This is a genomic window from Rhodococcus sp. JG-3 (assembly GCF_000482405.1).
In the GTDB taxonomy this organism is placed as follows: Bacteria; Actinomycetota; Actinomycetes; order Mycobacteriales; family Mycobacteriaceae; genus Rhodococcoides; species Rhodococcoides fascians.
Genome location: NZ_KI519398.1, coordinates 1,432,607 through 1,486,833, shown reverse-complemented (window position 1 = coordinate 1,486,833; position 54,227 = coordinate 1,432,607). Strand labels below are relative to the sequence as shown.

The window sequence follows — 54,227 nt, the reverse complement described above, 5'->3', positions numbered from 1 at the left end:
CGGTTCCGGAAGTGGGATCGGTCGACGCCGTCGTTCGTCAGTGCGGCTCGCCGGCCGGCCGCGGCGATCGAGGCTCGCCCTCCGACAGAGCGACGCGGTCGCCGCCGAGCCCCTTGGCCCGGTACATCGCCCGGTCCGCGCGACCCAGCAACTCTTCCACTGCGGTACCGATCTCTCGCGCGTCGACAACCGCATGCGCGACGCCTATCGAGGCGGTCAGCGGGGACCGATCGGTGGCGTTGCACAGTCGGATTCGTAGTACCTCAGCGCTGGCGACAACCGAGTCACGGTCGTCGAGGGCAACAATGGCGAACTCTTCGCCGCCGAGCCGGACGGTGATGGCGGGTGCCGGAAACACGTCGAGGATGCGGGAGGCCGCCAGCCGGATCACGGCGTCTCCCTGCAGATGGCCGTATCGGTCGTTGACGGCCTTGAAGTTGTCGATGTCCATCACCACGGCCGTCATTCCGGTTGCCGATCCGGGCCGTAGTCGCAGGTTCCCGATCGCCGCGTCGAATCCCCGCCTGTTCTGCAATCCGGTGAGGGGGTCGTAGAACGCGCCGGTGGCATCGCGTCGCAGCATCATCATGAACGTGTGCACGATCAGCGGCGCCGAGAACATCACCAGTATCAAGATCACCAGGTAGACCGTGGCCAGTAACCGTAGTTCGGGTTCGGCCACCAAGGCCGAGCCGTACAGCACCGCGGTCGTGACCAAGGCGAAACCGTAGTGGGCAGTGAGCAGCTTGGGACCGTGGAACCCCACGACGTAACTGCCGATGACGGTGAACAGGGCGGCGGTCGGCAGAACCGTCGTGGGAACACCGATGGTGAGCACCACGGCCGCGAGGACAACGTCGGCGTAGAAGACGAAGGCGATCGACATCTGCCAGCTCGGCCAGCCACCGACCCACCAGGCGACCCCGACCGGGACTGTCGTAGCGACGGTGAACCACAGTGCAGCCGTACCCAAAGTGCCTTCGGCGAGGCCCGGCACCACCAACCCGATGGCCGCCGCCGCGCCGAACAGCCAGCACCAGAGGCCGATGAGGATCTTCGTGATCTCGAGCGCCTGCTGCGAGCGCGCGAAGGCAACGTTCCATCCGTAGTCGACTGGAAGTGCCCACCATTCGCGCAGACTGTTCACGTATCTCGAGCGGCTTTCCTCGTGTCCCGACTTGGATGAACCAGTGAACCACAGAAGATACCGCCTGGTACGCGAACGGCAGATGTCTTCGGCAGGCGTCAGCCGCGCATGCCATCCGCCAATTCGAGCACTCGGCCGGCATAGGTGCCGACGAACGCGTCGAGTGCCTGCTGCGACAACTCGGGGCAACCCGCTCGGCGAAAGTAATGTTCGAGATCGACCAGCCGGTCCCCCATCCCGACGCGTTGGCGGTCGAGGGCCTCGAGCTCGGCGACCAGCGCTTTGAGCTCCGCTACCTTGCGCAACACGTCGTCCATCGCCGTCACCGTCCACTCGCTCGGGTGTCATATGTAGGAGCGGTGGAGCAAGGCTTCCCTCCTCGCTCCACCGACTCGAACTCTACTCCTGATCGAACACGTGTGCGAATTATATCTGCACATTCGCCGGTTTGTACCATCCAACTTGTGCACAAACCCGAGAAGTGACCTACAGTCTGTGCCATGCTCCAGAAAAGGGGTCCGAACGGCGTTCGGCCGCCAGGCTCGACCAGCCCAATCCAGTTGGTACTCTTAGCAATACTCATTATCGCGGCGATCGCTCTCGTCGTACTCGCCATCGCCGAGGGCCGCTTCTAGCCGTTCGCCATCGAGCGTGTGCGGCGATGCCCCGCGTTCACTCCTACCGCTTCGCCACTGACGCTCCGCGGGCTGCGCCGGCATTCTGGCCGACGCAACCCCTTCGGGTCAGGATCCGAGGATTGCGCTCACTGCGGTGCTGCCGCTCTCGGCACTTCCGCTGCCGATGAGCCCGAGGATGACGTCGACGATGATCTTGGCGATGAATGCGTCCATAACTACTCCTGATGTGAAGTACCCCCGACGGGATACAGACGGACCTGCGAGTGCCGTGACCATTCGTGACCGATCACAACGAGTCGGAAGGTAGCAGGCCGATTCGTCCAAACGGTGACGCTGTGACTGCCGCAACAATCCATCCGCCTGATGTACAAATATCTTGATTTGTACACACAAGATACAAATTGCGCGTATTGTCCACAGCACAGTGATCCGCCCTACACGAGGAGTGACGATGACGGCATCGAATGTCGACGATCAGGCACAGGCGCCCGTCGACGAGTGGCACGACCGCAAGCGATACCTCTGGCTCATGGGCCTGATCCCGCCGACGGCGGTGTTTCTGGCAACCGGCCTGGTGTGGGCTTTCAACCAGCTCGGCTGGAACGCCGTGGCGCCGGTTTGGTGGTGGATCGGCGCGCTGCTCGTCTACGGGTTGCTCCCGATCCTCGACAGGTTCTTCGGGCCGGACGGCGACAACCCGCCCGACGAGGTGATGAAGGCGCTCGAGGAAGACAAGTACTACCGCTACTGCACGTACGCCTACATTCCGTTCCAGCTCGCCAGCCTGGTGTTCGCCTGCTACCTCTGGTCCGCCGACAACCTCTCGTGGCTCGGCATCGACGGCGGTCTGGGGCTGCTCTCGAAGATCGGCCTGGCCATCAGCATCGGTGTCATGGGCGGCGTGGGCATCAACACCGCGCACGAGCTCGGTCACAAGAAGGACGACCTCGAACGCTGGCTGTCGAAAATCACACTGGCGCAGACGTTCTACGGCCACTTCTACATCGAACACAACCGCGGTCACCACGTGCGCGTCGCTACTCCCGAGGATCCGGCGAGCTCCAAGTTTGGTGAGAGCTTCTGGGCCTTCCTCCCCCGCAGCGTGTGGGGAAGCCTGCGGTCGTCCTGGGAACTCGAGAAGACTCGCATGGAGCGACTGGGCAAGAGCACGTGGAGTATTCACAATGATGTACTCAACGCGTGGCTGATGTCCGTCGTCCTCTACACGGTCCTTGCCGTTGTGTTCGGCCCGATCGTGTTGCCGTTCTTGGCCGTTCAGGCAATCTACGGCTTTTCGCTGCTCGAAACGGTCAACTACCTCGAGCACTACGGCCTGCAGCGCCAGAAGAAGGACAACGGCCGCTACGAGCGATGCACCCCCGAGCACAGCTGGAACTCCGATCACATCGTGACCAACATCTTCCTGTATCACCTTCAGCGACACAGTGATCACCATGCCAACCCCACCCGGCGCTACCAGACTCTGCGCAGCATGGACGGAGCACCCAACCTGCCGAGCGGTTACGCAAGCATGATCTCGCTGGCCTACTTCCCGCCCGTGTGGCGCAAGGTGATGGATCACCGCGTTCTCGATCACTACGACGGCGACATCACTCGCGTCAACATCCAGCCGTCCAAGCGGGAGAAGATCCTCGCTGCCTACGGAGCGAAGTGATGGCTGTCTACGAATGCCCGGTGTGCGAGTTCGTCTACGACGAGACCGCGGGCGCACCACGCGAGGGCTTCCCGGCCGGAACTCCGTGGTCCGAGGTACCCGACGAGTGGCCGTGCCCCGACTGCGGCGTCCGAGAGAAAATCGACTTCAGGAGCAAGCAATGAAGCTTTATCGCTGTGTGCAATGCGGATTCGAGTACGACGAAGAGCTCGGCTGGCCCGAGGACGGCATCGAACCCGGCACGCGTTGGGACGACATTCCCGACGACTGGTCGTGCCCCGACTGCGGTGCGGCCAAGGCCGATTTCGAGATGGTCGAGGTCGAGCGCGGGTGACCGCTCGCCAACCCGGCAACGTCGTGATCGTCGGCACCGGGGCCGCCGGATACACCGCCGCCAAAGTGCTTCGCGCCGAGGGTTTCACCGGATCCATCACGATCGTCGGTAGCGAACCGGAGACCACGTACCGTCGACCGACTGTCTCCAAGGAACTGCTGCTGGGTACGAAATCGGTCGATCAGGTTCAGCTCGGTGCAGCCATCGACGGGGTCGATGTACGCACAGGCGTCACGGCTACCGCCGTCACCGATTCCGAGGTGCACCTGGACGAGGGAGCTCCGGTCCCGTACGACGCCCTGCTGCTGGCAACGGGTTCTCGTGCACGGCAACTCGACCTACCGGGTGCCGAGCATGTGTTCACCCTTCGCACCGCAGCCGATGTCGCCCCGCTGCAGGCCGAGATCGTCCGAACGAGATCACTGTTGGTGATCGGCGGCGGCCTGATCGGGTGCGAGGCGGCGGCAGCGGCACGATCGCTCGGTGCCGAGGTCACGGTGTTGGAGGCGGCATCGGCTCCGCTGAATCGGATCGCACCGGCCGCGATCTCGCAGATGTACCGAGACCTGCATGCCGACAACGGCGTCACGATGCACACCGACGTCGCCGTGACCGGCCTGGAGAAGCTGGCCGACGGCACCGTTCTCGCAACCTCCGAGGACGGTCGTTCATGGTCCGCCGGCACCGTGCTGATGTCCGTCGGCTCGGTCGCGAACACCGAGCCCGGGGCGGACCTGGGCCTCGAGACCGCGTCGGGAATCTTGGTGGACGCCGGCATGCGTACGTCGAGACCGAACGTCTACGCCGCGGGCGACGTCGCCGAAGTTCCCAACTCGGTACTCGGCGGGACGTATCGGAGTGAGCACTGGAACGGAGCCGTCGATCAGGCGACCCGGGCGGCGCGATCCATCCTCGGTCTCGATGTGGGTGCTCTCGATGTTCCGTGGGGATGGTCCATGCAGCACGGCGTCAACCTGCAATTCGCGGGGTGGACCGATACACACGACGAGTATTTCATGGTTCGCGGCTCCATCGAAAGCCGTCGGTTCACGGCCTGCGCGGTGCGCGACGACAGGCTCGTCGGGGCAATCGGGGTAGGTCATCCCAAGGACATCCGGCAGGTCCGCACCCTCATCGCGAGCGCGGGCCCCGTCGATCGGAACAGTCTCGAAGAAGGTTGGCTGGACAGGCCACATGCGGTCGTTCGATAGAGTCGTGTTCATGCCCGCCGCCGAACAGACGTCGACTCCCGGTCGATACCGTGAAGCCGCGTCCACTCTGGCGCGCGATGTGGCGCTCGATGCGCTGCGCGAGTTGTTGCACGAGCGCAACTGGCGCAACGTCACGATGAGCCACATCGCCAAGGCCGCGGGGTTGAGCAGGCAGAGTCTGTACAACGAGTTCGGTTCGCGACGCGGCGTCGCACAGGGGTATGCCATCAGATTGACGGACGCGTTCGTCGCGATGTGCGAGACCGCGCTGTACCAACACGAGAACGATGCGTCCGCCGCTCTGAGACAGGGCTTTTCGTCGTTCTTCGAGCTGAGCGGTCTGGATCCACTCGTCCGATCTCTGCACAGCGGCGACGCGCCGGAGGATCTTCTGCGCCTGATCACCACCGACAGTGAGGTGCTGATCGACCGTGCGGGCGAGCGTCTGGCGGAGACATTTCAGCGTGGATGGGTGGGCGCAAGTCCACGACAGGCCGACGTCATCAGCAAGTCCATCGTGCGCCTGGCCCTGAGCTACATTCCCGAGCCGCCCGACGATGTCGCCTCTGCCGCAGACGATCTCGCCCTGCTGCTGACGCCGTTCATCGACTCCATCGCCGGCCGCAACTGAACTCGGCACCATAGTTCGCCCTCGCCCCCAGTTCTCGCACCGCCCCCGCTGATCTCGCACCCACCCCCGCTGATCTCGCACCACCCCCGCTGATCTCGCAAACGCGCGCGCGTTTGCCAGGTGCGAGCGAAATAGGCCCCGAATCGGTAGCAAACTCGGACGCGTCTGACGAATGCGCGCGCGTTTGCTGCAGCTCAGCCACATCAGTCGACGTTCACACGACTGCGCGGTGGGCCTGTCGGCGCGCTTCGCCCTCCCTCCCTCAGTGCCACCACAGTCCATCCCGCTCCGACCAAAGACAAGGCCAATACAGCTCCAATTGCGATCATGCGACAACAATGGACTGGTTTTCTCGCGAATTATTCAGTCCAGTGTGCGACAGTGGACTGCATGGACTCGTTCGACGCCACCGCGATCTCGGCCCCGGAGTTGGCAGCACGTATCGGCCCGTCGACGCTGCGCAACAGATCCGGTGGTCCGCTCTACCTCGAGATCGCCGACGAGTTGCGGCGGCTGATCGAGAACGGCGAGGTGTCGGCTCAGACGCGGCTACCCGCCGAGCGGGCACTCTCGATCAGTCTGGACGTCAGTCGGGTCACGGTGGCGTCGGCCTATCGCCACCTTCGTGAAGGTGGCTGGATCAGCGCCCAACGGGGCTCGGGCACATACGTTTCCCCGACGGGGTCGATGCCGGCGTGGAGTTCCCTCGCCGGCGACCGCGACACTGCGACACTGGAATTCGTCAACGCGTCACCGTCGGCTTCTCCGCTGTTGGCCGATGCGTACAGAACCGCGGCCGAAAGGATTCAGGGTCGATTCGCAACCGGCGGCTATGCCCCACTCGGGCTGTCCGAGCTCCGCGAATCGATCGCCGCCTACTACCGGGGGCGCGGAGTGTCGACCACGGCCGAGAACATCCTCGTCACCTCCGGTGCCACCGACGCCATCCATGCGGTGTTGGCGACATTCACCGAGCCGGGTGCCCGCGTGTTGGTCGAGCACCCGACGTATCCGGGTGTCGTCGAACTCGTCCACTCACTCGGCGGCCGATGCATCCCGGTGCCCATCGACCCGGACGAGACCGAGGCGTTCGTGCCGGCCGCAGACCGGGCCGCACGTCAAAGCGCACCGACCCTGGCCTATTTCATGCCCGATTTCTCCAATCCATCGGGAGCTCGACTCCCCCTCGGCACCCGCCGACAGCTGTCCGCAACGATGCACCGCCACGCAGTACTGACCATCGTCGACGAGGTAGCAGCGGACCTGTCCCTCGACGGGTCGCCCGACATCGAACCCTTCGGGGCGGCAACGCCGGATGTTGCGACGGTGACGATCGGGTCGACGAGCAAGACGGTGTGGGGTGGGCTGCGAGTCGGGTGGGTTCGCGCCGAGGCAGGGTTACTGGCGAGAATTGCCGCCACATATGCGCGACGCCAACTTTCGACGTCCATTCTCGATCAACTCGCTGCGGTCGAATTGATGGGCAAATACGACGAGGTACGCCGAGTGCGCGCCGACATATCGAGAGTCGCACGTGATCACACCGTTGCTCTGATGCGGGATCGATTGCCTGATTGGCACTTTCGCGTTCCGGACGGCGGGCTGGCGTTGTGGTGTTCCCTGCCCGACGGTCTTCGATCCAGTGTCCTTGTCGCCGAAGCTCAGTCGCACGGCGTGCTGCTGGCACCCGGACTACGATTCGGGACGGGATATGCCTTCGACGACCGTCAACGCATCCCCTTCACTCGTTCACTTCCCGACATCACCTCGGCTGTGGATATTCTCGCGCGCCTGTCTACGGCGGATAGGTCGACGGAGGTCGTCCCATCGAACAGGCCCGCGACCGTGGTCTGATCGACGCGGGCACCCGCGCCCTCAAGCCGGGTAGTACGTCAGGGCCGAAGAGCCTCGACGATCGACGCGATGCGTCGGTCGCGGGTGTCGGCGCGCTTGGCGTCGGCGACCCATCGTGCGTGTTCTTTTCTCTTCGACGGAGACAGTGCGTCGAATGCGGCGCGCATCGCAGGCTCGGCGTCGAGTGCAGTGGCGAGCTCGGCCGGTAGCTCGACGGTGCGCGGTTCGTCGTCGAGTTCGATGGTCACGTCGACGGTGTCGCCGGCTTCGACTCCGAGCGTGGTGCGCACACTCTTGTTCAGGCCCAGCAGGTTCTCCCCGCCCATGCGCCCGATGCGTCCTGCCACCGTCTGCCCACCGATCGTGAACCGCACCGGCGGCGTCTTGGTGCTGCCGAGTGACGCAACCTGGGCGTCGGTCAGCACGATCGCAGCCGCTGGGCCGCGAGGCTCGAGGACCGTGGTCAGCTGAAGAACCGTCGACGTCATCGGCACAGAATAGGCGCGACTACAGGGCTGAGTGTCCACAATTCGCGTCGACGGGCGGAATCCCGCGCGCCGACGCGAAATGTGGACAGCTAGCGCACCTGCCTGTCAGGACTCCGATTCGATGATGCGCTTGATGGCTGCCAGGGTGCGCGGAATTCCGTCGAGTGCGGCCTTGCTGCGGGTGTCGATCTGCTCCTGCGCGGAGTCTCCGAATTTGCGGTGGAAGAGAGCGATGCCGTCGGGCAGGAAGTTCCAGTTCTCGGTCAGTCGGGTGCCGCCGTCCACCGGTTCGAGTGTGTATCCCCAGCGCACGAAGTTGTCGCCGACGACCCACGCGAATTCGCGTCCGGGCTCGGCCGCTGCGACGGTCGAGACCGTTTCCCAGGTGCGGTCGGGAGTGACGTTGCGTCCGGTGAACGTCGATCCCACACCGCCGCCGTCGGGTTCGTTCCACCAGCATTCCTGGCAGATCGGGCTCCATTCACCTGTTCGGGTGACGTCGGATACGACGGCATAGACATCCTCGGGCGATGCGGCGACGACGACGGAATCGGAGAATTCGAGTGTGGTCATGCCTCCATTGTCCCTCGAGCGTCGCGCAGCTCTGAGCAGCGTCGCTGCCGACAGCAGAATCGTTGGCACACAACGCTATTGGAGTTCACACTCGAACTATGAGCGAGACACCCCGAATGTTCCCACCCGAACTGCGCGACCGACTCCTACGTCATCGAATCCTCGTGCTCGACGGCCCACTCGACGACGACAACGGCACCGTCCTCACCACCCATCTGTTGACGATGGCGGCCGAGAATCCGTCGGCCGATATCGCCCTGTGGATTCACTCCCCTGGCGGATCGGTGCCTGCCATGCTCGCGATCCGCGACGTGATGCACCTGATTCCCTGCGACGTCTCGACGTTGGCACTCGGATTGGCCTGCAGCGCTGGTCAATTCCTGCTGTCGTCGGGCACACCCGGAAAGCGCTACGCGCTACCGCATTCGCGGATTCTGATGCACCAGGGCTCGTCCGGCATCGGCGGTTCTGCTGTCGAAGTGGAGGTGCAGGCCAACGATCTTCGTCATACCCGCGATACGGTGCTCGGCCTCATCGCCGACGACACCGGGCAGACACGAGAACAAATATTCGACGACTCCTTGCACGATCGTTGGTTCACCGCGGACGCCGCGCGTGACTACGGGTTCGTCGACGCCATCGTCAGTTCGTTCGATCAGGTCATGCCTGCGCGTCGGGTGTCGTTCGGGATGGAGATGGCCCGATGAGTACGTACACCATTCCCAATGTCGTCACCCGTGATTCGCGCGGCGAACGCGTCGTCGACGTCTATTCGCATTTGCTCAGCGAACGCATCGTGTACCTCGGTACTGCATTGGATGCCGGTGTTGCGAATGCGATGATCGCGCAGCTGTTGCATCTAGAGGCCGACTCCCCCGATCAGGAAATCTCCATGTACATCAACTGCGAGGGCGGCGATACTGCGGCCATGCTGGCGATCTACGACACGATGCAGTTCATCGGATCCCCTGTCGCCACAACATGTGTGGGGCAGGCAGTGGCGGCCGGCGCGGTGCTGCTCGCCGCAGGTGCGCCGGGTCGACGTTCGGCGTTGACGCACAGCCGGGTGGTGTTGCATCAGCCTGCGGGGCAGGGGCGAGGCACCATTCCCGATCTCATTCTCGCTGCCGACGAAATCGTCAGGGTGCGCGCCGAGATGGAGATGATTCTGGCGAAACACACCGGACGCGATGCCGCGAAGATTCGGCACGACACCGACCGTGACCTGGTGTTGACGGCTCCGTCGGCGCTGCAGTACGGCCTGGTCGACCAAGTCCTCGAAGGACGACGTCAGGCAGCCATCAACGTCGCATTGCCGCGGGACAAGTCGTGATGCGCCAGACCTGAAATTTCGGCCATCGATGTGCCGAGTGCCCCGACGACGGCCGCGAGGATCTCACTCGACGGGTCCTTGCGGCCGCGTTCCAGCTCCGAAAGATACTGCGGCGCAATGCCTGCTCGCGCCGCCGTGTCGGCGAGTGTGTCGCCGCGGGAGTGTCTGCGCTCGCGCAGCCGGCGACCGACCACCTCACGCCACAGCGGTTCCACTGAGCGCGCTGCTCGGCGCTCATCGATTCGTATGACCTCGCCCATGATCGGAGCCTAAGCCTCGATCCCATCAAGGGTCGGCGATTCTGCTCAGAGCAGAGAACCTTCCGATCACCCAGGCTTCGTCCATTCGATGGTGTGCCTGAATCCGACGCGATGTCGCATCGTCGCCCCGGGCAGTATCGCGTCGACCGACCGCTTCACTTCATCGAAACTGAGCACCGGGTCCTTGACCGGGAAGGGTGCCGGCTGCTTTCCCGCTGGGCTCGGCCAGGGATGGCCGACGAAGCCGATCAGCGGGTTGGTCACGATGGATACGGCGTCCCACAGCAGATCCCGGGGACTTCGTGGTGCAGCCATACCCACGACGAGCAGCCGGCCGTTCGGCGCGAGAACACGCTCGACGTGGCGAAGCGTGTCGTCGATGTCGAGGTGGTGGAGAACGGCGATCATCGTGATCAGATCGACGGATTCGTCCGCCCACGAGTCGAGTTGGCGTTCGGAGACAGTCACATTGGTGACATCGGAGCACGCAAGACCTGCGCGGCAGCGCATGTCGGAGTCGATGTCGACTCCGGTGACGTGATCGAAATACGGTGCGAGAGAGTGCACGAGACCGCCACGGCCACAACCCACGTCGAGTGCCTCGCGTAGTCGGCTCGGCAGGTTGGCGAGAATCCAACTGTGGAAGTAGTCGTTGTGACTCCACGGATGCCGCGCATTCAGCGCTTGCACCCATTGAGCCCCCTTGCCTCCGATCAGCGAAGTTCCCATTCGTCTGAGCATGCGTCGAGTATCCAGGCCAGTGCCCGGCCATTGCGCTTGAACATGTTCAAAAATGGGTCTACCGTCCTTTTTGAACACGTTCAGAAAACGAGGTGACCGCATGGCCCGCACATCCGAGACGCGCGACAAGCTGGTCGAAGTGGCTCTTCGGCTGTTTCGCGAAGAGGGGTTCCAGGCCACCACCATGCGCCGGATAGCCGACGAGGCCGGCGTGTCGCTCGGCAATGCGTACTACTACTTCGCGGGCAAGGACGAACTGGTCAACGAGCTGTACGTGGTGATCCAGCGCGATCACCGCGAACGTGCGGAGCAGGTCATCACCCAGGGCGGGTCACTGTCGGAGAACCTGGCCGCGGTTCTGCATTCCGGCTTGGACGTCCTGACGCCGTATCACGCGTTCGGCGGCGCGTTCCTCCAACTGGCGCTACCGACGAGGTCCAGCTCCAGTCCGTTCTCCGAGGAATCCTCCGACGCCAGAGCCATGGCCATCGATCTGATGCGCACAACGTTGGATGCATCGAAGCAGAAGGTGCCCGCGTCGCTGAACGATGCACTCCCGCTGCTGCTCTGGATGATCTACATGGGCGTCACGCTGCATTGGGTCACCGATTCGTCCGACAACCAGGCTCGTACCCGCACTCTGGTCGACGGGCTCGTGCCCGTCGTATCCAAGGCGGTTCGTCTCGCCCGACTCCCGGTTGCGCGCGGCCTGGTAGCCGATGTCGCCGGTCTCCTGAAACGAATGACCTCTCCAGAAGGGTTGAGCCAATGACCGATTCACCATCGACCGTCGTTCTGTGCGGTGCCTCCGGCTACATCGGCGGGTATCTGCGTAGCTACTACGAGGAACGCGGTATCGGCGTCAGGACGGTCGGACGCGGATCGTCCAGCGATGCACCATGGTCCGACCATCGCGGCCTCGTCGAGGTCCTGAACGGGTCCGATCTGGTGGTCAACCTCGCCGGCCGCTCGGTGAGCTGTCGCTACAACAAGACCAACGCCGATGCGATCATGTCGTCGCGGATTCAGACCACAGCCCAGCTCGGGCGTGCCTTGGCACAAGCACACAATCCGCCCGCGCTGTGGGTCAACGCGAGCACCGGAACCATCTATCGCGATGCCCGCGACAGGTCGATGAGCGAACGGGACGGCGAACTGGGATCGGGCTTCTCGGTCGAGGTGGCCAGATCGTGGGAACGCGAACTGTTCGACGCCGATGTGTCGATTCGCCGAGTGGCACTGCGGTTGTCGATCGTGCTGGGCGCGGGCGGCGGGGCGATCAATCCGATCATCGATCTGGCTCGAGTGGGATTGGGTGGCCGCATGGGTGATGGTGGCCAGATGTTCAGCTGGGTTCACGTCGATGACGTCGCTCGGACTCTCGACCATCTGTACGCCACCTCGAACATCGTCGGACCTGTCAACGTGGCGACACCGTTCCCGGTGACCAACGAGGTTCTGATGCACCAGGTTCGGTCTGCTCTCGGTCGCGATCACGGACTGGCGACGCCGGCATGGCTGCTGAAGCTGGGCGCACGGGTGATCCGAACCGAACCCGAGCTGGTCCTCAAGAGCCGGTGGGTCGAGCCGCAGGTGTTGACCGACACCGGGTTCGACTTCCGATACCCGACGTTGGAGGGTGCGTTGGCCGACATCGCATCTCGGACGCGACCCGGCCTGCTCCCCGTCGCACTCGGCTGACGGGGAGCACCGAGCGCTACACCAGGGACGCCGAGAGGCCGCCGTCCAAAATGTAGTGACTGCCCGTGATCCATGTTGCGCGGTCCGAGGCCAGGAACAGCGTCACTTCTGCGATGTCCTCAGGTGTTCCCAGCCGTCCCTGCTTGGCGGCGACCAGATCACCGAACGGGATCTGAGTTGCCGCTTCGAAGTCCGGAACGAGTCGTTCGACCATGGCGGTATCGGCGAACCCGGGGCATACCGCATTCACGCGTACTCCTGCGGCACGCATCTCGATGGCCGCGACGCGTGTCAGCTGAATGACGGCTGCCTTTGTGGCGCAGTACGACCCGAGCAGCGCCGTGCCGCCGACACCGGCCAGCGATGCGATGTTGACGATGTTGCCCTTCGACTCGACGAGCGCACCGATCGCGGCTTTCATCACCAGGAATGTGCCGCGCACATTGACGGCGTAGATCTTGTCGAAACTCTCGGTGGACTGCTGCAGCAACGGGGACGAGACCTCGATGCCCGCGTTGTTGACGACGATGTCCAGTCCGCCCAGAATCTCGACCGCGCCGGCGACGGCTCCCTGTACCTGGCTCTCGTCGGAGACATCGCAGTTGGCGGTGCCCTCGGCACCGATTTCCTGGGCCGTCGTCGCTGCGACACCTTCGTCGATGTCACTGACCACGACGCGCGCGCCCCGCTCGATGAACATCCGGGAGATGGCCTTTCCGATTCCGGCACCGGACCCGGTGACGAAGACTCGTTTGCCCTCGAACTCGCTCATACTGTGCTTCCCTTCGCTGGTGACGGTGCAGACATCGTGCTGCGTACTTCGGTCTTGAGGATCTTTCCCACCTTCGAGCGGGGCAGATCGGTCCATATCTGAATCTCTTTGGGAGCCTTGACGCTCCCGATCCGCGCCTTGACGTGTGCGATCAGATCCTCGGGGGACGCGTCGCGACCGGGGCGCAGAAGCACTGCAGCCGTAACTCGTTCACCCCACTTGTCGTCGGGAAGGCCGACGACTGCGCATTCCTTCACCGAGGCATGCGACAGCAGGGCCTGTTCCACCTCGGCCGAGTACACGTTGAATCCTCCGGTGATGATCATGTCCTTGGCACGATCGACCACGTAGAGGTAACCGGCTTGATCGAGGTACCCGATGTCTCCGGTGTGGTGCCAGCCGTGAGCGCCGACTTCGGCTGTGGCATTGGGATTCCGGTGATAGCCCTGCATCACGAGAGGTCCTCGAACCACGATCTCGCCGCGCTCCTCGCGATCGAGCAGGCGGCCGTCCTCGTTCATGATCGCCACCGTCGTCAGTGGCGTCGGCTTGCCCGCCGAGGTCAACCGTTCGACCGCGATGGAACCGTCACTCCGGAAGTGATCGGCCGGTGCGAGCGTCGCGATCATGTTCGGTGCCTCGGTCTGCCCGAAGAGCTGCCCCAGCACCGGCCCGATTCGGGTCAGCGCCTCCTCCAACCGTGTCGGTGACATCGGCGCAGCCCCGTACCAGAGGCATCGGAGCGACAACAGATCCCGCGTGTCGAGGTCGGGGTGGTCGAGTACCCCGTAGACGACCGTCGGCGGCAAGAATGCGTGCGTGATCCGGTGGTGCTCGATGAGCGAGAGAAACTGGCCGATGTCCGGAGCCGGCATCACGACCACGTGGCCACCCAGGCTCAGGATGGGGAATGTCAGTACCCCCGCCGAATGGGTCAACGGTGCCAGTGCGAGGTATCGGGGCCGGTCCCCGAACGGGTAGCTCATCAGTGCCGTCGCCGTCGAGGTCATCATGTTCTCTTCGGTGAGTCTGACGCCCTTCGGTTTTCCCGTCGTTCCGCCGGTTCCGGCGATCATGGCGAGCCCGTCGGCCGGTCGCCTGTCGACGACCGAGTCCGAGCGGTGTTCGACGAGCCATCGGTCGTACGACAGTGCTCCCGGCACGTCGCCGTCCAGGCAGACCAGCCATTCCAGTTGCGGCAGCTGGTCTCTGATGCGGCCGACCAGATCCGCGAATGCTTTCTGGAAGAACAGGAGTCGGCACCCGAACAGATCGAACAGTTGTCGATTCTCGTCGGCCTCGTTTCGCGGATTGATCGGACACCACACTGCGCCTGCGCGGGAGATTGCGAAAACGCAGGTCAGGGCGAGAGGGTCGTTGCCGGAGAGCACCGCAATACGATCCCCGGTCTCGATACCGTTGTGTTGCAACGCTCCGGCGATGGAGACCGTGTCGTCGTACACCTCGCCGTAGCTCTTCGTGGTGTCAGCCATGGTGAGGCAGGGGGCGTCTCGGCCCAGGGACATGCCCTTGTCGAGGTAGTCGGATAGCCGCATCGGCCGGGTCCTCAGCTGTGTGCTGTGACGACGGGGTCGAGCACCAGACCGAAGGCGCGGAGCACGCCGAGCAGTTCGCGGTGTCCGAACGCCTGGCAGCTCGAGGCGAATCCGACCTTCTTGGGCGGCCCCTGCAACACGTGTGCCGCTGCGAATGCGTTGAGCAGAGCGGTCTGCTTGTAGTTGCAGTTGCCGTGAATCACCGTGTGCACGCGGCCGAGTGGGCCCGATGCGTAGACCGAGTCGAGGGAGGTGTTGATACGGGGATTCTCCCGCGGCGGGGTCTCACTGCGCACCGACGCCGACACCGTATCGATGATGTCGTACTTCTCGGCGTCGGTCTTGCCTTCCATCTGCGCCATTGCGCCGGCGATGATCTGAGGCACGGCGAGCATGAGCGGCTTGTTCATCACCCCGCCGTAGGCGCGTGCGTTCGCGACTCGGGGATCGTTCTTGAACCACACCGGATGCGACGTACCGCCCCACGGCAGCGCCAAGCCCAGATCGTGCTGGCCCGGCACGACCACCTGGAACACCCCGTCGTCGGGCCATTCCACGTACTCGTTCTGTTCGAGGTAGTACGCCTTGGAGAAGGCGGCATTGGTCAGGATGGTGTTGGTCGACGCGACCGTCGGATGTCCCTTCCAGAAGACCTCGATGTCGAGGGTGTCGAGGCCCGGGGTCTCGAGGCAGATGTTGGCCGCGATCTCGCCGATGCTGTACATCTGCGCCAAACCCGGTGTCAGAACGATGTTTCGGGCGGCGAATTCTGCGCCGTACTTCTTCTCGGCATCGATGATCCAGTCCTGCTCACCGGTGGTGTCGGTGTAGTGCGCACCGATCTCGATGCATGCCTGCGCCACCTCGTGTCCGAACCGCGAGAACGGACCGACCGTGTTGAGCACGATCGCGGCTCCTCGAAACGCTTCTGCCAGTGCGGAAGCCGTGTGCTCGACCTCGACGACATCGTATTCAACCGTCTCGACGCCTGGGACGGCGTCGACGATGCCCTTGACTCGGCTTTCGTCGCGGCCGGCGGCCAGGAAGGGAATGTTGTACTCGCGCAGGTATTCGCAGATCAGTCGCCCGGTGTATCCCGATGCCCCGTAGACGACGACGCGCTTGTCGGTTGGCATGAAGAGTCCTCTCGTGATCGGCCGTCGTCGGACGGGCCGAGGTTGATCGAGCCGTGAAGCACCGGAGGCAGGTGTGCATCCACCCCTCTGACGTGTGCTGCGGATCACACTAAGTTAGAATTTGTACACACGTCAAGGTTTTTCTTGACGACTGCCCAAAATCCGGTTTTCAACGGCTCGGGCATACACTGATCAGCGAAACGCCGCGCGGAAAGGACACCGAACATGACCCAGACGGTCGATCCGCGCGCGCGCATCGAAGAACGCGCCCGCAACAAGTTCGAGTCCAAACGAACCGAGCTGGCCGAGGCGACGCTCCACACGCTGGCCGAGCTGGGGTACGCCCGCACGTCGTTGCGGGAGATCGCGCAGAACTCCGAGTACTCGCACGGCGTTCTGCACTACTACTTCACCGACAAGCTCGACCTCATCACCCACGCAGTTCGCCAGTACGAGGCCATCTGCGTCACCCGGTACGACGAGGTGGTGGCCAACGCCGTCGACGCCCCCGGCCTGTACGCGGACTTCGAGACGAAGTACTTCGCCACCCTGGTGGCGGACGCCGGAATTCATCGACTCTGGTACGACCTCCGCAACCAAGCCCTGTTCGACGGTTCCTTTCGAGGCGACGTCCTGGACATCGAGGAACGTCGCGAAGACATGATCTGGCGCGTGGTGACGAAGTACTGCGAGCTACGCGGCTCCGAATCGGCTCTTGACCGCCCCTCCGCCTACATCCTGCTCGACGGGATCTTCCAACGCGCCTTGCTCCACCATCTGGCGGGCAACACATCCGAAGTCGACGCAGCCCGAGCGCAATTGACGGCCGCTTTCGCGTTGTTGGACCATCCGAACGTCACGACTTCTTGATCTTCTCCAACGGGTAACCGCCGACCACCACGACGACGAAGACGTACGCGGCCAGACCGGCCAGCTCCCAAGTCGTTCTTTCACGGTGAAAGTTGGAGCCGATCCATACGATTGGCACCATAGCCATCACGGAACTGACCGTGCACCAGATTCCGACCGATCGATTGGCTCGTGCACGCAGTCGGGGTGTCGATTTCACCGCGTCCGACACTCGTGCACCGTAGTAGTCGGGATTCGTTGCCCTGCTGCAAAATCCGACGGATGCCGCGTACGCGAACACTACGAACCACAGCATCAGCATCAGTATCAGCACGGTGTTCATGGGCTATGTTGCGGACGCTCGACGTCGACTCTTCAGTTCGCGATAGTTCCGAATCGTGTTGGAGCAAGCCCACGCCGCAATGAGCGGCACCAGGAATCCGGCTGATGCGGTAGCGGTCGCGAACACCAGAACAACGACGGCGTAGGCAATCAGTGTCACCACCACCGCGTCGACTTTCCGCCCGATCGACGATCCCGGTGTGACGACGATTCCTGGGAACCTCGGAGAGTCGGCCAGTGCGCGAACTGCCGCAACACATGCAGCGAGACCGCCCACGACCAGGAACGAGAACAGCAACACTTCACCGAAACCCGTGTCGGCCCAATCTATTCGAGGGTCGAAGATCCCGTGGATCAGCGATGAGAGGGTCGGCACCGACGCGAAGTACCCCAGATACAGCAGCACAATAGGTCCCGCGAGCCCTGCTACTGCTCCCCGATCGGCCATACCGAACGGTATCAAATTGGGGCGACGTCAGCGGGAAGTTATGTCTTTCGTTTGGATCACCGTCGCGAACTCGCCGTGCAGGTTGGTTGCCGTGATGGCAGACAGTGTTGCGGCAGGCACGACTGCCCCGTCGGGCGCGACGCGATCGAAGGTATGCGTCGCGTCTATGACGAAGTAGGTGTCGTAGCCGAGATTCCCGGCCATCCTCGCGGTGGTCTCGCAACAGTGATTGGTGGTGATTCCGCAGATGACCACCTCGTCGATGTCCTCGCCGCGTAGCCATGCGTCCAGATCGGGAGTTCCGTAGAAGCTCGAATTGACGCGTTTGTGGACGAGCAGATCCGGAATCCCGTCGAGCATCTCCTTCAAGCGATGTCCGTCCTGCGTCGGCGACAACGGCGACTGTGGATTGTCGGAATCGTGCTGAACGAATACCACCGGCCAAGCCCTGGATTGCCAGAACTGAACGAGCTCAGCAATATTGGCCTCGCACGACGGGTTGTCCCGTGGACCCCAGAATTCCGAATCGTCGAAACCTGCCTGCACGTCGACGACGATCAGCGCAGGTCGACGAAGGTCTGCCACCCGGATATCCATGGACACCAACCTATCCGGTGCCGATCGGGACAGCGAAAATCCCGGGTCGAGTTGCGGCCCGGGATTTTCGTCGAGTTATCGCGTCGCGAGTTCGTAGATCAGTAGTCCGGAGAGCGAGAGGATGGAGAGGAAACCGAGCACGCCGAGTGCGTTCTTCCACCAGGTGTTTCGGAGATCGCCCATCAGTTGGCGGTTGTTGCTCATCACGTAGATCAGGAAGCCGAGGAATGGTGCCACCAGCACGGTCAACGCTTGCGCGAAGATTATGAGCTGCACAGGCGATTTGGTGAAGATCAGCGTGATGGCCAGTCCCCAGGCAAGGATGGCCGCGCTGGTGCGTTTGGCGGTCATTGTGCTGGGTGACGGGCCCTTGCCGAGTGCGTCCGAGAGCATCGTGCCGCCGGCGGTTGCGTTGGCGACCATGGCCGAGAAGGCAGCACCGGACAGGCCGAGGGCAAAAATGGTCGATCCGACGGGTCCGGCGATGGGCTCGAAAATCTTGGCGAGGCCGACGAGTGTCTGCGCTTCTGCATTCTGTCGACCGAGCACGGCCGCGGCGACGATGATTACCAGAGACGTCATGATTCCGGGAGCGATGATGCCGGGGATGGTGTCTGCGATGGTCGTCTGCTTGTACTGCGCGCGGGTGCGGCCGCGTTCGTGGGTGCCGTACGAGGTGAAGAAGGCGGCGTTGAGCGAGAAGTTGGTGCCCACCAAGGCCACGACGAGGAGCGCTCCTCCCGGGGGGATGCTGGGGACGACACCGCTGACCGCTTCGTACCAATCGGGCTTGGAGATGACGGCACTGATGATGAACGTGGCACCGAGGAGTCCGACGATGACCAACAGGACGCGCTCGACGGTGCGATAGACGTTGCGGAACAACAGGATCAGGCCGACGAATGCGGTACACACTGCCGACCAGATCAGCGGTGATCCGCCGAACACCATCGAAAGACCGAGGCCGGAGCCGACGGCGTTACCCACCGAGAAGCACAGCGTGATGATGAAGACGCCGAATCCCGCAGCGACGCCGACCTTCTGGCCGAGGACGTCTTTGACGGAGCTGATCATCGATTTCGGGGTGCGAATGCCGAGCCGGACACTCATGTCCGCGTACACCAGCATGAACACCGTCGAGAGCACGATGACCCAGATCAGGCTGTAGCTGTACTTGCTGCCGGCTTCGACGGCGCTGGCGAGGTTGCCGGGGCCGAATTGCCATGCACCGGCGATGAATGCGGGGCCGGCCATCGCGATGGTGCTCAGGAAGGCTTTCCATTTGCCGGAGCGGGGTGCGGGAGTTTGCGAAGTTCGCACGGCTGCGGACGGTACCACCGGTGTTGCGTGGTGCTGACTCATTGCGAGCCCTTTCTCGAAGCACTTTTCGAGCCGGCGACGTGGCGCACGTCTGCTGTCGGCCTGATGTGGCAAGGGGCGAATACGTGGGGTGGATCTGATGCAGAGCTCGGCAGTCGAACCGAACGGACTCGACCCGGTCCGCGTGTGCGGTGATGCATGCCGAAAGAAGTGGTGCTCGGTGCCCTTCCGGGCCGTAGCGGCTACTACGGAAGGGCACCGAGGGTAGGGAGTGACCGTCGACCGGGTCAGACCAGCGCAGGTACTACCGAGCCGAGGTTCGCGGAATCGAGTGCCGCTGCGATCTCCTCGTGGGCACCCGCAGCGAGCGGAAGCAATGGTGAACGCACGGTGGCGTGTTCGAGAATGCCGCGGTGCACGAGGCCTTCCTTGAGGGCGACGGTGCCTTCCATGTGGGATCCGCGGTGGTAGACGTTCGCGGTGACGGGCAGCAGACGGTCGTGAATGGCGCGCGCGGCCGGGTAGTCCTTGGCCTTGCCTGCCGCGATGAGCTCGACGAGCGGCTCGGGTGCGAGGCCGCCGTACCCCACCAGCAGGCCGTCGACGTCGAACATGGTGTGCAGCAGGTACTCGTCGTGGCAGCTGAGGATCTGCAGTTCGGGGTTCTCCTTGCGCAGCACCGGAATCTCGCGATCCCAACGACGCATGTTCCGGACACCGTTCTTGGTGGCGAAAACGCCCTCCTGAGCGGCAATTTCGAGCTGGGTGTCGAGGTTGTACGTCGCCTTGGTGACGTCGGGGTACTGGAACAGGATGAGCGGCAGTCCCGAGCCTTCGTACAGTGCCTTGTACCGGTCCTGCGGCGCACCGTCCTGGTATCCGAATCGCAGCCATCCGTGCGAGGGGTAGACCAGGCCGGCGGATGCGCCGGCGTCGACTGCACGCTTGGCTTCTTCGACGGATACCGCAGTGCCCTCACCGGTGATGCCGGCGACGATCGGGAGCTTGCCGTCCACCGAATCGCGGAACGCACCGATGACCTTGGCCTGCTCGGCCTGCGTGAGGAACGTGCCCTCGCCTGCATGGCCGAGGACGACCAGGCTCTTGACCCCGTCGACACTGCCGAGCCACGACCCGAGTCGCTGTATCGCGTCGTAGTCGACCTCGCCGTCGCGGGTGAAGGGCGTGATCGGTGCCGGGCTGAGTCCGCGGAGATCGAGTGAATTCATGGTGACGTCCTTTTCGAGAGGCGGTTGGGAACGTTGTCGGGAACGTTTGCACGACGCTAAACCCGCGACCCCAGATGTGTCAACCATCACTTCGTTGACCGAGAGGTGACAGGGCTCGCACCCGGCACCGACCCCTCATGCAACACTTCATGCAAACGTTCCTGGGACGTTTGCATGTGCGATCAGCTGGGGATCGGTAAGTTCGGTCCTGTCGTGCGATCGGGCCGATCGATCAAGGAGGTGTGGATGCGTCCCACTCGAACCGGGCTCTCGGCGGAACGAACGGACGTCGTCACGCTCCGCGACGTCGCCAAGGCGGCGGGCGTCAGTGTGTCGACGGTCAGCCGCGTGCTCGACGACCGCGTCGCCCCCTCCCGTACCGCGACAGCCGTCCGGGTGCGAGAGATCGCCGAGCAGCTGGGCTATCGGCGCAACACGTTCGCGTCCAACCTCAGGCGCGGTGCAACGGCGACCATCGGAGTGCTGGTTCCGCGCCTGTCCGACACCGTCATGGCCCTGATGTTCGAGGCGATCGATCGGGCCGCGGGCAAGGACGGCTACCACGCCATCGTCGCGACCAGTGGCGACGACCCCACCGACGAGTGGAACGCCGCGCAGTCCCTGCTCGAACGCAATGTGGACGGCGTCGTTCTCGCCACCAGCCGAACCGACGATCCTCTCCCCAGCCACCTGCGCGACAACGGCATTCCGCACGTTCTCGTCCTACGAACCGACGGCAAGAGTCCGTCGTCCATCGGCGACGACGAGACAGGCGGGTACCTGGCAGTTCGACACCTCATCGATCTGGGCCACACCGACATCGCGGTTCTGACCGGCCCGCTGTTCACCTCCAGCGCCGTCGGACGGCTCGCGGGTGCACGCCGTGCTCTCGACGAGGCCGGCTTGTCACCGAGGTCGGAGTGGACGGTGGAAACCGGTTACGGAATCGAAGCAGGCGCGCGCGCAGGACACGAATTGTTCGACGCCACAGAACGTCCCACCGCGGTCTTCGCGGCCAACGACAATCTGGCCCTCGGTGTGTTGTCCGCAGCTCACCGCCACAATCTGGCCGTCGGCGTGGACTTGTCACTCGTCGGATACAACGACATTCCCCTCGCCCAATTGCTGCCGGTGCCGTTGACGTCGGTGCGTACCGCGTTCGATCAGATCGCCGGCACCGCGATGGATCTGTTGATCAACGGAACCGACGACTCGGCGGCCGTACACAAAGCGCTCCCCACCCTGATACCCAGGCAATCGTCGAGCCGAGCAATCCGCTGACAAAACGTACCGGTCTGTCCGTGTCGAGTTCCTTGTATCAGATACAACGATCTATCGTGTAGGCCATGACGACGTCCAGTTTTCGGCCGCTCTACGCGCGGTCAGACTCGGACGTGCGCGTAGAGAACGGCCAGGAGACGGCCATCCGGGAGACGCAACCGGAAGTGCATGCAACGGGCGTTGGCCGGCTCGGTTGGCGCTGGTTCCTCGCGTCGGCCATCGCCGCGTGCGTCGCGGTCGTTGCGCACGCCTACTTCCTGGGATGGTCGACCCCCTTCGGTCTGTTCGGCAACGGAATCGACACCATCGTCTATCGACACGGTGCGTACGTCGTTCAGCATGGCGAGCCGCTCTACGAGTTCGCATTGTTCGACATCGGCCTACCGTTCACCTACCCGCCCTTCGCGGCGTTGGCCTTCGCCCCGCTCGCCCTCCTCTCGGTCACGAGCGCTGTGACGGTGGTCCAGGCGATCAATCTGTTGCTGATCTACGTGGCCGTGGTCGCGAGCTGGCGCGCGCTCGGATATCGAAGCGCATCAATGTATCTCGTCAGTGTCGGATTGGCAGTGGCACTGACGTGGCTCGAGCCCGTCCGCATGACCATCTGGCTCGGCCAGATCAATATGCTTCTACTGGTTCTCGTTTTGCTCGATCTCACCCGCGGCGAGGGCAGTCGGCTCCGCGGTGTGTGGGTCGGCATCGCTGCAGGACTGAAACTGACGCCCGCATTCTTCGTGCTTCATCTACTGGCACAGAGACAGTGGCGAGCAGCCGTCACGGCGATCGCTGCGTTCACGGTGACCGTGCTTGCCGGACTGATCGTCATTCCCGCCGATTCGTGGAAATTCTGGACGTCGACGATGATCGACTCGGAACGAATCGGCGCACTCGCCTCACCCGCCAACCAGTCGATCCATGGCGCGTTGGCTCGACTGTGGCCGGGCAATACACCTCCATTTGCCGTGTGGCTGGTGCTCGCCATCGTTGTCGCCGCCCTGGCGCTGTGGGTGGCGGCACGCGCACAGGCAGCCGGAAAGACGTTGCTGGCCCTGACGATATGTGGAATGGCGACGCCGATGGTCTCGCCTTTCGCGTGGGGCCATCACTGGGTATGGTGCATTCCGCTGACCGTCCTCGCTCTCGACTACGCCAACCGACACCGAACCTGGTGGAGTTGGCTGGCCCCGATCGCCGTGACCACGCCGATGATCGCCTGGTACTTCACCGACTACCGCGGCATCAAGGCCATCGGAATCTTCATGTTCGAGGGCTCCCCCGCCTTCGAGTTCGCCGTCCAATTCACCTATCCCGCGGTGTTTCTGGCGACCCTTGTCGTGGTTTTCGTCGGTCTGAGGACCAGGCCCACTGCGGGCCATGACAATGCTCGCCAATAGGCGCACACGCGTCCGCCCGATGTTGCTGCGTCCATGACCGATTCGTGGAAACTCCTCTGCGCGTCGGCAATTCTTGTTCTCCTCACGGCCTCGTGCGCCAGCGAGATCGGCAAGCCCAGGTCCATGGACAGCGATGAGGTGACGCACAATCTGCAACGCATAGCGTTCACGGTTCCAGATGGCTTCGAGTTCGCGCAGGGTGCGACACATTCGGAGTTCTCGGGTCAGCCCGCCTGGTCGGCTCGATTCGATGCACCGGACGAACTCGGCAACGGACTCACGCTGTCGGCGGCCAACCCGTCTTATCCTCCGCTTCAGCCTTTCGCGTGCCAGACGGTGCCCACGGGAAGCTGGGCGAGGGTGAACTTCACGTGTGAGTCGGAGATGCTTACCACCTCTGCCGGGCCGAAGAGCACGACAGATCCGGTAACCGTCCTGCTCACCGGGGATGGGCAGCGATCATCTCTGTACATCTACTGCCAAGGACATTAACGCGACATCCGGCCGTGTCCGAGCCCCACCCAGATTTCCAAACCGACTCGTCTGTCGAAATCGCGAGGACAGCGCTACGATCTTCGATACAACGGACCGAGCGGTCTTGGACATGGAGGGACACAATGCCGTATTTCGGTTTGCTGGTCATGCTGCTGTGGGTGTTCTGTCTGATAGACGCGATCACCGCAGACGAGGGTGGCATCCGCTATCTGCCCAAGATCGTCTGGATTCTGCTCATCGTCTTCCTCCCGTTCGCTGGGTCGTTGGCCTGGCTGGTGGCGGGCCGGCCCGTCGGTGCCGGGATCTGGGGAGGTGCCGGCGGGTCCGGTTACGGTCGCGCGAGCAACTCCGCGTACCCCGAGTACGAGACGCGGCCGGGCCGTCAGGCCGCCCAGAATCCGGATGCGGACGCCGAATTCCTCCGGCAATGCCGCGAACGCGCAGAGGAACAGCGACGCATCGAACGCGAGCGCCGTAAGCGCGATCTCGGGTTCTGAAGACGCTGCTACTCGACGGGATCGTGGGAATGCGCTCGATCGTTCTGATTCTCACCACCCTCGGCTTCGTGGTGGGGCTGCTTCCCATGGGCGCTCACCTCGTCGAGCTGGCGCTGGCCCCTGACATCGCATCACCTGAGATCTATTACGGCACGTACACGCCGCTGTCCGGAGTCACGATGAATTCGGACTATATGAATGCGCTGGATCTGTCCTTCGAGGTGCGTTCACGCACTTGGTTGTGGCTGTGGCTCGCTCCGTTCGCGGGATCGGCGATAGGAGCCGTCCTCGCCGTTGTTCTGTACTGCAATGGTTTTCGAATCACACGCAGACGCGACGCTGACTAGTCGATCAGCGCTGTATCGCAGGCGATTCGATAACTCCCCATCTCGACGGTGGCAGCACGATGAATCTGGCCTTGCCGATCACATTCTCGATGGGGACCGTTCCACCCAGCTCGTCACGGGAGTGTGCCCTCGAATCGGCTGAGCCGCTTCGATTATCGCCCATCATCCACAGATTGCCGGACGGTACGGTCACCGGCCCGAAACAGCGACCGGACTGCGGAACTGTTGCGCAGGTAAGTGTGTCCACGTCGTAGGGGAAGTCGAACGCGATGTAGGGCTCGTCGAGCGGCTGCCCGTCGACCTCGACTCTTCCTTGCACATCGCAACACTGGACGGTTTGCCCGCCTGTTGCGATCACCCGTTTCACGAGGTCGTTCTCGTCGGGCGCGACGAGTCCGGCCCACGATCCCGCGTCCTGCAACGCCTTCACTCCCGCGTTGCTCGATCGGCTCGACGTGTATCCCCTGTTCCACGACTCCGTCGGAGCCTTGAACACCACCACATCACCCGGCTGCGGCTCGCCGAATCGAAACGTCATCTTGTCCACCACGATTCGATCACCGGTACAACCGGGACAGCCGTGCAGCGTGGGCTCCATGGACTGCGACGGGATGAGATAGACACGGCCGACAAAAGTTTGCAGCAGCACACTCAGCAACAGTGCGACCACGACGAGAACCGTCAACTCTCGTAACCAGGACGGCACCCGACGACGGGTCGCATCGGAATTCGCAGCGGCAGTCATACCAGCAGCCTAGGGCCACAAGTTTGCGTATCGTACTGAGCATGTTGTTTCTCGGCCTCCTGATCGCCGCCATCAGCGCGGCCACGATGACTGTCGCGACGCTGCAGCTGTCACAGGTGAACGAGGGCCACTATCTGCCGATGACCATCGGCAAATTCGCAGTTCGTTCACCGGGGACAGTGACGGCCCTCCGAGTGGGTGCGCAGGCCATCGCGGCCGTGGGTGCATGGATAGTGGCTGCAGCGGTCCACAACCTGACGACTGCTTCTGCTGCCCTCGTGCTTCCAGCGGCGGCCCTGATCCTGCCGATCGCCATACCGGTACTGGTGATCACCGCCCAACACAACCGGAGCCTGAAGACGTCGGGTATCTGAAGGCTATTCACCTACCCGCCACACTGTTTCGGTCCATACTGGGCCGGTGAAACTTGTCGGAGTGAGCGCGGTCGCCGTGGTGTTCCTTGCCTGCGCCTGCTCCCCCGTCGAGGTGGACGAGCCGAAGTCGCCAGTCGCATCGGTCAGACCGACGCAATTCGCCTCTCCGCCGCCGCCCATCACCGATGATCTACCTACCGCAGCCCAGTTGACGGCTCTGTTCGCAGCGAGCGTGGACTACTCGATTCGCGAAGAAGATCGAGCTCGATTGTTCGACGGGCCGGCCGAGAACAACGTGCGGCTCGCACGCGCCTGGGGCGCTCAGCCGTAACCGCAACACATCGAATTCACAACCGTCGCTACAACCGGTCCCGATTCGGTCGAGGCCATGGGTGTCGGGATGGTCCGAAGTATGGAGGGTTACCCCGTCGGACCGATTCCCTTTATCCGATACGACAATCAGTGGAGAGTCCCGCGTGATGTTGCCTGCAGATTTGTGGGCGCGTTCGACGATCACGAGGCCTGCAAATGAGGCTGACCTGTGGCTCGCTCACCGAATCGAACTGAACCGCTCCAGCCGGAGTCAGTTGACCTCGGGCGCAAGGAAGTACGCAAATACATAACTGATTGCAGTCAACGCAATCGCCACCATCAGCTGTATCGGCGGCTCCGCGCTGTCCGACGCGACCATCGCCGAGGAAACGCTCGCCCATGCCAAGAGCCCGGCAACGAACAGTGTCACCACTGCCGCAGTGCACAGGGCAAATCTGTGTCGCCATTGTTTTCGACCGCTCGGTGGCCACGGCACCGCAGTCTTCAGTGCGTACTTTCCGCCGACCACCGCCGCGAATCCCACCAGCAGCCCACCGATTGCACCGAGTACGGCTGGGAGAGTCAGATCCAACCACCTGCCATCGATGACCGGTGCGATGAGGACCGCAGACGCGACTGCCCCGCTCCCCGCGGCCACGCACAGCTCTCTGCCGACCCAGTCCATGGGACTCACCCAAACATATGGCCTCTCGACCCTCGAATCGGGTGCAGCTGGCCGCGCTGTGAGCGCGGCTATCTGCACCCAATTCAGGTGGATTGAGAGGCAACGGACGCCCACGCCGAACTGCTCCGGCCGAGTCACGAAACGGGACTGCACCCCGCCGCAAACGCGCGCGCTTTCGTCGAATGGCCCTCTCTGGCGGTCGAAATTGGCGACGAATCCGCACGCACCTGACGAATGCGCTCGCGTTTGCGGCGCAATCCGGACCAACGCCGCCCCACGGGCATCAACCTAAGACCGCATCCGTCCGTCTATTCGCCGGATGGCCTTCCATCCCGCAGGAGTAGCGACGGTGCAGATGATCGCGCCGAACATGATTCCCTGACTCAGGGCCGACCAGTGGCCGGGGCTGTCTCCGAACACCGGCCACTTGTAGATGATCGCGAGTACAGCGAGGAAGACAACAGCGCGCACAACTCGAACCCTACCTAAACCAACTCTCCGGTATCCTGGCTGAACGGGACAAATCAGACCCATACGAGGAGCCTGAGATGCAGAAGCCATTTCGCGAGTGGGTCATGACCGGCGCGTTGAGCAAGAAGTGCGGCGCAACTCGCGCCGATTACATCAACGCCCTGGCACTCGTCCCGGCCGTCGCAATAGGGTTCCTCCTGCTCCACTTCACGATCGACTCAGGATCCACCGCCCTCGATATTGCAGCAGGATGTCTCGGCGGCACCGTCACCGGCTTTCTGTATCTCTATCTCGCGTATCGGGTCGATTCGCGCAAGAAGCGTGGGCCTATCCCCGCGCCGCCGCTAGGTGCTCGGCCGACACGGCTTTGAGGTGCGTCAGGTCGGATGCAACGGTGGCCAACGTGTAGCCCTGGGCAAGTCGTTGCGCAGCAATGCTTCCCGATGCGGTATGAATCCCTGCGGTGATGCCCGCTGCCGCGGCGGCCTTCTGGACTCGGACGATGGCGGCGTCGAATTCTTCGTCCACTGATGGGTCGCTCGGCGAGGACCCTCCGACGGCCAGGCGTAGGTCCGATGGCCCTACGTAGACGCCGTCCAGACCGGGGACGGCACAGATCTCTTCGACGTTGGCCAGGCCCTGAGGTGTCTCGATCATCGCGAGGACGACGGTATCGCGGTTGGCATCGGAGGGGTTGGGTCCGATGCGTAGTTGGGAGCGCATCGGACCGTAGGACCTGATGCCTTCGGGCGGGTAGGTAGCTGCTGCTACTGCGGCGGCAGCGTCTTCGGCAGTGTCGATGAGGGGCACGATGACTCCCGCTGCACCGGCGTCGAGGGCCCGGCCGATCACCGTGGCGTTGTTGGCTTCGACGCGCACCAGAGCGGCCGGTCCCTGTGCGGCGTCGATAGCGGTGATTCCTGCCAGCATGCCCGAGTATCCGATCAGGCCGTGCTGCAGATCGAGTGCGATGTAGTCCCACCCCACATGGGCGAGCCATTCGGTGGAGACGGGGCTGTCGATGACCGACCAATACCCGAGGATCTGTTCGCGGTTGCGTACGCGGGCGGCGAATTCCTGTGCAGTCATTGAAAAGCCTCTCAGCGGTTGTAGTTCGGCATCGGTCCGCGCAGAGCCGCGCCGACCTCGTCGCATGCTGCGACCACGTCGCCGGGGAGCGGCCCGCGTCCGAGGGCGGCGATGTTCGATTCGAGATGCTCCACTTTGGAGCCGCCGAGCAACACCGGTCCGGTCGCGGGCTTGGACACCAGCCATCGTAGAGCCAGCTCGGTCAGCGGCATTCCGGCATTGTCTGCCACGGTACCGAGCTGGGCGATGGCGTCGAATATTGCAGTGTTCCAGTATCGTTCGCAGTACATCGTAGCCAGGCGCGAATCTCCGAACCGGCCATCGGTCGGTTGCACTCCCGCAGCGTGTTTGCCGGTGAGGAGCCCGCCGCCGAGCGGGTTGTAGACCATCGTGATCAGACCTGTGACGGCCGCGAACTCCACGTACTCTTCTTCGATCCGACGGGCGAGCAGGTTGTACAACTGCTGCGCCACAACGGGTCGGGGCGCACCCACGTCGTCCGCTACCCGATTGACTTCACCGATCTGCCAGGCAGCGAAGTTCGAGACACCGAGGGCTCTGATCTTTCCTTCGGACACCAGCTCGGCGACCGTAACAAGAGTGTCGGACAAGGGAGTCGCACGGTCTGGCTGGTGCAGATAGAACAGGTCCACGTAGTCGGTGCCCAGCCGCGACAGGCTGGCATCGATGCTGAGTCGCAACCCTTTCGGAGACAGCGGGCTGTTGCCGTCGGCGTCGGGGTGCGGCATACCGGCCTTGGTGGCGAGCGTGACGCGATCACGGCGAGTGGCGAGAAGGTCAGCGAGAATCCGCTCCGATTCACCGCCCGCGTAGCCGTTCGCGGTATCGATATGGGTGATGCCGGCGTCCAGGGCAGCGTCCACCATCTTGGCCGCCCCGGATGCGTCGACGGTATCGCCGAACGTCATCGTTCCCAGGACGAGGGGTGAGATATCCAGCGCGATCATGCGGTTACTCCAGTCTTGGCGAGCCGCGAAACGATATGTCGCGGTTTGGTTCCTGTCATCGTCGAGGGGTCGAGAGCTGCCGCTCGCAGCGCGCGGGTGTACGGCTGCTTCGGTCGCGCGAGTACTTCCTCGGTGTCACCGCGTTCGACGATGCGTCCCTTGGACATGACGACGACCGTCTCGCTGATTTCGCGCACGACGCCGAGGTTGTGCGAGATGAACACGTAGGTCAGTCCCGTCTGCTGCTGGATCTCGCGCAGCAATTCCAGCACCTGGGCCTGAACGGAGACGTCCAACGCGCTGGTGGCCTCGTCGCACACGAGGATCTCCGGTCCCGACGCCAGTGCGCGGGCGATACCGATTCGTTGACGCTGTCCGCCAGAGAACTCGGCTGGTCGACGAGTCAGGGCAGTGCTCGGCAACCCGACGCGGTCGATCAGTTCTGCTGCTCTGGTCGCGCGTTCGGACTTGCTTCGAATACCTTTGAGCCGAAGCGGTTCTCCGACGATATCGACGGCAGTGAGGTGCGGATCCAGTGAGCCGTAGGGATCCTGGAAGACCATCTGGACGCGAGAGCGGAAGGGTCGCAGTGCTTTTTCGGACATCTGCGCGATGTCCGTGCCGTCGACCATGATCGATCCCGACGTGGGCGTCAACAACCGTACGATCGACTTGGCGATCGTCGATTTGCCGCAGCCCGATTCACCCACTACAGCAACGGTTTTGCCCCTCTCCACCGAGAAACTCACCGAGTCGACGGCTCTGAACACGCCGTTACCGACCGGGTATTCGACGACGAGGTTCTCCACCGACAACAATGGTGCGCTCATACCGAGGCCTCCACCTTCTCGTTCCAGGGCCCCAACTGCGGGATCGCGTCGAGCAAATTCTTCGTGTACGGGCTCTTGGGAGCGTTGACGAGCTCCTCGGCTCCACCGTTCTCCACGAACACACCGCTTTTCATGACGTAGATCCGATCGGACATCAACCGGGCAACGCCGAGATCGTGGGTGATGACGAGCATGCCGATGCCGGTGCGCTCCTGTAGTTCGAGCAGCAGATCGAGGATGCTTGCCTGCACGGTGACGTCGAGCGCACTGGTCGGCTCGTCCGCGACGATGAGCTCCGGCCCGGAGGCCAATGCGCCGGCGATCAGTACTCGTTGCAGCATGCCGCCGGACATCTGGTGTGGGTATTTGTCCAATTGTGTTGCGGGGTCGGGTATGCGGACCTGTTCGAGCAGTTCGATGCAGCGCTTGGTCTGTTCGGATCGACCCGATACCCCACTGTGCCGAACGGCTTCGCGCAGCTGACTGCCGATGGTGTGCACCGGACTCAGAGCCGTCATCGGATCCTGCGGGATCAGTGCGATGTGCTTGCCTCGTATTCCGCAAAGCTCCTTGTCTTTTCCGAGTATCTCGGTGTCCTTGAACGTCACCGATCCGGACAGCACCGCCAGATCGGACGGCAGCAACCCGAGGATGCCCATTGCAGTCGTGGACTTGCCGGAGCCCGATTCACCGATGATGGTCACCGTCTCTCCTGCTTCGATGCAGAACGAGACACCGTCGACGGCTCTGATGAGGCCCTTGTCGGTGACCAACTCGATCTGCAGTTCGTCGACCTTCAGTAGATTGCCCATGTCTCAGGCACGCCCTTTCTTGTTCGTGCGGGAGAACATTCGCAGCAGGCCCGATCCGGCGGGACGGTCTCGAAGTCCGTCGCCGAGCAGGTTGACTCCGACGACGAGGAGCACGATGACCAGGCCGGGCAAGGTGACGAGCCACCACGAGGTGGTGATGTAGTCCTGGCCGTCGGAGATGATGCGACCCCAGGTGGCGAACGGACGTTGCGGCCCGGCACCGAGGTAGCTCAACGCGCTTTCGAGCAGCACGGCCTGCGCCAGCAACAGCAGAACCACGAGCGACGCCTGCTTGATGATGTTGGGAACGACGTGGCGAAGCAGGATGGCGATGCGGCCGAGGCCGAGCACCCGAGCCGCGGCGATGTAGGGCTTCTCCCGCTCCACAAGCACCAGTGATCGCGTGAGACGGGCGATTTCGGGCCACTGCGCGATGGCGATGACGAAGGTGATGACCGGAATCGACGGACCGAACAGGGCGACGACGAGCAGCAGCATCATCAGAAGTGGCAGTGACAGCTGAGCTTCGAGCAGGCGGGAGACCGTCGCGTCCACCCAGCCGCCGAGAAAGCCTGCCAGTGATCCCAGGGTCAGTCCGATGAGACCGGAGACGATGACGGCCAGAATTCCCACGGTGAGCGAGACCTGTCCGCCGTAGAGGACGCGCGCCAGCAAATCTCGGCCGAGTTGATCGGTGCCGAACAGATGTCCGTCGGTCAGCGGCGCGAGCCGACGTTGACCGAGGTCGGTGGCATCGGGCGAGTCGAGGGGCAGCACCCGCGCGAAGGCGACCGGGAGAATGACCACGAGTGCACACGCGGTGCCGATCCAGATCTTGACGCGGCTGTCGCGTCGGCGACGGGTGGCACCCGCCGATGCGAAGTCCTTCGCGGTGACGGCGCTGGGACGTGGAGTGTCCGTTGGCTTGTCGACGACTGTCATCAGTTTGCTGCCTTCCCGAGGCGAACGCGTGGATCGAGGAGCGGATAGCAGAGGTCGACGGCCAGTTGCACCAGAACAGCGAGCACTGCGGTGACCAGAACGGTGGCTTGGATCAGCGGGTAGTCCCTGGTTTCGAGGGCGCGAACCACGAGTGAACCCACGCCCGGCCATGCGAAGACCACCTCGACCACGACGACGCCGTTGAGCATCGATGCGAATCTGGTGCCCAGTGCGGTGACGACGGGGATCGACGAGTTGCGTAGGGCGTAGCGCCAGGTGATCTCGCGTTCGGTGACGCCTCTCGATCGGGCGACGGTGACGTACGGGGAGGCGTAGGCGTTGACCATCTCGCGTCGGACCATGCGGGAGATCAGGGCGATCTGCAGGATGGCCACGGTGACGGCGGGCAGGATCAGCGAGGACCAGCTGGTGAATCCGGCTGCGGGGAGTACGGGAACCAATACGGCGAAGAACGTCAGCAGCATCAGGCCGGTCCAGAAGTCCGGCATCGACTGACCGGCGATCGTGACGACGTTCGCGCCGAGTTCGCGTCGGGTGTCGGCGCGGCGAGCCATCCAGATGCCCAGGGGAATCGACACCACGGTGGTCAGCAGGATGGCGGCGAAGGCCAGGGTGATCGTGTACGGAATGCGCTGCAGAACCACGTCGAGTGCCGGTGCCTGGAAGGAGTACGAGGTACCGAGGTCGAGTGTGAACAGGCCCTTCAGGTACAGCGCGTACTGAGTGAAGATCGACTGGTCCAGGCCCAGATTGGTGCGGATCTGCGCGAGGTCTTCCGTGCTGGCGAGCGGGCCGGCCATCGAGTAGGCCGGGTCGCCGGGAGCCATGCGAATGAGCACGAACACCGTGGTGAGCGTCAGGAAGATGGTGAGCAGGCTCTGCCCGAGTCGCCGCACCACGTAGCGCGCCATGGGCGCAGCGAGAAATGCGGGCAGCACGGAATCGGCCTTGGCCTTCGGCACACTCGGCGGGCTGGCGGTGAGCTGGGTCATCGACCCACCTGCGATTGTGGTCTTACCTGGGTCATCGTCGACCTTTCGATAACACTGCCTTGTTGTAACTCAGCTCACAATTGCACTCATGCGCGTTTTGCGCAACTGGCAATATTTTTCTGCGCATTTCAAGCATTTCGTAGTACAGTCCGGTTGTGTCCACGATCACTTTCGTCGACGCGGGTCTACGAGACCCGAACCGACATCCACATTTCGATGTGACAGTCCCGAGAGGTCAACGATGACCGAAAGCTTTGCCAACCAGCGCTTTTCACGACGGTCACTGTTCCGCACGAGTCTGATACTCGGAGCCGGGCTTTCGCTCGGCGGCGTGAGCGCCTGCGCAACTCCTACCGGTCGTCCCGGCCCCGACACCGTCAGCCTCGCGATGAACCGATCCATGGTGAGCCTGGACAACAAGCTTCTGCAGTTCGACGCCGCTCTGACCGTTCAGCGCTCGATCCGCCAGGCCCTGACCACCATCGATTCTGCGCTGGCAGTGCAGCTCGTCCTGGCCGACAGCTTCGAGCTGGTCGCACCGACGCGATGGCTGGTGCATCTGCGACCGGGTATCGCCTATTCCGACGGTCGCCCGGTTCGGGTGGAGGATGTCGACACGGCACTGCGCATGTACAGCCAGGTCACCGGTGGGTTCGTGGGCACCTTCTTCCCCGAGTGGCCCACCGTCGGCAAGATCGACGACTCGACGTTCACGCTCGACACGCAGCGCCCCATCCCGGTCCTGGACTACCTGATGTCGAACATTCTGATCACTCCCGCTGAGGACAACGTCCCCGAGGATCTGCAGGGTGGCGTCGGTACCGGGCCGTTCGTGGTCACCGACGCAGACCGCGGTACCGGCAACTACTCGCTGGCGCGTAACGAGAAGTACTGGGGCACGCCGGCTTCGGTCGATTCGGTCAACGTACGTTTCGTTCCCGACGAGTCCAATCGCGTCGTCTCTCTGCGCAGCGGCGAAGTCGATGTCATCGACGCCATCACCCCGGACGCCGCCGATCAGCTCTCGGGCCTGGCCGGCGTCACGGTAGAACGCACCGACGGGGTGCGCCTCAACCAGCTCTTCTACAACTTCCGCAAACCGGCCGGGCACCCACTGGCCGATCCGCGCGTCCGTAGAGCACTGAGCTACGCGATCAACGGGAATGCGTTGATCGACCAGGTGATGCAGGGTGCGGCAACTCCGTCCCGCGGCGTGGTCCCCGGCATTCTGACCGGCGCGATCGAGACCGGTGAGTACGTCTACGATCCACAGCGCGCACGCCAGGAGCTCGACGCGCTCGGAGTGCAAGACCTGGAAGTGAAGATCATTTGGGAGACAGGTGAATTCGCTGCCGACACCGACATCATGGAGTCGGTCCTGCAGATGCTGTCCGCAGTCGGCGTCCGTGCGACCCTGCAGCAGTTCGAGCCGGGCGGCGACATCTCGACGTGGCGTCAGGGCAAGGCGGGCGACTGGGACATTCTCGGCAACGGTTTCCCCAGCCCCACCGGACTCGCGGTCACCATCATGCAGGGTATGTACGCGGGCACTGCCGCGAAGGAAGAGACCCGAGATACGTATCACGGCTACATCTTTCCCGAGATCACCGCACTGATCGCCAAGGCTTCCGAGGATGCCGACAGCGTCACCCGCAACGAGACACTCGCGCAGGCGCAGCGTCAGATCTGGGAGACGTGGCCGTGCCTGTGGTCGTTCGTACCCAAGACGGTCATCGCCCGACGCAATCGCATCGACGGAATCGATCTGCGGCCCACCAACTCCTACGACATGGCTTCGGTCACTCTCACTTCCTGAGAGAGAAGAGGTAGAACATGAGCAACACGAGCTTCCTCACCCCCGGCGACCTCCTCGCCGACGGCACCCTGCGTGCGACGTCCGAGCCCGGTCGATCCGACGCGTTCCTCCCTGCCCCGCAGGTGCAGAATCATGCGGCGAACCTGGCGATCCTGCCCGACGGGGCCCTGGCATGTGTGTGGTTCGCCGGCACGCAGGAGGGTGTTCCCGACATCAGTGTCTGGTTCTCGCGCCTCGATGCCGAACAACAGCAGTGGAGCACCCCGATCCAGCTGTCCGACGACGGCACCCGTTCCGAGCAGAACCCCGTTCTGTTCGTTCGTGATTCGGGTGAGGTCTGGTTGCTGTGGACTTCTCAGCACGCCGGCAATCAGGACACCGCACGGGTGCTGCGTCGCATCTCGTCCGACGGCGGATCGACATGGGGCGAGACGCACGTGTTGGTTCCCGAGACCGACGCGGGTGGCGTGTTCGTCCGGCAACCCGTCGTACAGCTGGCATCGGGACGCCTGTTGCTGCCGGTCTTTCACTGCGTCAAGATCGAGGGACGCAAGTGGGTGGGCGATCGCGACTACAGCGGGGTCCTGATCTCCGACGACGACGGTGCGACATGGCGTGAGGTCGTCGTGCCAGGCAGCCTCGGATGCGTCCACATGAACATCGTTGTGCAACAAGACGGTTCGCTGGTGGCGTTGTACCGTAGCCGCTGGGCCGATCACATCTACCGAAGCGTCTCGACGGACGACGCCGAGACGTGGAGCGACCCGGTCGCCACCGAGCTGCCGAACAACAACTCCTCCATTCAGGCCGTCGGGCACGGCGACGGAACCCTCGCGCTCGTGTACAACCACTCCTCCGCGCTCGACGCCACCGACCGCCGCGTGTCGCTCTACGACGAGATCGACGACGACGGACTGGCCGAGGGCACCGACGCCTCCGAGAGTCCTCTCGACGACGGTGACGACCGCGCAGCATTCTGGGGCGCACCGCGCGCCCCGATGACGCTGGCACTCTCGTCCGACGGTGGCGTGACCTGGCCGGTTCGGCGCAATCTCGACGAGGGCGATGGGTACTGCTTGACGAACAACTCCAGGGATGGGTCGAACCGCGAGTTCTCGTACCCGTCGATCGTGTACGGCCCCGACGGCCGAATTCACGTTGCGTACACGTATTTTCGCCAGGCCATCAAGTACGTTCGGCTCGAGCCGACCTGGATCGGTGACGGCCGGTGACATCCTCATTGCATGCCGTCGTGACCGGAGTGAGCAGCGGCATCGGTGCATCGATCGCTCGGACGCTGTCCGAGCGCGGTTGGCAGGTGACCGGCCTGAGCCGCTCTCGGCCTGCGACCGGCTTCGAGGACGACGGACCACATCGGTGGATCGGCGTGGATCTGGCCGACAGTGCGGCGGTCTCTGCCGTCGTCGACCGACTGCCCGACCCCCATTCGATCGTCCATGCCGCGGGAGTCCAGCGTTCGGGGCGGCTCGGCGCGCTCGATCCCGCACACAGCGAGCAGATGTGGCGGGTGCACGTGGCGGCGGCCGAGATTCTGGTGAACGGGCTGGCACCTCGAATGGTCGACGGCGGTCGAGTGGTCATGATCGGCAGCAGGACGATGACCGGGGTGGCAGGCAAGAGCCAGTACGTCGCCACCAAGTCCGCGTTGACGGGCATGGCCCGCTCGTGGGCCATGGAGTTGGTCTCGCGCGGAATCACCGTCAACGTTGTCGCGCCGGGCCCGACGGACACACCGATGCTCAACGATCCCGGACGCGTCTCCACCCCTCCGATCACGCCGCCGTTAGGTCATTTCATCGATCCGGAGGAAGTCGCCGAGACTGTCGCGTTCCTGCTGTCCCCGCACGGACGCAGCATCACCGGGCAGACGATCGTCCAGTGCGCAGGAACATCGCTATGAAGCTGCGTGAAACACGCAATAGTGTTACCTTGAAGTGCGCACACAGCGCAGAATCGAAGGGGTGAGCGCACGATGACCATCCCGCAGCGCCCCGCCATCGCCATTCTCGCCGACGACCTGTCGGGTGCAGCAGAATCGGCCGCACTGTTCCTCGATCGTGACGTGTCACTGCGAATCGACATCGGGAGCATCGACGACGGCACCGACACCGACGTCTGCGTCGTCGATCTCGGCACCCGAGTCATGTCCCCCGACGAGGCCGCGGCCCGCGTACGTGAGTCCATCGCACTGCTGCCGTCGCACGTCACGGTCGTGAAGAAGATCGATTCGATGCTGCGCGGACACATTGCCGCCGAGGTCGAATCGCTGCTCGCCACGGGCCCCGTCGTGTTCGCGGCCGGGCTTCCCGCTCTCGGCCGCACCGTCGAGAACGGCATCCCTCACATCGACGGCGTTCCGCTGCATCTCAGCGGCCGGTGGGCCATGGAGCCCACCGAGGCCCCGTCCTCGATCACCGAGCTCTTCGGACGAGTCCCCACTGTCGCCGTCGCAGCCGACCAGGGCCCCGAAGCACTTCGTGCTGCAGTCGATTCCGGCGCAGTGGCAGTGTTCGACGTCCGGTCCGATGCAGACCTCGACGCCATCGTGGCGGTGTCGGCGAACATTCCGGGTGTCCGACTCGTCGGCACCTCGGCACTGGCGGCGGCCGTGGCGCGTACCCTCGATCCTCGATATCGCGACGCTGCGGCAGTGACCCAGGATTCGGTTCTCGTCGTCGTCGGAACCGCCGAATCGGTTGCGATGCAGCAAGTATCGGAGTTGGTCGACGCCGGTGCAACGCACGTCGCCGTCCACGTCGACGAGTTGCCGCAGACCCACGCCTGCGCAGACAGGGTGCGCAGCGCCCTGTCCAACGGAACGGTGGTGCTGTCCCTGGCGGGGCCGGTGGACGCGTCGCGCTCGGCCGACATATCCCAGGCGCTCGCCGGCACGGTCGCCGAGGCCGTTCGCGGGCTCTCGGTGAGTCTCGTACTCACCGGCGGGGAAACCGCCCGCCGGGTGCTCGACGGCCTGGGTGTCACCGCCCTTCGTCCGGTTGCCGAAATCCATCACGGGGCGGTCGTATCCCGCACACCCGCAGGCGAATACGTCGCCACCCGCCCCGGGAGCTTCGGCGGCCCGGACAGTCTCGTCGCAATGGCCGCGTACCTACACGGCACTGCTCGTACGCTTTCTTCTTCTCACAGTGAGGCTTTGACATGACCACAGCACTTCGGCCGTACATCGCGGTAACCATGGGCGACGGCGCGGGCATCGGCCCCGAGGTCATCGTGCCCGCCATGATCGATCCGGCAACGCTCGAGCGGTGCCAGCCTGTCGTCATCGGCGATGCGCCGCGGCTGCGCCTGGCCGCTCAGGTTCTCGGGGTGGACGTCGACATCGTCACGATCGACACCGTCGATGCCGCACAGTTCAGCCCGCGGCGCATCAACGTGATCGATCTCGGCCTGCTTCCCGACGACCTCCAGTGGGGGCAGTTGTCGGCCGTGGCAGGCGACGCCGCGTTCCACTACATCCGCGTTGCGAGCGAACTCGCCGTGAGAGGTGAAGTCCAGGCCATCTGCACCGCCCCGCTCAACAAAGAGGCCCTGCACGCCGCCGGGCACATCTTCCCGGGCCACACCGAGCTGCTGGCCCACCTCACCGGCACCGAGGAGGTGTCGATGATGTTGTCCACGCCCAAGCTCAAGGTCATTCACGTCACCACGCACATCGGTCTGCTCGACGCCGTCGCGAAGATCGAGCCGGGACTCGTCGAGCGAACCATTCGACGCGGACATGAGGCCCTCGTCCGCTCGGGCACTCCGAACCCGAAAATCGGTGTGTGTGGCATCAATCCGCATGCCGGCGAGAACGGCTTGTTCGGTTACGGCGAGGAGGACCTCAAGATCGTGCCTGCCGTCGAGAAGTTGAAGGCCGACGGCATCGATGCGGTGGGCCCGCTGCCCGCCGACACCGCGTTCTTCCTGGCCGGCCGTGGCGATTACGACTTGATCGTCGCGATGTACCACGACCAGGGTCATGGCCCGGTCAAGGTGCTCGGAATCGAGGCAGGCGTCAACATCACCGTCGGACTGCCGGTCATCCGCACCTCCGTCGATCACGGCACTGCGTTCGATATTGCAGGTAAGGGCATCGCCGAAGCCGGTAGCATGGTCGAAGCCCTGCGGCAGGCCGCCGAATTGGCAACGAGCCCAGCATTACTGGGCTGACGAGGGGGTAGTAGGTGCGAGCATCGGAAGCGCGGCGCGGCGAAATCGTCCGGCTGGCCAAGTCCGGTGGCCTCACCAGCGTCGACGAGCTGTCGTCACTGTTCCAGGTGACGGCCTCGACCATCAGGCGCGATCTCGATCACCTCACCAAGCAGGGGCTTCTGGCCCGCACCTACGGCGGGGCCATTGCCATCGGCAGCCGTCACGAGGCGTCGGTGAAGCAACGCTCCCTCGAGGGATACGAGGCCAAGCGGCTCATCGCGGCCAAGGCCGCGGAGTACGTGCAGCCCGGGGAAACCGTCCTGCTCGACGCGGGAACGACGGTCGGTGCCATGGCGGAGTATCTGCGTCATGCCGTCGACCTCACCGTCATCGCGGCTGGATTGACGGCGCTCGAGGCGTTGGCCGACGCCGACGAGGTGCACGTCGAGTGCATCGGCGGCACATTACGGCACCTGAGCCAGGGTTTCGTCGGTCCTCTCGCCGAGGCGTCGCTGCGACGAGTGTCCTTCGATCGGGCGTTCCTCGGTGCCGACGCCGTCGCCGCCGATTTCGGGATCTGCGAAGCGGGTTACGAGCAGACTCAACTCAAGGAGTTGATGATGGAACGTGCCACGACGACCTACATCCTGGCGCATTCGACCAAGCTCGGCCAGAAGCCCTTTCACGCCTGGGCCCCGATTCCTCCGGGCACCACGCTCATCACCGATTCCGATGCCGCGCCGGAGCAGATCGAGGCCTTCCGTGACAGTGGCGTGGAAGTGGTGCTCGCGTAGTCCGCACCCTTCGGGCGGGTCGACGCCGTGCAGACGACGCAGACGCGAACAATCCGGTCCGCACCTCCCCGCCGCCCCGCTCACCCCCCCTACCGACGGATCAATGCGACTTTGTTGCACTCCAAGCGACTGCAAGCCACATTGATCCGCAATGGGGAGCCGCACGAGGGGTCAGCCGCACGTCGGGGAGCCGGTCGAATGGGTCAGCGTCGTTTCGACGAGTACATGCGTTCGTCCGCGATGTGCAGTAATTTTTCGGGGCTGACGGGTTTGTCCCAGCTCCATCCGACGCTGACCGATGCGGGTACCGGAACACCCTCGATGAGGTAGGGGCCGGCCAATAGCATTCGCACTCGGGCGGCGAGGCGTTCGACGCCGTCGGCCGATCGGGAGCTACGCAGCAGAGCGACGAATTCGTCGCCTCCGGTGCGGCAGGCGATGTCTCCGGCGCGGAGGTTGGCGCGGATGCGGGCTCCGATGGCGGCGAGCAGTCGGTCGCCTACTGCGTGGCCGTATCGATCGTTGACGGATTTGAAGGAGTCGATGTCGACGAACAGGATTCCGACCGGGTTCTCGTCGGCGGCTTCCTTGAGGGCCTGAAGTTCTGCCATCAACCGTCGGCGATTGGCCAGGCCGGTCAGGTCGTCGATCAACAGTTGGCGCTCGAGTGCCGCCTCGGCAGTTTTGCGTGCGGTGATGTCCTGGATCTGCGCGATGATGATGTCGCCGTCGTCGTTGTCTCGTACCACGGTGGCGTTCCGCTGGACCCAGATCGTGGCTCCGTCCTTGCGGATGTATCTCTTCTCCGATGCCACGCTGGTGAGCGTCCCGTCGGCCAAACCGGCAAGGTGTTCGTCTGCCATCGCGATGTCGTCGGGATGCGTGAGGTCTCGAAAAGTTTTCTGCAGCAGTTCTTCCGAGGTGTATCCGAGGAGATCGCACAGCGCTTTGTTCACTTGCAGCCAGCGGCCGTCGGTTGTCAGTAGCGCTTTGCCAATTGGTGCGTACTCCATCGCGATCTGGAAGAGGCGCACGGCACGGTCGCGTTCGCGTTCTGCCTCGGCACGAGCGCTGACGTCGACGACCATTTCCGTGAACCCGACGACGACGCCGTCGACGAAGTCGGAAACGTAGGTGGCCTGGGTGACGCGTACGACGCCGTTGACGTCGATGAGTGTGCGGTCGAACTGTTGTTGCTCGCCGGCGAGAGCTCCGGAAATGTAGGGCCTGTTCAGTTCGTACAGCCCCTCACCGAGGAGCTCGCTGATGTGCATACCGACCAGGCGCGCCGGCTCGATGCCGAAGTAGTCGGCATAGACCTTGTTGGCGAAGACGTTGCGCTCCGAGCTGTCCCAGTATCCGATCATCGACGGCAGCTGGTCGATGGCGCGCGCCAGGTGCCCCACTGGATACGTGCGTGGATCGGCCATTGACCACCCCTGGATATTCATTGAGCCGATAACACGACGCTACCGAAAATAGCCCCATCGCGTGGCGTTCGTCGGTGCATCTTGAATAAAACATATGAGTGCGCAAGTGCGCACTCATATGTACAGTGAACGCATGCTTCGGCACAATCACACTTTCCGACGCCTGTTCACCGCACAGGTGGTCGCGCTCGTGGGCACCGGGTTGCTGACGGTGGCGCTCGGGCTCCTGGCCTACGACATCGCCGGAAGCGCCGCCGGAGCCGTCCTCGGTACCGCATTGGCGATCAAGATGATCTCGTATGTGGTTGTGGCACCGGTCGTTTCGTCACTGACCAGCACACTGCCGCGCAAGACCGTCCTCGTGACCGCGGACGCCATTCGAGCGCTCACCGCGCTGGCGCTCCCCTTCGTCGATCAGGTGTGGCAGGTCTACGTCCTGATATTCGTGCTGCAGGCGGCGTCGGCCACGTTCACACCCACCTTTCAGGCCGTGATCCCGTCCGTCGTGCCGGACGCACAGCAGTACACCCGCGCGCTCACGCTCTCCCACCTGGCCTACGACCTCGAGTCCCTGGTGAGCCCGCTGATCGCCGCCGCGCTGCTGACGGTCGTCACCTTCCACACCCTGTTCGTCGGGACGGCGGTGGGGTTCGTCGCCTCCGCAGCAATGGTGGTCGGCACAGCCCTTCCGAGATACGTTGCACCACAACACAAGAAACCACTCGACGGCATAGCGACGTTCGTCCGGCAGCGGGAACTCCAGGGTCTGCTGGCACTGAACATCGTGGTCGCCGCAGCCACGGCTCTCGTACTCGTCAATACCGTTGTGTACGTGCGTGATCTGTTCGGCGGTTCGAGCACCCAATTGGCCATCGCCCTCGGCTGTTTCGGTGCGGGGTCGATGGCGGCGGCGCTGCTCGTTCCGAGAGCCCTCGAGCGGATCTCCGACCATCGCCTCATGCTCGCCGGTGCCGCCGTCGCTGTCGTCGGCACCGCAGCCGCAGCACTCGTCGCCACCCTCGGCGGCGGGCCGACTGCATGGACCGCTCTGGCGATCACGTGGTCGATCCTGGGTATCGGCACTTCGCTGATCAACACGCCGTCGGCGAGGATCTTGCGCCGAGAGTCGGACGAACACAGCCGAACCTCGATCTTCGCCGCTCAGTTCTCCCTGTCCCACGCGGCGTTTCTGCTCACGTATCCGTTGGCCGGTTGGGTCGGGGCGCAATTCGGACTGCTCGCCGCGGCGACGGTGCTCACTGCCTTGGCTACACTTGCGGCACTGTCCGCAGCACGCCTGTGGAGTCGCTCCCGAATCCCGGTCGCCGCCTCCGCATGAGGAGACGCCGTCCACAAAGGAGACACCTCGATGCCACCGAAGAAGGAACAGCGCATCAGTCTCCATCACGAGGCACGACCCGATTCCGCGCGACTGGCGACGGCAACCGACACGTTCCGAATGCTGTCCGATCCCACTCGGCTGCACATACTCTGGCTACTCGATCGCGGCCCCGCCGACGTCAGCGAGCTCACCGCGGCCACCGGCACCTCCCGCACTGCCGTCAGCCAACATCTGGCCAAGCTTCGGTTCACCGGTCTGGTCGAGACTCGCCGCGACGGGCGCAACGTCATCTACAACCTCGCCGACGGGCACCTCGCTCGGCTGGTGCGTGAGGGCCTCAATTTTGCCGACCACAAGGTCACCGGTGAACCCCCGCACGAGTGACCTCCGAACCCCAACGCGCCCACAGCCGCCCGTCGAACATGAGACCATGCAGCATGAGTGACGGTGGCGCACGCCCGAAGGCCGATGGCCGCAAGCGGCGGTGGGAACAGCACAACACCGATCGTCGACGCCACATCATCGAGGCCGCGATGACGGTACTGGCCCGTGACATCGCTCCCGGGGAGCGGCTGACCACTGCACAGATCTCGGCCGAGGCGGGCGTTCATCGCACCGGCCTCTACCGCTATTTCAACGATCGCACCGATCTCGACACCGCGATTCAGCGTGCCATCTGCAAGCAGTTGAGCGCTGCGCTGGTCGCCTCGTTCGCGTTGACCGGCACTCCCCGCGATGTGGTGCATCGGGTGGTGAGTACCTACGTCCGCTGGGTCGCCGAGCATCCCGCGTGGACGCGGTTCGTCGAGCAGGACGTCAGTGCCGAGTCGCCCAGTCCGCTCGAGGAGACCAACGCACTGCTCGCCGAGCAGCTGGAGGTCAGCGTCGCGGCGTTCCTCGCGTTGGTGAATGCGGATCTGTCGCCGGAGGATTGGTCGCTGGTGCGGCCGTGGGTCGCGGGCCTGGTCTCCGGATGCATGGGCGCGGTGCGCAGCTGGAGCGCGCAAACCGAATCACGCACCGGCCTGGATCATTTCGCGACGTTCCTGGCCGACACCATCTGGCTGCAGGTCAAAGGACTTGGGGCATCACGCGGAATCGCGATACCCCAAGTCCCTCTCGAATCTGTCACCGGTCCCCGGGCAGCTCAGCCGAACGAGGGCTCACTGCGGTAGCGCGACGGCCGTCCGTCGATTCCGAGGGCGCGCCACACGCGCTTGGAGACGCGGTTCATCAGTCCCAGTTCGCCGGCGAGCATGCGGACGTCACCGAAGTTGTCGCGCAATGCCTTTCGTGACGATTCACTGTTCCACCACACGGCGTCCACTACCTCGTCGGGGATGTCGAGTTCGCGTCGCATCTGCTTGCTCGGCTTCATGATGACGTCGCACAGCAACCGCATGATGACGGGCGTGAGAATCGAGATCGACGCCTTCTCGAAGGGACCGAGGCGAGGTGCCTTGTACCGAAGGTACTGATGCGCGAAGCCGATGTGGCGCGCTTCCTCGGCGATGTGGATCTGCATGACGCGCTGGACCAACGGGTGGCCGACTGAGCCTCCGCGCAGAACGCCCTTCTGCATGTGGTCGATCGGCTCTTCGCCCGCGAGGACGCCGACGAAGAATCCGAACGGTGCCGAGCGGCTGGCGAACACCGTGAGCATCGGCACGATCTTGCGGAACCATCCGGGTCCACCCGGCACGTCGATGCCGATGCGGTTCACCAGCTCCTGGAACATCTGGGTGTGGTGGCACTCTTCGGTGGCCTCGTGCGTCGAGTACCGGAATTCCGGTGAGTCGTTGGGCAGCGTCAGGGCGTACTGCATGAGGCCGCTGATGAGGATCTGCTCGAACTGCAGGCCTACCTTGACCATGCTGGCCTGGCGATACATGCCGATGTGGATCTGCCGATCCAGGGGAAGCGACTTGTACCAATCGGTGTGACCGAGAGGATCCTCGTCCGGGAGTACCCACCGGGGATCGTTGGGAACGATCGCGTATTCGGGCTCGTCCCAGGGAATGTCGAGGAAAGCGTCGAAGTGCTGATGCACCGATGCCGTCGACAAGGAGTGCAAGGTGTCTCGGTAGTGCGTTCGTGCGTCGTCGACTGCAGTCATGGTGGTCCTTCCGCCTGCGTCCCGAACAATCTTTACGCTACAGAGCGTCACATATAAATCCCGTTAGTGCAACGGACCGTCGCAGATACTTACCGAAATGTTGCCGAAGACGACGAGAGCCGGCCGACGCGTCGTCGACCGGCTCTCGCCACGAATCCTTACCTCACCAGTGCGGCAGCACCATCAACAGGAAGCCGAGACCGATGAGAACGCCGACCGCTCCGGTGCCGATGGCGAGCGCGGTATCGCTGCGTTCGGCGCGCGCCCCGGAGAGATCCGGGCTTCGATCCGCCCACAGCGCAGACGCGATGGCGATCAGGCCGGCTGCGATGCCGAGGCCGGCGGCCCAGAACGACACAATCGACAGAGCGCCGAACATCACGGCAATCTCGGTCACCTGCGTCCGGGTGCGAATATGTCGATTCCACCACCGCGGCGGCACGTCATCCATGTCGTGAGCGTCGAAGTCGGGGGATGTCACTGTCACTGTTCTCTCCTTCCTCAGGCTCGCTGAGCTGGGGTTTGTTGCACGAAAGTATGCCTCTCCATTTTGGCACCCGACGCCCGAGAGTGCTAATCCCAAATTAGTTGCATACGCGCTATAACGGCGTAGGCTCACAACGAACACGACGAGGAGGATCCATGCACATAGATCTCGACGGACGTACCGCCCTGGTGTCCGGCTCCACGCAGGGAATCGGGCTGGCGATCGCTACGTCGCTTGCACAGTCGGGTGCCCGCGTGGTGATCAACGGGCGCTCGCAGGCCACCGTGGACAAAGCCGAGCAGCAGATACTCGACACCGTTCCGGGCGCGCGCGTCATCGGCGTCGCCGCCGACCTCGCCACCGCCCAGGGCGTCGAGCAACTCACCGCGCGCGTCCCCGCGGTCGACATCCTCGTCAACAACCTCGGCATCTTCGGATCCAAGCCCGCCCTCGAGATCGACGACGACGAATGGCGTCGCTATTTCGAGGTCAACGTGCTCTCGGCCGTCCGCCTGATCCGCACCTACCTGCCCGGGATGATGGAATTCGGTTGGGGCCGAGTGCAGAACATCTGCAGCGACTCCGCCGTGGTCATTCCCGAGGAGATGATCCACTACGGCATGACCAAGACCGCGTTGCTGGCCGTGAGTCGCGGATTCGCCAAAGCTGCTGCCGGGACCGGAGTTACGGTCAATTCCGTCATCGTCGGCCCCACCCATACCGGCGGGGTGGAGGATTTCGTGGCCGAGCTCGTCGGCGACGACCTCCCGTGGGACCAGGCTCAGGCGACGTTCATGAAGAACCATCGCCCGAACTCGTTGATAGGCAGACTGATCGAGCCCGAGGAAGTCGGCAACATGATCGTCTACTTGAGCTCGGATCAGGCGTCGGCCACCACCGGCGGCGCTCTGCGGGTCGACGGCGGTTACGTCGATTCCATCCTGCCCTGACCGAGCACTGTCAGCGCCTGCGGCGCAGCATCTTTCGGCGGTACATGTCGGCGTCGGCAACCTGGGTCAGCGCCTCGAGTACGTCGGGTCCGGGGGAACCGACGGCGATGCCGTACGTGACCGAGACGACATGCCCGTCGACGAGTTCCTGCGCGAGAGCGTCGATCTGCACCGCGTCGAGGCCGGCGACGAGGACGATGAACTCGTCGCCGCCGAGCCGGGCGATCACACTTCCGGCCGGTACTTTCTCGGTCAGTGTGTCGGCGAGCCCGATGAGTATACGGTCGCCCGCAGCGTGGCCGTCCCTGTCGTTGACCGCTTTGAAGTGGTCGACATCGAACACGATCGCGGCGATGTTCTCCGATCGACGAGCCGCTCGGGCAGCGAGATTCGTCGCCGCGTCGACGGCACCGGCGCGGTTGAACACCCCGGTGAGCGGGTCACGGAGAGCGCCTGCGATCAGGGCGGCGCCGAGAGCGCCGAACACCTCGGCGGCAGCGAGAATGCACACGACGTAGAGCGCGCCCCACAGCATCGGTGCCGGGGCAGGCGCGAGCAGCAGCGCCGTGGCCGACAGCAGAGCCAACGCCACGCACAGGACCCGTGCCACGACGACGGGATACGTCGCGCGCAGGTAGAGCGCCAGAAACATCGCGGGAATCAACGCCCACACCTGGGCAGCGAGATTCTGATGGGTCAGCATCGTCAGCGCTGGAGCCAGTGCCGCACACACAATGGCGATCACCTGCCGCACCGGGCCTGGTCGACGAGACAGGATCGCGACGAATCCCACCGCAGCGACCACTGCGGCCCACATCTCACCCATGGCCCCGGCACCGTTCGTGTCGGCCCAGGATGCGATGAACGCGGCCGAATAGAGCACCAGCTGTACAGCGAGAAGGGACGACAGAACGCGGCGACGCGAGTCGATCACCACCGACCCCGCGTTCACCGACTGCCTGTTTCGCCGTGGGGACACAGCTCATCATCGCCGCCTACCCGCTGGCGTTACCGGACCGCCCCGTACTTTTCCTGCACCAGCAACACGATCAGCCGAAAAAGCGGGCACGCTGTGGCGGCATTCACCGCCGCCGATGAGCTCGTCCGATGCGAAAATCGTCGCAGGCAACGGAACGGCGGGGTCGTGGTCGAGACAGGTGCCGTGCGCCCTGGCAGGGTATTGGCCATGCCCTCGTTCCCTCACGTTCCGCATCCGAGTTCGGTGCACGGTACGGCGGGTCTACGGACGCGGCTGTTGATGTACTTTCTGCTGGCCACAACCGGTCTCTATGCAGTAGGGGTGATCTTGACGTTGCTGCCTCACGGCGACCGGGTGACGTCCGATGTCACCGGTGGTGTCGTAGCTGTCGGTCTGGGAGCGGCCGGCGTGGTGGTGCTGTGGGTTCGACCCGGTACCGCGGTGGCGCTTCGGCTTGCCCTGGCCGCGGCGATGGTGGCGACACCCGCGGTGATGGCGTTCCATCGGCTCGCGGCGGCGCAGAGCCAGTGTCTGATCGCGGCGATGTTTCTGGCGATGTACATCCGTGCGTTCCATCGGGACGGACCCGGCAGAGTGCTGGTCGGCGTGCTCGTGGTGAGTGTGCTGTCTGCGGTGTGGGTTTCTCCTGCTCCGATGTATCCAATTTCGTACCTGATCTTCGGCGTCGCGGTGATTGCCGCAGGCGAGGCGTTCGGTGTGGTGACCAAGGCTCTCATCGTGGCGTCGTGCACCGATCCTCTGACCGGAGTGTTCAACCGGGCGGGATGGGAGATGGCCGCGGCCGAGGTGGCAGGCAGCAGGACTGCGGAGCTTCCGGTCGCGGTGGTGATCGTCGACGTGGACAATTTCAAGGCCGTCAACGATTCGGGCGGACATCGTGCGGGTGACGAACTGCTGATCGATCTGGCGCAGTCCTGGACCCGCGCAGCTCCCTCCGACGCCGTGATCGCTCGTCTGGGTGGTGACGAGTTCGCGGCGCTCCTGACAGGGCACAGCCGTGATGTGGTCGACGAGTTCGCCCGGATCACCACCGAGTCGTTGCCCTACGCCAGCGTCGGAACAGCTCAGTCCACGGATCCGCAGGAGTCTGTCTCGGACATCCTCGCCCGCGCGGACGAAAATCTGTACGGCGTCAAACATGTTCGCCGAGAACGCCCTTGAGGAGTCGGTGTCATGGGGGGAATCCCCACGCCGCCAAACCAAATCCCTACCCGCATCGCTGCCGCGTCAGCTCCCGGCTACCGCGGTAGCCCGAGCGAGTCCGTCGACGAGGGTCGGCAGGAAGTACGGAATCGACAGTGCCGTCGGGCCTACTGCGGCCCCGGCTTCCTGGCCGACGAATCCTGCCACTGCTCCCCCGGCGACGGCCGGGATCTGCCGCGTCACCGGTGAACCCGTGAATTCGGCCAGTGCAGCGTCGGTGTCGACCTGAGTGAACACCACGTCGGCGTCGATTTTCGAGATGTTCTCCGCCGAGACGGTGGTAGAGAACGTCGAGTCACCGCTCGCCAGGGCCGTCACCGACGGGTCCGAGGTGAAGCCGAGATTCTCGAGCAACTCCACTCGCGGGTCGGACGGCAGCAGCAGGTAGTAGACATCTGCGGCCTCGGACACGTAAGCGATTGTGCGGCCGTCGAACTCGGGGTGTTGCGAGCCTGCGTCGGTGACCTGCTTGTCCAGATCGGCCACGAGTTGACGAGCCCGATCCGGCACGCCCAGCACGTCGCCCGTGGTGGTGATGACATCGCGCCACGGCGTAGACCACAGCTCTTCCGGCGGGGCGATGACGGGAATGCCGGCGGCGGTCACCGCGTCGTACTCTGCCTGGGTCAGACCCGAATGCGGGGCGAGCAGAACGTCGGGGTCGGCGGCGAGCACCTTCTCGACCGTCAATGCGTCGGTCACGTTGTCCAGCAACGTCGGAGCGGGGCCACCGCTCGCCTCGATGGCGTCGGAGATCCACGGATAGATCAGGTCGTCGCCGCCGCCGTATTCGGCCGACGGCATGGCCACCGGCACCACACCCAGTGCGAGCACGGCGTCGGTGGTGCCGAAGCCCCACGTGGCAATCCGCTCGGGCACGGCATCGAGTGTGGTCTCGCCGTACATGTGCTGCACTGTCAACGGAAACGAGTCGGTGGACGACGCGGCGGGGGCGGAAGCGTCGTTGGCATCGGACGAGCTGCAGCTCACCAGGGCCAGTGAGGTGAGCACCGCGGCAGCGAGGCTGGTCAGTACACGATGAGTCATGAAAAGTCCTGTATGTCGGGGTAGTGACTAGAGGTTAGCCTTAGCTTCCCTGAACCGCGAAATCGGGCTCCCAGGAACCTCCCAGCCGGAGCCCAGGGTTCTCCCCGGATCTCCGCAGAGTATTGGCACTACCGAAACATCCAGTGCCACATCGAAGGAGACAGAGCGCGATGCCTCGCATTCCCGAACCCACGAACACCCCCGACGGACTCGCGTACGAAGGTCGACTGCTCGACCGTCCCGACGAGGAGGTGGTCGATCAGGGTGCCGCGTTCGACATCACCACCCTTCTGACCCGTCGCCGTGTTCTGAGCATCGTCGGAGCCGGTGCCGGAGCACTCGCCCTCGCGGCGTGCTCGAGTTCGTCCAACGCCGGAAGTACCACCACCACAGCTGCATCCACGACGGCGACCGCTGCCTCGGCCACGAGCGAGATTCCGCAGGAGACCAACGGCCCGTATCCCGCCGACGGCACCAACGGCGTCAACGTTCTCGAAGAATCGGGAATCGTTCGCCGCGACGTGACGTCGAGCCTCGACGGCGGCACCACGGTCAGCGGTGTCCCACTGTCGTTCACGTTCACTCTCACCGACATGGCGAACGACAACCGCCCCTTCGAGGGGGCAGCGGTGTACCTATGGCAGTGCGACGCGAACGGCAAGTACTCGATGTACTCCGAGGGTGCCGAGGACGAGACGTACCTGCGCGGTGTGCAGACGGCCGATGCGAGCGGGAGCGCCACCTTCGACACCATCGTGCCCGGCTGCTACTCCGGCCGCTGGACGCACATGCACTTCGAGGTCTACCCCGACGCAGCGTCGGCAACCAACGCGGAGAACGCAATTGCCACGTCGCAGGTCGCCTTTCCGCAGGAGATCCTGAACGACATCTACCAGCTCGACACCTATCCGGGCTCCGCGAGCAACCTCGCCCAGCTCGGCAGTCTCGACAACGACAACGTGTTCGGCGACGGCTACGACCTGGAGATGGGCACCTTCACCGGCGACCCCACGAGCGGCTACGTCGGCTCGCTGGCAGTCGCGATCGACACCACCACCGAACCCGCCATGAGCGCAGCGCCTTCCGGCGGCGGTGCGGGCGGCGGGGGCGGACAACCGCCGATGGGCGGCACACCCCCGGCCGGCGGACCTGCCGGAACCGCTCCCACCAACTGACCCTCCCCGACCTTACCCACCGAAGGAAACATCATGTTGCACAACCTCACTGGATGGCACGCCCTCGTCGTTCTCGCCATCGTTCTGCTCGTGTTCGGATCGACCAAACTCCCCTCGCTCGCCAAGGGTGTGGGCCAGTCGATGCGCATCCTCAAAGACGAAGTGCGTGATGACAAAACGAAGACATCGACGACGCCCGATGACGTCTCGGTCCCGGTTCCATACCGACACGCCTCATGACCGCAGCCACCGCCGTGCGGGGTGCGATGCCCCTTGCCGGGCACATGCGCGAGGCACGTCGCCGTGCGATCCGTGCGGCGGTGTCGCTGCTCGTCGGCGTCGTGATCGGCTTCGCGACCTCCGATCGGATTCTCGACGTCCTCCGCGGCCCCGTCGAGGAACTGGCGCTGTCCCGCCAGGCCAGCCTCAACTTCGAGACCGTCACGGGCGCATTCGATCTCCAGCTGCGGATCGCACTGTTCACCGGCGTCATCGTGTCGAGTCCGGTGTGGTTGCGGGAGATCTTCGCTTATCTCACTCCAGGACTGACCCGTCGCGAGAAGAAGTACGTTCTCGGCTTCTCTGCGGCCGCTACCCCACTGTTCGTCGCCGGCTGCGCATTCGGGTTCACCATCTTTCCTCGTATGGTGAGCGTGCTCGCGGGCTTCTCGTCCGACGAGGACAGCACCATCCTCAACGCGTCGTACTACGTGGATTTCGTCATGAAGATCGTGTTGGCAACCGGTATCGCCTTCGTCCTGCCGGCAGTGTTGGTGATGCTGAACTGCCTCGGCATCGTCTCCGCAGACAGGCTGCGCAGCAGTTGGCGTGTCAGCGTGGTGGCGATCGCCCTGTTCAGCGCTCTGGTCACCCCCGCGGCAGACGTGCTGTCCATGTTCCTCGTCGCGCTGCCGATGGTCACCCTGTTCGGCGCGGCTCTCGCGATCACCGAGATACACGACAGACGATCGTCCAGACGTGCTATTGCACAGGAGAATTCATCATGTTCGGCCTGACATTCGAGAAATTGTTGCTCGTCGCGATCATTGCGGGGTTCGTCCTCGGCCCGCAACGACTGCCTGACTACGCCCACCGACTCGGACGGGCGGTGCGCACGCTGCGGCACTTCGTCGACAGCACCCGCAGCACAGCGGAGGCCGAGATGGGCGTCCCGCTGCGCCGCAGCGAGTGGGAGTCGTTGGATCTCAGGCAGTACGACCCACGCCGCATCGTCGCCGACGCACTGCGAGAGAACGACACGGGGACGCCGACCGATCCGGAACTGGTCGCAGAGGCCGCCCGAGTGCGACCCGGTCAGAAGTATCTGATCACCGGACCGTCATCGCATCCGCGTCGCGTGCTCATCGAGTCACTGCCCGAAAACGACCCACGCCGGATCGCTGCCGAGACATCGACGCGCGAAAGTGCGTGCTGAGGCGGTAAATTGTCGGCTCAGCAGCCAGGACTCCAGGAGAGTGAACGCCGATGTCCGATCACCGTGCACACGAGTTCGAGATCCCCACGATCGACATCGGCCCCTTCGCCTCGGGCAGTACGGCCGATGCGGCAGCCCGAGCTCGTGTGGTGGCCGAGATCGACGATGCCTGCACCCGTTCCGGATTCATGCAAATCGTCGGGCACGGCATCGGAGACGAGGTGCTCGACGGTCTGGCGCGGTCCATCGACTCGTTCTTCGCTTTGCCGCTTGCGACCAAGAACGAGTACCGGATACCCGACGCGAATCGCGGATACAGCCCGCCCAAGAGCGAATCATTGAGCCTCAGTGTGGGAGTCGAGTCTGCGTCGCGGATGAACGACTTCTTCGAGGCGTTCAATGTCGGGGTCGAAGCGCGGTCCTTCGACTCCCTCGAACTGGACGAGTCGGATTACGGAATCAACGTGTGGCCCGACGAGCTGCCTGATTTCCGACGCGACGTCGACAGCTATTTCGCCGAGGCGTCTCGGGTCGCCCGCACTCTCACCGGAATCTTCGCTGCGGCGCTCGAACTCCCGGTCGACTTCTTCGACACGCTCACCGACCACTCGATCGACGTGCTGCGGATGAACAACTACGCCCTGCCCGAGGGCATGGTCACCCTCGACGGTGACCTCACCGGGATGGGCGAGCACACCGATTTCGGGATCGTGACGGTGTTGTGGGCCGACCAGGTGGCCGGTCTTCAGGTGCTGGGTACCGACCGCGTGTGGCACGACGTCGCTCCTCGTGACGGAGCGCTGTTGGTGAACCTGGGAGACCTCACTGCGCGATTGACCAACGACCGGTGGCTGTCCACTCTGCATCGCGTCAAGCCACCCGTCGTCGACGGCACCATCGTGCGTCGGCGGTCTGCAGCGTTCTTCCACGACGGCAATGTCGACGCGGTGATCTCCACGTTGCCGTCGCACCTGGACGCGGATTCCGGCCTGCCCTACGAGCCGGTGTCGGTACGCGATCACATCGCCGCCAAGCTCGCCGGATCGCGGCAGGGCAAGGCGAATGTCGGCGCGGTCCGCGAGGCCGCACGCGTACGCGCGGCGGAAGGCCGATGACGGACGCTTGGGTCAGTCTTCCGACCTCTTCAGCACGGCGATGCACGTCAGAAAGACGATCTTGATGTCGAGCCGGAGGGACCAGTTCTCGATGTAGTAGTTGTCCCATTCCGCACGATCCGCGATGGGGGTCTGACCGCGTAGTCCGTTCACCTGAGCCCATCCGGTGAGACCCGCTTTGACGCGATGTCGCTCTCCGTAGCGTCTGATCTGCGCTGCGAACAGGTCGACGTATTCCGGCCGCTCGGGACGGGGGCCTACCAAGCTCATGTCGCCGCGCAGCACGTTGATGAGTTGCGGCAGCTCGTCGAGCGAGGTCTGCCGCATGATCTTGCCGATCCTGGTGCGTCGATCCACACCTTCCACACCGCCGGGTGCCGCTCCCTCGGTCCGGACGAAGTCTGCATCGGAGTCACGTGGTGGCCGCATGGATCGGAACTTCAAGCAGTCGAACGGAACTCCGTCTCGGCCGATTCGTTCTTGCGCGAAAAAGATGGGCCCGGGGGAACTCGCCCGTACCAGCACGGTGAGCACAAGGAACACCGGCGACAGCAGCAGCAGAGCCAGTCCGGCAGCGACCCGGTCCAGTGCGCCCTTGAGGACGAACTGCCACCCCCTCGGATCGACATGCCGCAACACCATCAGGGGCAGCCCGCCCAGATGCTCTATGCGCGCGTGCATTCCGCACGGTGTCGAACATGCGGGGTACGAGCCAGACGCGGGCACCGGCATGTTGTGCTGCACGGATCGCGTCGACTATTTGTTCGTGCGGAGCCGACGCGAACGCGATCACCACCTCTTCCACCCGATGCGCTCGGACTATTCGAGTCAGGTCGGTGAGCGGTCCCAGATACGAGAGCTCCTGTTGCACTAATGGATCGACGACGGACACAGAGTCGACTGTCCCGACGAGATCCATCCCGTACTCGGAGGACTGCTTCATTCTGCGCGCCAGTTGCTCTGTGACGGGACCACTTCCGACGATGACCGTCGGTGCACTCGCATGGTGTTTCGCGCGAAGCCAGCGCTGCCCCCATGCCCGTGCCAGGCA

Annotated in this window: 63 protein-coding genes and 1 pseudogene (1 of these 64 cut by a window edge); 34 read left to right on the top strand and 30 right to left on the bottom strand. The window is 63.9% G+C overall.

Annotated features, from left to right (window positions below):
• Nucleotides 1–37: 37 nt before the first annotated feature.
• On the bottom strand, nt 38–1,147 hold the full coding sequence (locus K414_RS26445) for a GGDEF domain-containing protein (RefSeq protein WP_051365011.1): 1,110 nt from the start codon (nt 1,145–1,147) through the stop codon (nt 38–40).
• A gap of 98 nt (nt 1,148–1,245) precedes the next feature.
• On the bottom strand, nt 1,246–1,464 hold the full coding sequence (locus tag K414_RS29060) for a hypothetical protein (protein WP_027495561.1): 219 nt from the start codon (nt 1,462–1,464) through the stop codon (nt 1,246–1,248).
• A 772-nt stretch (nt 1,465–2,236) separates the two neighbouring features.
• On the opposite strand from K414_RS29060, the gene K414_RS0108505 reads away from it, so the two are divergent.
• The 6 genes from K414_RS0108505 (at nt 2,237) to K414_RS0108480 (ending at nt 7,490) form a co-directional block, all read left to right on the top strand.
• Nucleotides 2,237–3,460, top strand: a complete 1,224-nt coding sequence (locus K414_RS0108505) for an alkane 1-monooxygenase (RefSeq protein ID WP_027495560.1) — start codon at nt 2,237–2,239, stop codon at nt 3,458–3,460.
• A complete protein-coding gene (locus K414_RS0108500; RefSeq protein ID WP_027495559.1) occupies nt 3,460–3,624 on the top strand; it encodes a rubredoxin in 165 nt (54 codons plus the stop codon). The genes K414_RS0108505 and K414_RS0108500 overlap by 1 nt, the downstream gene beginning before the upstream one ends.
• Nucleotides 3,621–3,794 carry a rubredoxin gene (locus K414_RS0108495; RefSeq protein ID WP_027495558.1) on the top strand — a complete coding sequence of 58 codons (174 nt, stop codon included), beginning with the start codon at nt 3,621–3,623 and terminating at the stop codon, nt 3,792–3,794. Before K414_RS0108500 ends, K414_RS0108495 begins: the two co-directional genes overlap by 4 nt.
• Nucleotides 3,791–5,005 carry an FAD-dependent oxidoreductase gene (locus K414_RS26440; protein WP_051365010.1) on the top strand — a complete coding sequence of 405 codons (1,215 nt, stop codon included), beginning with the start codon at nt 3,791–3,793 and terminating at the stop codon, nt 5,003–5,005. The genes K414_RS0108495 and K414_RS26440 overlap by 4 nt, the downstream gene beginning before the upstream one ends.
• 10 nt (nt 5,006–5,015) lie before the next feature.
• On the top strand, nt 5,016–5,636 hold the full coding sequence (locus K414_RS0108485; protein WP_027495557.1) for a TetR family transcriptional regulator: 621 nt from the start codon (nt 5,016–5,018) through the stop codon (nt 5,634–5,636).
• A 390-nt stretch (nt 5,637–6,026) separates the two neighbouring features.
• A complete protein-coding gene (locus tag K414_RS0108480) occupies nt 6,027–7,490 on the top strand; it encodes a PLP-dependent aminotransferase family protein (protein ID WP_027495556.1) in 1,464 nt (487 codons plus the stop codon).
• A 38-nt stretch (nt 7,491–7,528) separates the two neighbouring features.
• On the opposite strand, the gene K414_RS0108475 is transcribed toward K414_RS0108480, so the two are convergent.
• Both K414_RS0108475 and K414_RS0108470 read right to left on the bottom strand, forming a co-directional pair.
• Nucleotides 7,529–7,978, bottom strand: a complete 450-nt coding sequence (locus K414_RS0108475; RefSeq protein ID WP_027495555.1) for a YdeI/OmpD-associated family protein — start codon at nt 7,976–7,978, stop codon at nt 7,529–7,531.
• 105 nt (nt 7,979–8,083) lie between these two features.
• Nucleotides 8,084–8,551 carry an SRPBCC family protein gene (locus K414_RS0108470; protein ID WP_027495554.1) on the bottom strand — a complete coding sequence of 156 codons (468 nt, stop codon included), beginning with the start codon at nt 8,549–8,551 and terminating at the stop codon, nt 8,084–8,086.
• Nucleotides 8,552–8,649: 98 nt separating this feature from the next.
• Between K414_RS0108470 and K414_RS0108465 the strand changes: the two genes are divergently transcribed.
• Together K414_RS0108465 and K414_RS0108460 are read left to right on the top strand one after the other, a co-directional pair.
• Entirely contained in the window at nt 8,650–9,258 is a 609-nt protein-coding gene (locus tag K414_RS0108465) for an ATP-dependent Clp protease proteolytic subunit (RefSeq protein ID WP_032366937.1), read from the top strand.
• Entirely contained in the window at nt 9,255–9,884 is a 630-nt protein-coding gene (locus K414_RS0108460) for an ATP-dependent Clp protease proteolytic subunit (RefSeq protein ID WP_027495552.1), read from the top strand. Before K414_RS0108465 ends, K414_RS0108460 begins: the two co-directional genes overlap by 4 nt.
• Here K414_RS0108460 and K414_RS26435 read toward each other — a convergent pair.
• Both K414_RS26435 and K414_RS0108450 read right to left on the bottom strand, forming a co-directional pair.
• A complete protein-coding gene (locus K414_RS26435) occupies nt 9,842–10,144 on the bottom strand; it encodes a helix-turn-helix transcriptional regulator (RefSeq protein ID WP_032366939.1) in 303 nt (100 codons plus the stop codon). The two genes, K414_RS0108460 and K414_RS26435, sit on opposite strands and share 43 nt — an antisense overlap.
• A gap of 66 nt (nt 10,145–10,210) precedes the next feature.
• Nucleotides 10,211–10,873, bottom strand: a complete 663-nt coding sequence (locus tag K414_RS0108450) for a class I SAM-dependent methyltransferase (RefSeq protein WP_152530388.1) — start codon at nt 10,871–10,873, stop codon at nt 10,211–10,213.
• 112 nt (nt 10,874–10,985) lie between these two features.
• On the opposite strand from K414_RS0108450, the gene K414_RS0108445 reads away from it, so the two are divergent.
• Together K414_RS0108445 and K414_RS0108440 are read left to right on the top strand one after the other, a co-directional pair.
• Nucleotides 10,986–11,657, top strand: coding sequence for a TetR family transcriptional regulator (locus K414_RS0108445; protein ID WP_027495550.1), 672 nt, complete (start codon nt 10,986–10,988; stop codon nt 11,655–11,657).
• Complete coding sequence (locus tag K414_RS0108440) at nt 11,654–12,586, top strand: TIGR01777 family oxidoreductase (protein ID WP_027495549.1); 933 nt, start codon at nt 11,654–11,656, stop codon at nt 12,584–12,586. The genes K414_RS0108445 and K414_RS0108440 overlap by 4 nt, the downstream gene beginning before the upstream one ends.
• A 16-nt stretch (nt 12,587–12,602) precedes the next feature.
• Here the strand turns inward: K414_RS0108440 and K414_RS0108435 are convergent, their stop codons facing one another.
• From K414_RS0108435 to K414_RS0108425, 3 genes are read right to left on the bottom strand one after another with little or no spacing between them, the layout of a single operon-like run.
• Nucleotides 12,603–13,358 carry an SDR family NAD(P)-dependent oxidoreductase gene (locus tag K414_RS0108435; RefSeq protein ID WP_027495548.1) on the bottom strand — a complete coding sequence of 252 codons (756 nt, stop codon included), beginning with the start codon at nt 13,356–13,358 and terminating at the stop codon, nt 12,603–12,605.
• The gene (locus tag K414_RS0108430) at nt 13,355–14,914 is read right to left on the bottom strand and encodes an AMP-binding protein (protein WP_027495547.1); all 1,560 of its coding nucleotides are present in this window, start codon (nt 14,912–14,914) and stop codon (nt 13,355–13,357) included. Before K414_RS0108430 ends, K414_RS0108435 begins: the two co-directional genes overlap by 4 nt.
• Before the next feature lie 11 nt (nt 14,915–14,925).
• Complete coding sequence (locus tag K414_RS0108425; protein ID WP_027495546.1) at nt 14,926–16,050, bottom strand: DUF5938 domain-containing protein; 1,125 nt, start codon at nt 16,048–16,050, stop codon at nt 14,926–14,928.
• A 225-nt stretch (nt 16,051–16,275) separates the two neighbouring features.
• On the opposite strand from K414_RS0108425, the gene K414_RS0108420 reads away from it, so the two are divergent.
• On the top strand, nt 16,276–16,920 hold the full coding sequence (locus K414_RS0108420; protein ID WP_027495545.1) for a TetR/AcrR family transcriptional regulator: 645 nt from the start codon (nt 16,276–16,278) through the stop codon (nt 16,918–16,920).
• On the opposite strand, the gene K414_RS29750 is transcribed toward K414_RS0108420, so the two are convergent.
• The 5 genes from K414_RS29750 to K414_RS0108395 all read right to left on the bottom strand — a co-directional run bounded on the left by K414_RS29750 (nt 16,907) and on the right by K414_RS0108395 (nt 20,835).
• Complete coding sequence (locus K414_RS29750) at nt 16,907–17,041, bottom strand: hypothetical protein (protein WP_268987961.1); 135 nt, start codon at nt 17,039–17,041, stop codon at nt 16,907–16,909. The two genes, K414_RS0108420 and K414_RS29750, sit on opposite strands and share 14 nt — an antisense overlap.
• Nucleotides 17,042–17,245: 204 nt before the next feature.
• Entirely contained in the window at nt 17,246–17,689 is a 444-nt protein-coding gene (locus tag K414_RS0108410) for a hypothetical protein (RefSeq protein WP_152530387.1), read from the bottom strand.
• A 27-nt stretch (nt 17,690–17,716) separates the two neighbouring features.
• The gene (locus K414_RS0108405; protein WP_037219026.1) at nt 17,717–18,286 is read right to left on the bottom strand and encodes a cysteine hydrolase family protein; all 570 of its coding nucleotides are present in this window, start codon (nt 18,284–18,286) and stop codon (nt 17,717–17,719) included.
• A 75-nt stretch (nt 18,287–18,361) separates the two neighbouring features.
• A complete protein-coding gene (locus K414_RS0108400) occupies nt 18,362–19,540 on the bottom strand; it encodes an Nramp family divalent metal transporter (protein WP_027495541.1) in 1,179 nt (392 codons plus the stop codon).
• A gap of 353 nt (nt 19,541–19,893) precedes the next feature.
• Complete coding sequence (locus tag K414_RS0108395; protein WP_027495540.1) at nt 19,894–20,835, bottom strand: dihydrodipicolinate synthase family protein; 942 nt, start codon at nt 20,833–20,835, stop codon at nt 19,894–19,896.
• A gap of 246 nt (nt 20,836–21,081) precedes the next feature.
• Between K414_RS0108395 and K414_RS0108390 the strand changes: the two genes are divergently transcribed.
• The 4 genes from K414_RS0108390 (at nt 21,082) to K414_RS0108370 (ending at nt 24,849) form a co-directional block, all read left to right on the top strand.
• A complete protein-coding gene (locus K414_RS0108390) occupies nt 21,082–22,116 on the top strand; it encodes a LacI family DNA-binding transcriptional regulator (protein ID WP_027495539.1) in 1,035 nt (344 codons plus the stop codon).
• Between the two features lie 65 nt (nt 22,117–22,181).
• Nucleotides 22,182–23,510 carry a glycosyltransferase 87 family protein gene (locus K414_RS26430; protein WP_081701562.1) on the top strand — a complete coding sequence of 443 codons (1,329 nt, stop codon included), beginning with the start codon at nt 22,182–22,184 and terminating at the stop codon, nt 23,508–23,510.
• Nucleotides 23,511–24,127: 617 nt separating this feature from the next.
• Nucleotides 24,128–24,502, top strand: a complete 375-nt coding sequence (locus tag K414_RS0108375) for a PLD nuclease N-terminal domain-containing protein (RefSeq protein ID WP_027495537.1) — start codon at nt 24,128–24,130, stop codon at nt 24,500–24,502.
• Between the two features lie 29 nt (nt 24,503–24,531).
• Nucleotides 24,532–24,849: a hypothetical protein gene (locus tag K414_RS0108370; protein WP_027495536.1), complete on the top strand. Its 318-nt coding sequence runs from the start codon at nt 24,532–24,534 to the stop codon at nt 24,847–24,849.
• A 4-nt stretch (nt 24,850–24,853) separates the two neighbouring features.
• Here K414_RS0108370 and lepB read toward each other — a convergent pair whose 3' ends face one another.
• A complete protein-coding gene (gene lepB / locus K414_RS0108365; RefSeq protein WP_027495535.1) occupies nt 24,854–25,594 on the bottom strand; it encodes a signal peptidase I in 741 nt (246 codons plus the stop codon).
• Between the two features lie 41 nt (nt 25,595–25,635).
• Here lepB and K414_RS0108360 point away from each other — a divergent pair, with 41 nt between their 5' ends.
• Both K414_RS0108360 and K414_RS29555 read left to right on the top strand, forming a co-directional pair.
• Nucleotides 25,636–25,968: a hypothetical protein gene (locus tag K414_RS0108360; protein ID WP_027495534.1), complete on the top strand. Its 333-nt coding sequence runs from the start codon at nt 25,636–25,638 to the stop codon at nt 25,966–25,968.
• A gap of 46 nt (nt 25,969–26,014) precedes the next feature.
• Nucleotides 26,015–26,299 (top strand): hypothetical protein, encoded by a 285-nt coding sequence (locus tag K414_RS29555; RefSeq protein WP_237606157.1) that lies wholly within the window; start codon nt 26,015–26,017, stop codon nt 26,297–26,299.
• A gap of 252 nt (nt 26,300–26,551) precedes the next feature.
• Here the strand turns inward: K414_RS29555 and K414_RS0108350 are convergent, their stop codons facing one another.
• Nucleotides 26,552–26,965: a hypothetical protein gene (locus K414_RS0108350; RefSeq protein WP_027495533.1), complete on the bottom strand. Its 414-nt coding sequence runs from the start codon at nt 26,963–26,965 to the stop codon at nt 26,552–26,554.
• A gap of 288 nt (nt 26,966–27,253) precedes the next feature.
• Nucleotides 27,254–27,436 carry a hypothetical protein gene (locus K414_RS0108345; protein WP_027495532.1) on the bottom strand — a complete coding sequence of 61 codons (183 nt, stop codon included), beginning with the start codon at nt 27,434–27,436 and terminating at the stop codon, nt 27,254–27,256.
• A 77-nt stretch (nt 27,437–27,513) separates the two neighbouring features.
• On the opposite strand from K414_RS0108345, the gene K414_RS0108340 reads away from it, so the two are divergent.
• Nucleotides 27,514–27,807: a hypothetical protein gene (locus tag K414_RS0108340; protein WP_027495531.1), complete on the top strand. Its 294-nt coding sequence runs from the start codon at nt 27,514–27,516 to the stop codon at nt 27,805–27,807.
• On the opposite strand, the gene K414_RS0108335 is transcribed toward K414_RS0108340, so the two are convergent.
• Genes K414_RS0108335 through K414_RS0108310 form a run of 6 tightly spaced genes read right to left on the bottom strand, consistent with a single transcriptional unit; the run spans nt 27,764 to nt 33,009 of the window.
• Nucleotides 27,764–28,525 carry an aldolase/citrate lyase family protein gene (locus K414_RS0108335; protein WP_027495530.1) on the bottom strand — a complete coding sequence of 254 codons (762 nt, stop codon included), beginning with the start codon at nt 28,523–28,525 and terminating at the stop codon, nt 27,764–27,766. The two genes, K414_RS0108340 and K414_RS0108335, sit on opposite strands and share 44 nt — an antisense overlap.
• Before the next feature lie 11 nt (nt 28,526–28,536).
• Nucleotides 28,537–29,493 (bottom strand): aldo/keto reductase, encoded by a 957-nt coding sequence (locus K414_RS0108330; protein WP_027495529.1) that lies wholly within the window; start codon nt 29,491–29,493, stop codon nt 28,537–28,539.
• Nucleotides 29,490–30,323 carry an ATP-binding cassette domain-containing protein gene (locus tag K414_RS26420; protein ID WP_051365009.1) on the bottom strand — a complete coding sequence of 278 codons (834 nt, stop codon included), beginning with the start codon at nt 30,321–30,323 and terminating at the stop codon, nt 29,490–29,492. Before K414_RS26420 ends, K414_RS0108330 begins: the two co-directional genes overlap by 4 nt.
• Entirely contained in the window at nt 30,320–31,135 is an 816-nt protein-coding gene (locus K414_RS26415; RefSeq protein ID WP_051365008.1) for an ABC transporter ATP-binding protein, read from the bottom strand. Before K414_RS26415 ends, K414_RS26420 begins: the two co-directional genes overlap by 4 nt.
• Nucleotides 31,136–31,138: 3 nt before the next feature.
• Nucleotides 31,139–32,077, bottom strand: a complete 939-nt coding sequence (locus K414_RS0108315; RefSeq protein ID WP_027495528.1) for an ABC transporter permease — start codon at nt 32,075–32,077, stop codon at nt 31,139–31,141.
• The gene (locus tag K414_RS0108310; RefSeq protein ID WP_027495527.1) at nt 32,077–33,009 is read right to left on the bottom strand and encodes an ABC transporter permease; all 933 of its coding nucleotides are present in this window, start codon (nt 33,007–33,009) and stop codon (nt 32,077–32,079) included. Before K414_RS0108310 ends, K414_RS0108315 begins: the two co-directional genes overlap by 1 nt.
• A gap of 322 nt (nt 33,010–33,331) precedes the next feature.
• Here K414_RS0108310 and K414_RS0108305 point away from each other — a divergent pair, with 322 nt between their 5' ends.
• The 6 genes from K414_RS0108305 (at nt 33,332) to K414_RS0108280 (ending at nt 39,876) form a co-directional block, all read left to right on the top strand.
• Nucleotides 33,332–34,906 (top strand): ABC transporter substrate-binding protein, encoded by a 1,575-nt coding sequence (locus K414_RS0108305; RefSeq protein WP_027495526.1) that lies wholly within the window; start codon nt 33,332–33,334, stop codon nt 34,904–34,906.
• A gap of 17 nt (nt 34,907–34,923) precedes the next feature.
• Entirely contained in the window at nt 34,924–36,138 is a 1,215-nt protein-coding gene (locus tag K414_RS0108300; RefSeq protein ID WP_027495525.1) for an exo-alpha-sialidase, read from the top strand.
• The gene (locus tag K414_RS0108295; protein WP_027495524.1) at nt 36,135–36,827 is read left to right on the top strand and encodes an SDR family oxidoreductase; all 693 of its coding nucleotides are present in this window, start codon (nt 36,135–36,137) and stop codon (nt 36,825–36,827) included. The genes K414_RS0108300 and K414_RS0108295 overlap by 4 nt, the downstream gene beginning before the upstream one ends.
• A 72-nt stretch (nt 36,828–36,899) precedes the next feature.
• Nucleotides 36,900–38,090 carry a four-carbon acid sugar kinase family protein gene (locus K414_RS29550; protein WP_051365007.1) on the top strand — a complete coding sequence of 397 codons (1,191 nt, stop codon included), beginning with the start codon at nt 36,900–36,902 and terminating at the stop codon, nt 38,088–38,090.
• Nucleotides 38,087–39,100, top strand: a complete 1,014-nt coding sequence (gene pdxA / locus K414_RS29545; protein ID WP_027495523.1) for a 4-hydroxythreonine-4-phosphate dehydrogenase PdxA — start codon at nt 38,087–38,089, stop codon at nt 39,098–39,100. Before K414_RS29550 ends, pdxA begins: the two co-directional genes overlap by 4 nt.
• A gap of 14 nt (nt 39,101–39,114) precedes the next feature.
• On the top strand, nt 39,115–39,876 hold the full coding sequence (locus tag K414_RS0108280; protein ID WP_027495522.1) for a DeoR/GlpR family DNA-binding transcription regulator: 762 nt from the start codon (nt 39,115–39,117) through the stop codon (nt 39,874–39,876).
• A gap of 203 nt (nt 39,877–40,079) precedes the next feature.
• Here the strand turns inward: K414_RS0108280 and K414_RS26405 are convergent, their stop codons facing one another.
• Nucleotides 40,080–41,306, bottom strand: a complete 1,227-nt coding sequence (locus K414_RS26405; protein ID WP_027495521.1) for a sensor domain-containing diguanylate cyclase — start codon at nt 41,304–41,306, stop codon at nt 40,080–40,082.
• Between the two features lie 133 nt (nt 41,307–41,439).
• Here K414_RS26405 and K414_RS0108270 point away from each other — a divergent pair, with 133 nt between their 5' ends.
• Genes K414_RS0108270 through K414_RS28170 form a run of 3 tightly spaced genes read left to right on the top strand, consistent with a single transcriptional unit; the run spans nt 41,440 to nt 43,823 of the window.
• Nucleotides 41,440–42,645, top strand: a complete 1,206-nt coding sequence (locus K414_RS0108270; RefSeq protein WP_027495520.1) for an MFS transporter — start codon at nt 41,440–41,442, stop codon at nt 42,643–42,645.
• A gap of 30 nt (nt 42,646–42,675) precedes the next feature.
• Complete coding sequence (locus tag K414_RS28870; RefSeq protein WP_027495519.1) at nt 42,676–43,032, top strand: metalloregulator ArsR/SmtB family transcription factor; 357 nt, start codon at nt 42,676–42,678, stop codon at nt 43,030–43,032.
• A gap of 53 nt (nt 43,033–43,085) precedes the next feature.
• The gene (locus tag K414_RS28170) at nt 43,086–43,823 is read left to right on the top strand and encodes a TetR/AcrR family transcriptional regulator (protein WP_051365006.1); all 738 of its coding nucleotides are present in this window, start codon (nt 43,086–43,088) and stop codon (nt 43,821–43,823) included.
• Here the strand turns inward: K414_RS28170 and K414_RS0108255 are convergent.
• Nucleotides 43,796–44,764 (bottom strand): diiron oxygenase, encoded by a 969-nt coding sequence (locus K414_RS0108255; protein ID WP_027495518.1) that lies wholly within the window; start codon nt 44,762–44,764, stop codon nt 43,796–43,798. The two genes, K414_RS28170 and K414_RS0108255, sit on opposite strands and share 28 nt — an antisense overlap.
• Before the next feature lie 163 nt (nt 44,765–44,927).
• On the bottom strand, nt 44,928–45,251 hold the full coding sequence (locus K414_RS26395; protein ID WP_141215110.1) for a hypothetical protein: 324 nt from the start codon (nt 45,249–45,251) through the stop codon (nt 44,928–44,930).
• Between the two features lie 155 nt (nt 45,252–45,406).
• Here K414_RS26395 and K414_RS0108245 point away from each other — a divergent pair, with 155 nt between their 5' ends.
• Nucleotides 45,407–46,201, top strand: coding sequence for an SDR family oxidoreductase (locus K414_RS0108245; protein WP_027495517.1), 795 nt, complete (start codon nt 45,407–45,409; stop codon nt 46,199–46,201).
• A gap of 10 nt (nt 46,202–46,211) precedes the next feature.
• Here K414_RS0108245 and K414_RS0108240 read toward each other — a convergent pair whose 3' ends face one another.
• A complete protein-coding gene (locus K414_RS0108240) occupies nt 46,212–47,153 on the bottom strand; it encodes a GGDEF domain-containing protein (protein WP_161631786.1) in 942 nt (313 codons plus the stop codon).
• Between the two features lie 234 nt (nt 47,154–47,387).
• On the opposite strand from K414_RS0108240, the gene K414_RS0108235 reads away from it, so the two are divergent.
• Nucleotides 47,388–48,362 carry a GGDEF domain-containing protein gene (locus tag K414_RS0108235; RefSeq protein WP_161631785.1) on the top strand — a complete coding sequence of 325 codons (975 nt, stop codon included), beginning with the start codon at nt 47,388–47,390 and terminating at the stop codon, nt 48,360–48,362.
• A 66-nt stretch (nt 48,363–48,428) separates the two neighbouring features.
• Here the strand turns inward: K414_RS0108235 and K414_RS0108230 are convergent, their stop codons facing one another.
• The gene (locus K414_RS0108230; RefSeq protein ID WP_027495514.1) at nt 48,429–49,451 is read right to left on the bottom strand and encodes an ABC transporter substrate-binding protein; all 1,023 of its coding nucleotides are present in this window, start codon (nt 49,449–49,451) and stop codon (nt 48,429–48,431) included.
• Between the two features lie 170 nt (nt 49,452–49,621).
• On the opposite strand from K414_RS0108230, the gene K414_RS0108225 reads away from it, so the two are divergent.
• The 5 genes from K414_RS0108225 to K414_RS0108205 are packed head-to-tail and all read left to right on the top strand — an operon-like array spanning nt 49,622 to nt 53,176.
• Complete coding sequence (locus K414_RS0108225) at nt 49,622–50,626, top strand: 3,4-dioxygenase subunit beta (RefSeq protein WP_027495513.1); 1,005 nt, start codon at nt 49,622–49,624, stop codon at nt 50,624–50,626.
• Nucleotides 50,627–50,659: 33 nt separating this feature from the next.
• Nucleotides 50,660–50,866 carry a twin-arginine translocase TatA/TatE family subunit gene (gene tatA / locus K414_RS0108220; RefSeq protein WP_027495512.1) on the top strand — a complete coding sequence of 69 codons (207 nt, stop codon included), beginning with the start codon at nt 50,660–50,662 and terminating at the stop codon, nt 50,864–50,866.
• Entirely contained in the window at nt 50,863–51,642 is a 780-nt protein-coding gene (tatC, locus tag K414_RS0108215; protein ID WP_027495511.1) for a twin-arginine translocase subunit TatC, read from the top strand. Before tatA ends, tatC begins: the two co-directional genes overlap by 4 nt.
• Nucleotides 51,630–52,061 (top strand): twin-arginine translocase TatA/TatE family subunit, encoded by a 432-nt coding sequence (locus tag K414_RS0108210; protein ID WP_027495510.1) that lies wholly within the window; start codon nt 51,630–51,632, stop codon nt 52,059–52,061. Before tatC ends, K414_RS0108210 begins: the two co-directional genes overlap by 13 nt.
• Nucleotides 52,062–52,111: 50 nt before the next feature.
• Entirely contained in the window at nt 52,112–53,176 is a 1,065-nt protein-coding gene (locus K414_RS0108205) for a 2-oxoglutarate and iron-dependent oxygenase domain-containing protein (RefSeq protein WP_027495509.1), read from the top strand.
• A gap of 12 nt (nt 53,177–53,188) precedes the next feature.
• On the opposite strand, the gene K414_RS29540 is transcribed toward K414_RS0108205, so the two are convergent.
• Complete coding sequence (locus K414_RS29540) at nt 53,189–53,857, bottom strand: exopolysaccharide biosynthesis polyprenyl glycosylphosphotransferase (protein ID WP_237606156.1); 669 nt, start codon at nt 53,855–53,857, stop codon at nt 53,189–53,191.
• Nucleotides 53,858–53,939: 82 nt separating this feature from the next.
• Nucleotides 53,940–54,227: pseudogene (locus K414_RS29535) on the bottom strand (sugar transferase) (its annotated part continues 405 nt past the right edge of the window); the annotation flags it as partial.

Bases quoted from the DNA above. Each gene is read 5' to 3' on its own strand.
- K414_RS29060 (WP_027495561.1), bottom strand. From the start codon at position 1,464: ATGGACGACGTGTTGCGCAAGGTAGCGGAGCTCAAAGCGCTGGTCGCC.
- K414_RS0108505 (WP_027495560.1), top strand. From the start codon at position 2,237: ATGACGGCATCGAATGTCGACGATCAGGCACAGGCGCCCGTCGACGAG.
- K414_RS0108500 (WP_027495559.1), top strand. From the start codon at position 3,460: ATGGCTGTCTACGAATGCCCGGTGTGCGAGTTCGTCTACGACGAGACC.
- K414_RS0108495 (WP_027495558.1), top strand. From the start codon at position 3,621: ATGAAGCTTTATCGCTGTGTGCAATGCGGATTCGAGTACGACGAAGAG.
- K414_RS0108485 (WP_027495557.1), top strand. From the start codon at position 5,016: ATGCCCGCCGCCGAACAGACGTCGACTCCCGGTCGATACCGTGAAGCC.
- K414_RS0108480 (WP_027495556.1), top strand. From the start codon at position 6,027: ATGGACTCGTTCGACGCCACCGCGATCTCGGCCCCGGAGTTGGCAGCA.
- K414_RS0108475 (WP_027495555.1), bottom strand. From the start codon at position 7,978: ATGACGTCGACGGTTCTTCAGCTGACCACGGTCCTCGAGCCTCGCGGC.
- K414_RS0108470 (WP_027495554.1), bottom strand. From the start codon at position 8,551: ATGACCACACTCGAATTCTCCGATTCCGTCGTCGTCGCCGCATCGCCC.
- K414_RS0108465 (WP_032366937.1), top strand. From the start codon at position 8,650: ATGAGCGAGACACCCCGAATGTTCCCACCCGAACTGCGCGACCGACTC.
- K414_RS0108460 (WP_027495552.1), top strand. From the start codon at position 9,255: ATGAGTACGTACACCATTCCCAATGTCGTCACCCGTGATTCGCGCGGC.
- K414_RS26435 (WP_032366939.1), bottom strand. From the start codon at position 10,144: ATGGGCGAGGTCATACGAATCGATGAGCGCCGAGCAGCGCGCTCAGTG.
- K414_RS0108450 (WP_152530388.1), bottom strand. From the start codon at position 10,873: ATGGGAACTTCGCTGATCGGAGGCAAGGGGGCTCAATGGGTGCAAGCG.
- K414_RS0108445 (WP_027495550.1), top strand. From the start codon at position 10,986: ATGGCCCGCACATCCGAGACGCGCGACAAGCTGGTCGAAGTGGCTCTT.
- K414_RS0108440 (WP_027495549.1), top strand. From the start codon at position 11,654: ATGACCGATTCACCATCGACCGTCGTTCTGTGCGGTGCCTCCGGCTAC.
- K414_RS0108435 (WP_027495548.1), bottom strand. From the start codon at position 13,358: ATGAGCGAGTTCGAGGGCAAACGAGTCTTCGTCACCGGGTCCGGTGCC.
- K414_RS0108430 (WP_027495547.1), bottom strand. From the start codon at position 14,914: ATGCGGCTATCCGACTACCTCGACAAGGGCATGTCCCTGGGCCGAGAC.
- K414_RS0108425 (WP_027495546.1), bottom strand. From the start codon at position 16,050: ATGCCAACCGACAAGCGCGTCGTCGTCTACGGGGCATCGGGATACACC.
- K414_RS0108420 (WP_027495545.1), top strand. From the start codon at position 16,276: ATGACCCAGACGGTCGATCCGCGCGCGCGCATCGAAGAACGCGCCCGC.
- K414_RS29750 (WP_268987961.1), bottom strand. From the start codon at position 17,041: ATGGTGCCAATCGTATGGATCGGCTCCAACTTTCACCGTGAAAGAACG.
- K414_RS0108410 (WP_152530387.1), bottom strand. From the start codon at position 17,689: ATGGCCGATCGGGGAGCAGTAGCAGGGCTCGCGGGACCTATTGTGCTG.
- K414_RS0108405 (WP_037219026.1), bottom strand. From the start codon at position 18,286: ATGGATATCCGGGTGGCAGACCTTCGTCGACCTGCGCTGATCGTCGTC.
- K414_RS0108400 (WP_027495541.1), bottom strand. From the start codon at position 19,540: ATGGCCGGCCCCGCATTCATCGCCGGTGCATGGCAATTCGGCCCCGGC.
- K414_RS0108395 (WP_027495540.1), bottom strand. From the start codon at position 20,835: ATGAATTCACTCGATCTCCGCGGACTCAGCCCGGCACCGATCACGCCC.
- K414_RS0108390 (WP_027495539.1), top strand. From the start codon at position 21,082: ATGCGTCCCACTCGAACCGGGCTCTCGGCGGAACGAACGGACGTCGTC.
- K414_RS26430 (WP_081701562.1), top strand. From the start codon at position 22,182: ATGACGACGTCCAGTTTTCGGCCGCTCTACGCGCGGTCAGACTCGGAC.
- K414_RS0108375 (WP_027495537.1), top strand. From the start codon at position 24,128: ATGCCGTATTTCGGTTTGCTGGTCATGCTGCTGTGGGTGTTCTGTCTG.
- K414_RS0108370 (WP_027495536.1), top strand. From the start codon at position 24,532: ATGCGCTCGATCGTTCTGATTCTCACCACCCTCGGCTTCGTGGTGGGG.
- lepB (WP_027495535.1), bottom strand. From the start codon at position 25,594: ATGACTGCCGCTGCGAATTCCGATGCGACCCGTCGTCGGGTGCCGTCC.
- K414_RS0108360 (WP_027495534.1), top strand. From the start codon at position 25,636: ATGTTGTTTCTCGGCCTCCTGATCGCCGCCATCAGCGCGGCCACGATG.
- K414_RS0108350 (WP_027495533.1), bottom strand. From the start codon at position 26,965: ATGGACTGGGTCGGCAGAGAGCTGTGCGTGGCCGCGGGGAGCGGGGCA.
- K414_RS0108340 (WP_027495531.1), top strand. From the start codon at position 27,514: ATGCAGAAGCCATTTCGCGAGTGGGTCATGACCGGCGCGTTGAGCAAG.
- K414_RS0108335 (WP_027495530.1), bottom strand. From the start codon at position 28,525: ATGACTGCACAGGAATTCGCCGCCCGCGTACGCAACCGCGAACAGATC.
- K414_RS0108330 (WP_027495529.1), bottom strand. From the start codon at position 29,493: ATGATCGCGCTGGATATCTCACCCCTCGTCCTGGGAACGATGACGTTC.
- K414_RS26420 (WP_051365009.1), bottom strand. From the start codon at position 30,323: ATGAGCGCACCATTGTTGTCGGTGGAGAACCTCGTCGTCGAATACCCG.
- K414_RS26415 (WP_051365008.1), bottom strand. From the start codon at position 31,135: ATGGGCAATCTACTGAAGGTCGACGAACTGCAGATCGAGTTGGTCACC.
- K414_RS0108315 (WP_027495528.1), bottom strand. From the start codon at position 32,077: ATGACAGTCGTCGACAAGCCAACGGACACTCCACGTCCCAGCGCCGTC.
- K414_RS0108310 (WP_027495527.1), bottom strand. From the start codon at position 33,009: ATGGCGCGCTACGTGGTGCGGCGACTCGGGCAGAGCCTGCTCACCATC.
- K414_RS0108305 (WP_027495526.1), top strand. From the start codon at position 33,332: ATGACCGAAAGCTTTGCCAACCAGCGCTTTTCACGACGGTCACTGTTC.
- K414_RS0108300 (WP_027495525.1), top strand. From the start codon at position 34,924: ATGAGCAACACGAGCTTCCTCACCCCCGGCGACCTCCTCGCCGACGGC.
- K414_RS29550 (WP_051365007.1), top strand. From the start codon at position 36,900: ATGACCATCCCGCAGCGCCCCGCCATCGCCATTCTCGCCGACGACCTG.
- pdxA (WP_027495523.1), top strand. From the start codon at position 38,087: ATGACCACAGCACTTCGGCCGTACATCGCGGTAACCATGGGCGACGGC.
- K414_RS26405 (WP_027495521.1), bottom strand. From the start codon at position 41,306: ATGGCCGATCCACGCACGTATCCAGTGGGGCACCTGGCGCGCGCCATC.
- K414_RS0108270 (WP_027495520.1), top strand. From the start codon at position 41,440: ATGCTTCGGCACAATCACACTTTCCGACGCCTGTTCACCGCACAGGTG.
- K414_RS28870 (WP_027495519.1), top strand. From the start codon at position 42,676: ATGCCACCGAAGAAGGAACAGCGCATCAGTCTCCATCACGAGGCACGA.
- K414_RS28170 (WP_051365006.1), top strand. From the start codon at position 43,086: ATGAGTGACGGTGGCGCACGCCCGAAGGCCGATGGCCGCAAGCGGCGG.
- K414_RS0108255 (WP_027495518.1), bottom strand. From the start codon at position 44,764: ATGACTGCAGTCGACGACGCACGAACGCACTACCGAGACACCTTGCAC.
- K414_RS0108245 (WP_027495517.1), top strand. From the start codon at position 45,407: ATGCACATAGATCTCGACGGACGTACCGCCCTGGTGTCCGGCTCCACG.
- K414_RS0108235 (WP_161631785.1), top strand. From the start codon at position 47,388: ATGCCCTCGTTCCCTCACGTTCCGCATCCGAGTTCGGTGCACGGTACG.
- K414_RS0108230 (WP_027495514.1), bottom strand. From the start codon at position 49,451: ATGACTCATCGTGTACTGACCAGCCTCGCTGCCGCGGTGCTCACCTCA.
- K414_RS0108225 (WP_027495513.1), top strand. From the start codon at position 49,622: ATGCCTCGCATTCCCGAACCCACGAACACCCCCGACGGACTCGCGTAC.
- tatA (WP_027495512.1), top strand. From the start codon at position 50,660: ATGTTGCACAACCTCACTGGATGGCACGCCCTCGTCGTTCTCGCCATC.
- tatC (WP_027495511.1), top strand. From the start codon at position 50,863: ATGACCGCAGCCACCGCCGTGCGGGGTGCGATGCCCCTTGCCGGGCAC.
- K414_RS0108210 (WP_027495510.1), top strand. From the start codon at position 51,630: ATGTTCGGCCTGACATTCGAGAAATTGTTGCTCGTCGCGATCATTGCG.
- K414_RS0108205 (WP_027495509.1), top strand. From the start codon at position 52,112: ATGTCCGATCACCGTGCACACGAGTTCGAGATCCCCACGATCGACATC.
- K414_RS29540 (WP_237606156.1), bottom strand. From the start codon at position 53,857: ATGCACGCGCGCATAGAGCATCTGGGCGGGCTGCCCCTGATGGTGTTG.